We start from the raw sequence: 56,537 nt of genomic DNA on the forward strand, positions 1-56,537 counted from the left end.
TCGTGGCCGCCAGACGTGACGGTTCGACCTGCAACAAGCCACTTTGTTCGGCCTCGCGGCGGCCTTCGGCGAAGCTTTCCAGGGTCAACCCGGTGCGTTGCGGATACAAGCGCGACTCGACGCCTTCGGTGAGGCGCAAGGCGTTCATCAGGAACTCGAACGGCAACTCTTCGTTGGTCAGGGTTTTCTCCCCCGCCTGGAAGCTTTTGGCCGGGTTGAGGTAGTCCTTCGGCAGGCGCGTCTTCCAGGTGCGCACGATGCGTCCGTCCGGATGACTGAGCTTGCCGTGGGCACCGGCGCCGATGCCGATGAAGTCGCCGAAACTCCAGTAATTGAGGTTATGCCGCGCTGCGCGACCGGGTTGGGCATAGGCCGAGACTTCGTATTGCGCGTAACCGTGCTCGGCCAGCAGGGCCTGACCGGCTTCCTGGATGTCCCACAAGGTATCGTCTTCCGGCAGTGTCGGTGGCTGGTTCCAGAACACCGTGTTCGGCTCCAGCGTCAGCTGATACCAGGACAAGTGGGTCGGCTTCAGGGCGATGGCTTGGCGCAGGTCGTCCAGGGCGTCGTCCAGGGACTGATCGGGCAACCCGTGCATCAGGTCCAGGTTGAAGTTGTCGAAGCCAGCCTGCCGGGCCATGCCGGCGGCACGCACGGCTTCATCGCCGTTGTGAATCCGCCCCAGCGCCTTGAGTTTCTCTTCCTGAAAGCTCTGGATACCAATCGACAGGCGATTGATCCCCAGCTTTCGGTAGGCGACGAATTTTTCCTGCTCGAACGTCCCGGGATTGGCTTCCAGGGTGATTTCGATGTCGCTGGCAAACGCAATGCGTTGCTCGACGCCTTTGAGCAAGCGGCCCAATGCCTCGGCGCTGAACAGGCTAGGCGTGCCGCCACCGAAGAAGATCGAGCTCAGTTCACGGCCATAAACCGCGTGCAGGTCCTGATCGAGGTCGGCCAGCAAGGCGTCCACATACTCTTCTTCCGGCAGCACCGGTGCGGCGGTGTGGGAGTTGAAGTCGCAATAAGGGCACTTGCGCACACACCACGGGATGTGGATGTACAGCGCCAGGGGCGGCAGCGTGGGGAGTGCAGCCCGTGGCGATTGCGCGGCGCCACCGAAAATCAGCGGCGACGCGGACGATTCGAGGGTCATTTCAAGCCCAGACGCTGGCGCAGCAGATCCATTGCACGGGCGCGGTGGCTGATGAGGTTCTTTTCGCTCGGACTCAGTTCGGCGCTGGAGCAATCGCGCTCCGGCACCCAGAACAGTGGGTCATAGCCGAAACCGTGCTCGCCGCTGGCCTTGGCGAGTATGCGGCCGTGCCACAGGCCTTCGCAGAGGATCGGCAACGGATCGTCCGCATGACGTACCAACGCCAGCACGCAGACGAACTGCGCGCCGCGCTCGGTTTCAGGCACGTCTTTCAAGGCATCCAGCAGTTTGGCGTTGTTCGCCGCATCGCCCTGGCCGTCGGCATAGCGGGCCGAGTAGATGCCTGGGGCACCGCAAAGAAAATCCACCGCCAGCCCGGAATCGTCGGCCAGTGCCGGCAGCCCGGAGATGCGCGCGGCATTGCGCGCCTTGAGAATGGCGTTTTCGACGAACGACAGGCCGGTTTCTTCAGGTTCGACGCTGCTGAATTCGCCGATCGAGCGCAACTGCACCGATTCGCCGAGCATGGCCTGGAGTTCCTTGAGTTTGCCGGCGTTATGGCTGGCCAGTACGAGTTGCGTGAAATTGATCATTCGCCGGGGAAAAGCTCTTGGTTGAAATTGATGGTGTTGGTTTTGTCACCGCTCTTCACGTTGATCTGGAAGGTGCGGGTTTCCTGCTGATCGACCGGATATTGCGCGATGTAGTAGACAGCGCCCTGTTCGGTGATCTGTTTGAATTTCAATGAGACACTTTGGCTGGTGAGGTCTTTGACCGTGCCGTTGACTTCGGCGGTCAGAGGCTTGCCATCCTTGAGCACGGAAACGTTGATCACACCCTGGTTCTTGCTTCGTGTCAGCCCGGCCGCTTTGGCGATATCGGGTGTCAGGAAGGTGGAATTGAACGTGTTGTAATGCACTGTCACGTCGCCAAAGGTTTCCTGACGTTCGCCCTTGATGACGTCGGCGGCCATGGCCGTGACGCTCAGGCAGGCAGTAAGTAAGAACAGCGCTAGACGACCCATGATCATTCTCCTCGAAGTGTGGTGATTCAGACCGCGACCTTGTGGTCCGCAAGCCCCGGGCTGCTGACGCGGTAAATACCGATCTCACCTAACAGATTAGGCCATAGCTTACTGGCCCACCCGTGCCGATGCTGTTGATCCACGGCCAACCGATCAATGACCCTGGCCTCACGTTCGCGACACAAGGCTTCAAAGTCGGCGAAGGTGCAAAAGTGGATGTTCGGCGTGTTGTACCAGGTGTAGGGCAGAAAGTCGGACACCGGCATCCGGCCCTTGCTCGCCAGGTACCAGCGGCAGCGCCAGTGACCGAAGTTGGGGAACGTGATGATGCATTGGCGACCGACGCGCAGCATTTCCTCGAGGATCCTGTCCGGGTAATGTACCGCTTGCAGCGCCTGGGTCATGACCACGACGTCGAAGCTGTTGCTGGCGAAGTTGCCGAGGCCCTTGTCCAGGTCCTGTTCGATGACGTTGATGCCCTTGGCCACGCATTCGGCGATGTTGTCCGGGTCGTTTTCCAGGCCATAACCGGTCACTTGCTTGTTGTCCCGCAGCCAGGTCAGCAATTCACCGTTACCGCAGCCGAGGTCGAGCACGCGGCTGCCGGCGGGGATCCATTCCTGGATGATGTCCAGATCGGCTCTCATGTCTTCCTCAAAGCGATATGCGTTTCATGTAGTTGCCGAACGCCTGCAAATAGCGTGGGATCGGGATCAGGAAGGCGTCATGGCCTTGCGGAGCGTCGATTTCCAGGTAGCAGACGTCTTTTTTGGCGGCCATCAGTGCGTCCACCAACTCCCGCGAACGGGCAGGCGAGAAGCGCCAGTCGGTGGTGAACGACATCACGCAGAACCTGGCGGTGGCGCCGGCGAAGGTTTTCGCCAGGTCATCGTCGAAATTCGCTGCCGGATCGAAATAGTCCAGCGCCTTGGTCATCAGCAGGTACGTGTTGGCGTCGAAACGCCCGGAAAACTCTTCACCCTGGTAGCGCAGGTAGCTTTCGACCTGGAACTCGACGCTGTGAAAGTCGTAGTTGAGCTTTTCGCTCTTCAGGCCGCGGCCGAATTTCTCGCCCATGGAATCGTCGGACAGGTAGGTGATGTGCCCGACCATCCGCGCCAGCATCAACCCGCGCTTGGGGATTACGCCCGCTTCCTGGAACGAGCCGCCGTGAAATTCCGGGTCGGTCAGGATCGCCTGGCGCGCCACTTCGTTGAATGCGATGTTCTGCGCCGACAGCTTGGGTGCCGAGGCGATGGCCAGGCAGTGCCGCACGCGGTCCGGATAGGTGATCGTCCACTGCAAGGCCTGCATGCCGCCGAGGCTGCCGCCAATCACGGCGGCCCACTGGCTGATGCCGAGCAGGTCGGACAGGCGTGCCTGGCTGTGCACCCAGTCTTCCACGGTCAGGACGGGGAAGTCGGCACCGAACGGCTTGCCGGTCTCCGGGTTGATGCTGCTCGGGCCGGTGGAGCCGTTGCAGCCGCCTAGGTTGTTCAGGCTGACCACGAAGAACGTGTTGGTGTCGATCGGTTTGCCGGGGCCGATGCAGCTGTCCCACCAACCGGGTTTGCGGTCGTCGGGGCTGTGGAAGCCGGCGGCATGATGGTGGCCGGACAAGGCGTGGCAGATCAGCACGGCGTTGCTCGCCGTGGCGTTCAGCGTACCGTATGTCTCGTATATCAGGTCATAGGCCGGGAGCGAACGGCCGCAGGCCAAGGCCAGGGGTTCGCTGAAGTGCGCCACTTGCGGCGTCACCAGACCAACAGAATCGGGGGGGAAGGCAGCTGGCATCGACCCTGCTCTCGTTGAAATGAGGCGTAAGTCTAAAGACCGGTGGGGTTAGCGGCAAGCAAAGGCCGGGCCTGATTTCATTCAGTCAGACCGAGGTGCGCCCTTCGCGAGCAAGCCCGCTCCCACAGGGGTACGCATTCCAATGTGGGAGCGTGGCTTGCCCGCGATGAACGATCACGCGGTCAGCTTGCCGTGCAGGGTTACATCAGCAGGCGCAGAATCTCCGGCATCATCGTCAAGGCGGCAAGGTTATTGATCACCAGCATGTCGATCAGCTTGAGCACCAGGAATGCCAGGATCGGCGAGATATCCAGGCCGCCAAGGTTCGGCACGATCTTGCGGAACGGCGCCAGGGCCGGCTCGCAGATCTGGTTCACCAACTCGGCGCCAGGGTTATGGCTGCCCGGCGCGACCCACGACAGGATCACGCTGATGATCAGCGCGAAGAAGAAAATCTTCAGGAACAGCGCGGTCACGCCGATCAGCGACCAGATCAGCAATTGCAGGGGGTTGCCGATGGTGCCGTAGGTCAGCAGCAGGGTCAGGGCCATCAGCGCCAGTTGCACGAGGATCGCCAGCACCAGCGAGGACATGTCCAGGCCGAACATGCTCGGGATGATCCGGCGCAGCGGCTTGAGCAGCGGCTGGGTGGCTTTCACCGCGAATTGACAGAGCGGGTTGTAGAAGTTCGCGCGGACCAGTTGCAGCACGAAGCGCAGCAGCACGATCAGCAGGTACAGGCTGCCAAGGGTTTGCAGCACGTAGACCGCTGCAGTGTTCAATCCAATCATGTAAGGCTCCTTATTGACCCAATTGTTCGGCCATCTCGGCCGAGCGGTGCGCAGCGGCGCCGAGTGCTTGTTCTACCAGGGCTTCGAAGCCCCCGGCCTGGAACGACTTGATGGCCGCTTCCGTGGTGCCCGCAGGGGACGTCACGCGACGACGCAGTTCGGCGGCGTCGACATCGCTGGCGACTGCCATGTGCGCGGCGCCCAAGGCGGTTTGCACGGTCAGTTGCGCGGCGATGTCCGCCGGCAGGCCGAGTTTCACACCAGCGGCGGTCATGGCTTCGATCAGCAGGAAAAAGTACGCGGGGCCCGAGCCGGAAACGGCCGTTACCGCGTCCAGTTGCTGTTCTTCGTCCAGCCACAGGGCGATGCCGACGGCCGACAACAGCTCTTGGGCCTGCTGACGTTGTTCGGCGGTGACTTGCGCGGTGGCAAACAAGCCGCTCACGCCCTGACGCAGCAGCGCCGGGGTATTGGGCATGCAGCGCACGATCGGCTGGGCGCCGAGCCAGTTGTTCATGCTGGCGCAGGTAATGCCCGCCGCGATCGAGACCACCAATTGATTCGGTTGCAGGCTTGGGCGGATGGCCTCGCAGACGGCTTTCATCGCCTGGGGTTTGACTGCCAGCACGACCACATCGGCGTCTTGAATGGCTTGGGCGTTGTCGGCGAATACTTCGATGCCGTGCTCGGCGTTCACACGAGCGCGGGTGTCGGCGCCCGGATCGCTGGCGCGGATCTGCGCAGCGTCCAGACCCTTGGCGCGCAGGCCGCCGATCAGGCTGGCGGCCATGTTGCCGGCACCGATGAAGGCAATTCGAGTCTTGCTCATGTCAGGTCCTTATAGAAAAGAAGTGTCAGCCACGTTCAGGGCTGGCTGTAGTCACGGGCACCGAACAGGGCCGTACCGATACGGACCCAGGTGGCGCCCATGGCGACGGCCGACTCAAGGTCGTGGCTCATGCCCATGGAAAGTGTGTCGAGCGGTAGATTGAGGCCGGCTTGCAGGTTTTTCACGGCAGCAAAAGCAGCGTCCTGGGCGGCGCGATCTTCAGTCGGCTCGGGAATCGCCATCAACCCGCGCAACTTGAGGCGAGGCAATTGACTGATGGCATTGGCCAGGGCGGGCAAATCGGCCGGGGTGCAGCCGGATTTACTCGCTTCACCGCTGACGTTGACCTGGATGCAGATGTTCAGTGGGGGTAAATCGGCGGGACGTTGTTCGGACAGGCGTTGTGCGATTTTCAAACGATCCACGGAGTGCACCCAGGCGAAGTGCTCGGCGATAGCGCGAGTCTTGTTCGATTGAATGGGGCCGATGAAGTGCCAGATCAAGGGCAGGTCGGCCAATTCGAGTTGTTTGCCCAAGGCTTCCTGCAGGTAATTTTCCCCAAAGTCGCGGATCCCGGCGGCATAGGCTTCGCGCACCGCTTCGGCAGGCTTGGTTTTACTCACAGCCAACAGCTGGACACTGTGTTCATCACGATGGACGGCGACGGCCGCGGCGTGGATGCGTGAACTAACCTGTGTGACGTTGTCTGCTATCGTGGACATTCAAAAGGCGCCAGCGGGTCTGAGGGTCGCGGCATTCTACTGGAATTGAGGAGCGCTATGGATATCACTGAACTGCTGGCCTTCAGCTCCAAACAGGGCGCATCCGACCTGCACCTGTCTGCTGGCCTGCCTCCGATGATTCGGGTCGATGGCGATGTGCGGCGGATCAATCTGCCGGCGCTGGACGCCAAGCAGGTCCATGAGTTGATCTATGACGTCATGAACGATGTCCAGCGGGTGGAGTTTGAAAAACACCTGGAGGTCGACTTTTCCTTCGAAGTGCCGGGTGTGGCACGTTTTCGGGTCAATGTGTTCAATCAGAACCGCGGTGCTGGCGCAGTGTTTCGGACTATCCCGTCCAAGGTGCTGAGCATGGAAGACCTGGGGATGGGGGAAGTGTTTCGCAAAATTACAGAATCTTCCCGCGGCCTGGTGCTGGTGACCGGTCCGACCGGTTCCGGCAAGTCCACCACCCTGGCGGCGATGATCGATTACCTGAACAGCCATCGCCACCATCACATTCTTACCGTCGAGGACCCGATCGAATTCGTTCACGAATCGCGAAAATGCCTGATCAACCAGCGCGAAGTCCATCGTGATACCCGCAGTTTCGCCACGGCCCTGCGCTCGGCGTTGCGGGAAGATCCGGACGTGATCCTGGTGGGGGAGATGCGCGACCTGGAGACCATCCGTCTCGCGCTGACGGCCGCCGAGACCGGTCACCTGGTGTTTGGCACGCTGCACACCACGTCAGCGGCAAAAACCGTCGACAGGATCGTGGATGTATTTCCGGGGGATGAGAAGTCGATGGTACGTTCGATGCTGTCGGAATCACTGCTGGCGGTGATTTCCCAGGCCTTGGTGAAAAAGATCGGTGGCGGGCGGATAGCGGCCCACGAAATCATGCTGGGCACTTCGGCGATTCGTAACCTGATCCGCGAAGACAAGGTGGCGCAGATGTACTCGTCGATTCAGACCGGGGGATCGATCGGGATGCAGACGCTGGATATGTGTTTAAAGGATCTGTTGAACAAGGGCTTGATCAGCCGGGAGCATGCGAGAGAAAAAGCGCGGTCGCCGGATAGTCTTTGAGGATTTGTGGCGCTTCCAAAGACGCCTTCGCGAGCAGGCTCGCTCCCACAGTTGATTGGTCGGACACAAATTTTGTGTCCACTGCAGATCCCTGTGGGAGCGGCGGTGCGACGATTCGACTTGCCCGCGAAGGGGGCATCATGATCGAAGCGTGTTCTGGATCAGAACACGATACTTCAATCAGCGCTGAACAACCTGTAGGGTGTTTTGCTCTTTCGGCAGAACCCGCTTGGCAACCACGTAATGTTTTTCCCAATACGGTTTGTTCAAAGTGTCGATGCTGACCGATTTGCCACGGCGTGGTGCGTGGATAAAACGATCGTTGCCCAGGTAGATGGCAACATGATTGACCCTGCGGCTCTTGATATTGAAGAAAATCAGGTCGCCAGGCTTCAGATCCTTGCGATCGACTTTCTCGCCATGACCGCTGGCCATGGCGTTCGAAGTGCGGGGCAGGTCGAAAGTGGCGTCGTTGAACGCGTATTTCACCAGGCCACTGCAATCGAAACCTTTGCTGGGGCTGCTGCCGCCCCAACGGTACGGAGTACCCAGCACGTTGACCGCGCGGCTCAGCACATTGCTGCTTTCCTTGCTCGCCATTGGCGGAACCAGGCTGCTCTTGTTCTTGCTGGTCTTGCTGGTGTTCAGATAAGGGGACCGTGGTCCGGCTTTCTTGTACTTGCTCGAAGGAACAGATACATGGGATTTAGGGGTGTAACCATTAACGTTTGGAAGACGTTGCTCACGGTTGGTGGCGTGGGCGGCCAGGGGCAATAATAGGCAAATGGTTAGCCATGTCTTGAAAAATGGACGCATTAGGCAGGGCTCATATGGGTGAACGCGCAACTTTATAACAGCTTTTTTGTCTTTTTTAAGTCCGTTGGTCGATTCCGCAGGGTCGCAACGGAACCAAACAAGCAAAAAGTTGACGCCGGCCTCGGCAAGAATTCTTTTGGGAACAAGGCTTTGGCGCACAATGACGTGGCCGGATGCCATGCGTCGGCCAACTGTAAAAAAGTCACAAAGATTTAAAGAATATTTATCTATCGTGTGAATCGAGGTCCTCCATGAACACCTATCAACACCCCGTTCCGCATCAGGACACTCACAGCAAAGTGATCGGATACCTGTTGTGGATTTTCGGTTTTACCGGTGCACACCGCTTCTATTACGGCAAACCGGTGACCGGGACGATCTGGTTCTTCACCTTCGGGTTGCTGGGTATCGGCTGGCTGATCGATCTGTTTCTGATCCCGTCCATGGACCGTGAAGCGGACCTGCGATTTACCTCCGGGCCTATCGAGTACAACGTCGCCTGGATTCTGCTGACGTTTCTTGGGGTATTCGGCGTACACCGGATGTATCAAGGCAAATGGATCAGTGGGTTGTTGTACCTGGTGACGGGCGGGTTGTTCTTTCTGGGGGTGCTGTATGACTTCTGGACGCTGAATGATCAGGTGTCGATTCGCAACGCGCAGAACAGAGGCGCCTTCCAGTAAGTCTTCGCGAGCAAGCCCGCTCCCACATTTGATCTGCGGCGTACACAATCGTTGTGTTCACTGCAGATCCATTGTGGGAGCGGGATTGCTCGCGAATGCAGGCAACTCGGTTTTAAGCCTGGTGAGTGATGCGCCCATCCACCAAGGTGTAACGCACCACACACGGCAGGCTGTGGCCGATGAACGGGCAATTTTCACCCTTGGACAGCCAGGTTTCGCCGGCCACCGTCGAAGCCGCCGGGTCAAACAGCACAATATCCGCAGCCCCTCCCACCGCCAGCTTGCCCGCCGGCAGGCGCAAGGCCTCGGCAGGTCCGGCGCTGAGGCGCGCCAATAACGTTGGCAGATCCAGCAAACCGTCTTCCACCAATGTCATCGCCAGAGGCAGCAACAACTCAACGCTGCTGATGCCCGGTTCGGTGGCACCGAATGGCGCCAGCTTCGCATCGCGCTCATGGGGCTGGTGATGGCTGGAAATGGCCGAGATCACGCCCGTCTTCACCGCTTCACGCAGGCCATCGCGGTCGGCGCGGGTGCGCAGCGGCGGCTGGACGTGATAGAGGCTGCTGAAGTCGATCAGTGCTTCGTCGGTCAGGATCAGCTGGTACAGCGCGACGTCGGCCGTCACGGGCAAGCCGCGTTTCTGGGCCTGGGCGATCAGGGCGACGCCGCGAGCGCTGGTGAGCTGGCTGAAGTGCGCGCGCACGCCGCTTTGCTCGACCAGCAACAGGTCCCGGGCCAGGGCCACGGTCTCGGCCGTTTCCGGAATGCCGGGCAAACCGAGAAAACTGGCGGTCGGGCCTTCATGGGCCAGGCCACCTTCGGCCAGGTCATGGTCCTGAGAGTTGAAGATCACTGTCAGGTCAAAAGTCGCGGCGTATTCCAGCGCGCGGCACAAGGTGCGGGTATTGCGGAAACTCTCCAGGCCATTGCCGAAAGCCACGCAGCCGGCGTCGCGCAATGCCACGAGCTCTGCCAGCTGCTCGCCGTCCAGGCCTTTGCTCAGGGCGCCGATCGGGAACACCTTGGTATTGCCGGCCTCGCGGGCGCGATCGAGGATCAGTTCGGCCACGGCCGAGGTGTCCAGCACCGGTTTGGTCTTCGGTGGGCAGCACAGGCTGGTCACGCCGCCGGCTGCGGCGGCCCGGGTTTCACTGATGATCGAACCTTTGCGGCTGTAGCCCGGTTCGCGCAGGGCGACGTTCAGGTCAACCAGGCCCGGCGCGGCCACCAGGCCGTGGGCGTCGATGGTGTCGACGGCGACAAAACCGGCCGGTGCGGCGCCAAGGGCGACGATCTTGCAGGCTTCAACGTGGATATCAGTCACTTGGTCCAGGCCGCTGCTTGGATCGATAACGCGGGCGCCGAGAATGCTGAGTTTCACTGGGCGTTCTCCTGCTCGAATTGGCGCTGGGCAGTCTGCCCGCTCATGGCCATGGACAACACGGCCATGCGAATGGCGATGCCATAAGTCACTTGGTTGAGGATCACCGAGTGCGGGCCGTCCGCCACTGCGGACTCGATCTCCACCCCACGGTTGATCGGCCCCGGGTGCATGACGATGGCATCCGGTTTGGCGCCGGCCAGGCGTGCGGTGGTCAGGCCGAACAGGCGGTAGAATTCGCCTTCGCTCGGCAGCAGGCCGCCGGTCATGCGCTCGCGTTGCAGACGCAGCATGATCACCACGTCGACGTCTTTCAGGCCTTCGGTCATGTCGGTGTAGACCTTCACTCCATATTGCTCGACGCCGATCGGCAGCAGGGTTTTCGGCGCGATCACGCGGATGTCCGGGCAACCGAGGGTTTTCAGGGCCAGCATGTTCGAGCGTGCCACCCGCGAGTGCAGGATATCGCCGACGATGGCCACCGAGAGGTTTTCGAAGCCGCCCTTGTGCCGACGGATTGTGAGCATGTCGAGCATGCCCTGGGTCGGGTGGGCATGTCGGCCGTCGCCACCATTGATGATCGCCACTTGCGGGCAGACGTGCTCGGCAATGAAGTGGGCCGCGCCGGAGTCGCCATGACGGACGACGAACATGTCGGCGGCCATGGCTTCGAGGTTGCGCAGGGTATCGAGCAGGGTTTCCCCCTTGCTCGCCGACGATGTCGACACGTTCAGGGTGATTACGTCGGCCGACAGCCGCTGGGCCGCCAGTTCGAAGGTGGTGCGGGTGCGGGTGGAGTTCTCGAAGAACACGTTGCACACGGTCTTGCCACGCAGCAGCGGGACTTTCTTTACCGCCCGGGCGCCGACTTCGAGGAACGAGTCCGCAGTGTCGAGGATTTCCGTCAGCAACTCGCGGCGCAGACCGTCGAGCGAGAGGAAGTGGCGCAGCTGGCCCTGATCATTGAGCTGCAGCGGGCGCTTGGTTTCTAGAGGCGTCATCGCGAGGGGGACTCTCAATAGGGCAAATTAAAAGGCGAGATCTTGCAGTTCGAGCTTGAGCTCCGGACCGGACAGCTTCACCCGCTCGTGGGCGGCCAGCGACAGGGTCGCGCCTACCACATCCGGGCGAATCGGCAACTCGCCGGCGTCCAGATCCAGCAGGCAGACCAAGGTCACGCTGGCCGGGCGGCCGTAGTCGAAAAGTTCGTTCAGGGCGGCGCGGATGGTTCGGCCACTCATCAATACGTCGTCGATCAGCACCAGATGCTGGCCTTCGATTTCGAACGGCAGGGCAGACGGGCGCACTTGCGGGTGCAGGCCGTTCTGGCTGAAGTCGTCTCGGTAGAAGGAAACGTCCAGCGTGCCCAAGGGCGAATCGCTGCCCAGTTCATCGAGCAACGCCTGGGCGACCCAGATGCCGCCGGTGCGAATGCCGATGTAACGCGGTTCGACGATGCCACGGTGTTCCAGGTGGTCCTTGAGGCGTATCGCCATCTGGCTGATCAGTTCGCCGGGATTAGGCAGGCTCATGGTTTGCTCCTTCTTCGGCCCGAGCCCGGCTTTTGCGGTAAGGCACTGGGTCTGGGCTCGGGTTGTAGCTAAAAGAGACGCACAGCGGCTCGTCAGGATCTGTTGCGGTCAGGATTCGAACAGTGCGGTGTTTTCGTCGAGCCAGCCTTGCAGCAACAGGGCGGCGGCGATGGCGTCGACCGGGTTGTCGCGGTAACTGCCCTTTTGCCCGCCACGATCACGCCGCTCGCCCTTGGCTTCGAAGGTGGTCAGGCGTTCGTCGTGGGTATAAAAGGGCAGGTTGTAGCGGCCGTTCAGGCGTCGGGCGAATTTTTCCGCCCGCAGGCACATGTCGCTCGGTGTGCCGTCCATGTTCAATGGCAGGCCGACCACCACGGCATCGGGTTTCCACTCCTTGATCAGCGCTTCGACCTGATTCCAGTCGGGAATGCCGTTCTGTGCCTTCAGCGTGCATAGTTCGCGGGCCTGGCCGGTAATCACCTGGCCGACCGCGACGCCGATCTGTTTGGTGCCATAGTCGAAACCCAGTATCAACCGCAGGGCCATCAGGCGTGTCCCGCCTGGCTGGTCAGCAGGCTGAGGTTGACGCCCAGGTGTTTGGCCGCCGCTTCCAGGCGCAATTCACTGCTGGTATTGAACAGGATGTCGGCATTGAACGGGCAGGTCAGCCAGGCATTGGCGGCCAGTTCGGCCTCCAGTTGCCCGGGTTCCCAACCGGCGTAACCCAGGGTGATCACGCTTTTCGCGGGGCCGACGCCGTCGGCGATAGCGAATAGCACGTCCTGGGAGGTCGACAGCGACAGCTCGCCTTCCAGATCAACGGTCGCCTGAAAGGTTTTCCCCGAGGGGTGCAGGACAAAGCCGCGATCGGTCTGCACCGGCCCGCCGATGAAGATCGGCACATGCTGGCAGAGGGCCGGCGGTTCGATGTCGGGGCGCAGTTGCTCGAGGATATCGGCCAGGTTCAGGTCTTGCGGACGATTGACCACCAGCCCCATGGCACCATTGGCCGTGTGCTCGACGATGTAGGTCAAGGTGTGCGCAAAGTTCGGGTCGGCCATGTGAGGCATGGCGATCAGGAAGTGATGCTTGAGGTAGCTGGGGCTGACGTTCTTCATGAGCGCTAGTGTGGCGTTGGAGGGGCGAGCTGACAAGTCGGGGATGCACAGGAAATAACGTAAATCTGTAGGAGCAGCCGGTCGACGCTCGATTGCTCGCGATGGTCGTCAACGATAACGCTGAACGCCTGACACCCCGCGGTGTTCTCAGGACCATCGCGAGCAAGCTCGCTCCTACAGGGGTTCTGCGCTGGTCAGTTGCTGGAGAGCCTGTCGCCGCGGGCAAACTTCCAGGTGCGGATGATTTCCAGCCGGTCGATGTCCGACAAGTCCCCGGTAAACGGCGAGAACGGCGCCGCAAGCCGCACGATGCGCTGCGCTGCCTGGTCCAGCAGCGGTTGCCCGGAAGACTCCAGCACCAACACTTCATAGAGCGAGCCGTCGCGGTTGATCGAGACCATCAGGCGCAAATTGCCGTAAATCTGTTTGCGGCGGGCCTCGTCCGGGTAATTGAGGTTGCCGATGCGCTCGACCTTCTTGCGCCACTCGTCCTTGTACCAGGCGCCCTTGTCACGCATGGTCGAGGCAGCGCTCAGGCGGTGGATGCGCGGGCGCTTGGCGTACAGCTGTTGTTCGTTGGCCAGTTCCGCTTCGAGGCTGGCGATGTCGCTGGAAAGCTGTTCACTGTCGAACGTCGGTGCCGCCACCTTGGGTTTGGTGTCGGCCTTGGGTTCTGCGGTTTTGGCCGGAGCTTTTTTCGGTTTGGGCGCAACGGTCGTCACCGCTGCCTTGGGCGGGGCTTCCCGTACTTCAGGCTTGGCCGCCGGCGGTGGTGTGACTTTTTTCACCTTGTTGTCCTGGAACGGCGCGACCTCGGTGGTCTTGGGAATGGCCTTTTTATCCAGGGTGCCGCTGCCTTGCTGATTTTCCTGGGCAAGGAAGTCGGCTTTTTCCGGCTTTTTTTCGCTTTTGAAGGTGGCGAGGGTGATTTCCAGGGTTTTGCTGATCTGCTTGGGCTCGACCATGGTAAAGCCGACACCCAGGAGCAAGGCCAGGTGAATCAGCGCCGCGAGGAACAGGGTAAAACCGAGGCGATCGACCGGGCGCACACCACGATGGGCGAGTTCAACGGGCAGATCGGACGGAAGCGTCATGGCAAAAAAACCAACATCGCGTTTTTACGGGCCCGGCATGATAACGCAATGTTGGTTTTTAGCTTCAAGCGACAAGCTTCAAGCGACAAGCTGTATGCCGCGTGCTTCAAACTTGCGGCTTGAGGCTTGCAGCTTGCAGCTTCTTCTCGATGGCCTCCATCAGCAGGCCACCGATGTCGGTGCCGAACGCGTTATCAATCTCGCGAATGCAAGTCGGGCTGGTGACGTTGATTTCCGTCAGGTGCTCGCCAATCACGTCCAGGCCGACAAACAGCAGCCCTTTCTCGCGCAGGGTCGGGCCGACTTGCGCGGCGATCCAGCGATCTTTTTCAGTCAGCGGACGCGCTTCGCCACGACCACCAGCAGCCAGGTTGCCCCGGGTTTCGCCCGCCGCCGGGATTCGCGCCAGGCAGTAATCCACCGGTTCGCCGTCAATCATCAGGATGCGTTTGTCGCCGTCGACGATGGCCGGCAGGTAACCCTGGATCATGATCTGCTGATTGCCATGCAGGGTCAGGGTTTCGAGGATCACCGACAGGTTGGGGTGGCCGGCGGTGTGGCGGAAGATCGACGAGCCGCCCATGCCGTCCAGCGGCTTGAGGATCACATCGCCGTGGTGATCGGCGAACTCGCGCAATACATCCGGGCGACGGCTGACGATGGTCGGCGGCGTGCACTGCGGGAACAGCGTGGCGAACAGTTTCTCGTTGCAGTCGCGCAGGCTTTGCGGCTTGTTGACCACCAGCACGCCAGCGCGTTCGGCCTGCTCCAGCAGGTAAGTGGAGTAGACGAACTCCATGTCGAACGGCGGATCCTTGCGCATCAGGATCACGTCCAGATCGCTCAGCAGCGAATCCTGCTCGGCGTCCAGTTCGAACCATTTTTCCGGGTTGGCGAAGACTTTCAACGGACGCATCCGCGCCCGCGCTTCGCCTTCGGCCTGGTACAAATCCCGCTGTTCCATATAGAACAGTTCCCAGCCGCGCTTCTGCGCGGCCAGCAGCATGGCCAGCGAGCTATCCTTCTTGTAGGAGATGCCGGCAATGGGATCCATGACAATCCCGACTCGAACGCTCATGGGTGTTTCCTCGAAGATTTGGGGAGCTATGCCGATCCTCTTGTAGGAGCGAGGCTTGCCCGCGAAGAACGATGACGCGGTGTGCCTGCAAAACCGTGCCGCCTGCTTCGCGGGCAAGCCTCGCTCCTACAAAAAATCAATCCACAGGACCGTATAAAAGTGGCGTCAGAGTGGCGCTGAGAATGTTCCGGGTCAAGGAAAAACCACCGCGCCAGTCGCCCGATAGATTGGATTTGGAGACTGTGCTAAAAAGGCTGCCATGCCGTGCTGGGCCTTGAGCATCAAGGGTTTAAAGCCTCCGGTTGGCGCAAATGGACAATTTGATTCGCAAAGGCGACGGTAGAGCATTTATGGAACAGCATTCCAGCGCCTTGAAGGTTATGGTAATCGACGATTCGAAGACGATTCGTCGCACCGCCGAAACGCTGTTGAAGAACGCGGGTTGTGAGGTCATCACGGCCATCGATGGTTTCGATGCCCTGGCAAAGATTGCCGATAATCACCCCGGCATCATCTTCGTCGACATCATGATGCCCCGTCTGGACGGTTATCAGACCTGCGCCTTGATCAAGAACAACAGCGCGTTCAAGTCCACGCCCGTCATCATGCTGTCGTCCAAGGACGGTCTGTTCGACAAGGCCAAGGGGCGCATCGTCGGTTCCGACCAGTTTTTGACCAAACCTTTCAGCAAGGAAGAACTGCTGAACGCGATCCAGGCCCATGTGCCGGGTTTCGCCGCCGTTTTGCCGCAGTAAGACACCACAGTGACGCTCGGCCAGCGGGCCCGGTGTCGACAAGAATGGGGAACACCATGGCTCGTATTCTGATCGTCGATGATTCGCCGACCGAAATGTACAAACTGACCGGCATGCTGGAAAAGCACGGTCATGAAGTGTTGAAAGCGGAGAACGGTGCCGACGGCGTGGCCCTCGCCCGCCAGGAGAAACCCGACGCGGTGCTGATGGACATCGTCATGCCTGGCCTCAACGGTTTTCAGGCGACCCGTCAGCTGACCAAGGATCCGGAAACCGGACACATTCCGGTGATCATCATCACCACCAAGGATCAGGAAACCGACAAGGTCTGGGGTACGCGCCAGGGCGCCAAGGACTACCTGACCAAACCGGTCGACGAAGACACCCTGATCAAGACCCTGAACAACGTGTTGGCCGGTTGATAGCCCCGCCATGACCGAGTCGCTGACCGCCTTCGAACTGCTGCTGCAGATCGATCGGCGTTGTCGTCTGCTGGCGGCGGATCTACCGTCCCAACCGTTCCGCCAGGACAGCTGGAGCGGTATCGGTTTTCGCTTGGGCGAGCGCTGGTACGTCGCGCCCATGGGCGAGATCAGCGAAGTGTTGCACGAGCCGCGGTTCACTCAGCTGCCGGGCGTCAAGCCCTGGGTCAAGGGCGTCGCCAACTTGCGCGGACGCTTGCTGCCGATCATGGATTTGTGTGGTTTCTTCGGTCATGAACTGTCGCCTCTGCGCAAGCAGCGGCGGGTGTTGGTGGTCGAGCATGGCGATGTGTTCGCCGGGTTGATGGTCGATGAGGTCTTCGGCTTGCAGCACTTCGCCCAGGACAGCCTGGAGCCGGCGGACAATGGGCACGGGCCTGTGTCGGCGTTCGTCACCGGCCAATTCCAACGCGAGCAGGGCTGGCAGGTGTTCAGCCCGTTTGCGTTGGTGAAGTCGCAAAGTTTCCTGAATGTCGCCGCCTGACCCCTGTAGGAGCGAGCTTGCTCCGGGCGGCGTTCCGACGATGGTCGTCAACGATAACGCTGCAAGCCTGACACCCCGCGGTGTTCTCAGGTTCATCGCGAGCAGGCTCGCTCCCACAAGGGATCTTCGGTGGGTTCTAAAGGTGGTTAAAGGCGAGAACCGATGACAAAAGCAAAAACAGGCAAGCCTGAAGGGTCGCGCAGCCGCTCGCAGATCATCGCGTTGTTCATCGCGCTGATCGTCTTCATCATGCTGCTGTTCGCCCACTTCGCTTACCTCAATACCCAGGTCACGTACGACAAGCAGTACATCGGCCACGCCGGCGAGCTGCGCGTGCTGTCCCAGCGCATCGCCAAGAACGCCACCGAAGCCGCGGCGGGCAAGGCGGCGGCGTTCAAACTGCTCAGCGAAGCGCGCAATGATTTTGCCCGGCGTTGGGGCTATTTGAAGAATGGCGATCCTTCCACCGGCCTGCCGCCGGCGCCATCCACCGTGCGCCCGGAAATGCGCGCCGTGCAGCTTGATTGGGAGCGTCTGCTGAAAAACACCGACACGATTCTCGCCAGCGAACAGACCGTACTGTCCCTGCATCAGGTCGCCGCCACCCTGGCCGAAACCGTGCCGCAGTTGCAAGTCGAATACGAGAAGGTGGTCGAAATCCTCCTGTTGCGCGGTGCGCCGGCCGCTCAGGTGGCGATGGCCCAGCGGCAGACCCTGCTGGCTGAACGTATCCTCGGCGCGGTGAACACCGTGCTCTCCGGAGACGAAAACTCGCAACAGGCCGCCGATGCGTTCGGTCGCGACGCCGCGCGATTCGGCCAGGTGCTCACGGGCATGCTCCAGGGTAATCCGGCGCTGAAGGTGAGCCAGGTCGAGGACAGCGATGCCCGTGCCCGGTTGATCGAGATTTCCGAGCTATTTCAATTCGTCTCCGGGTCGGTGGACGAAATCCTCGAAACGTCGCCGGAGCTGTTCAAGGTCCGGGAATCGGCCAGCAACATTTTTACCTTGTCGCAAACCCTGCTCGACGAAGCCTCGCACTTGGCCACCGGGTTGGAAAACCTCGCCGGCGGGCGCAACACCGACACCATTGGCGGCTATGTCCTGGGCCTTGCTGCACTGATGTCGATCATCCTCATCGGGCTGGTGATGGTGCGCGAGACCAATCGTCAGTTGCGCGAGACAGCCGAAAAGAATGAGCGCAATCAGACCGCAATCATGCGGCTGCTGGACGAAATCGAGGACCTGGCCGACGGCGACCTGACCGTGACCGCTACGGTGACCGAAGACTTTACCGGGACCATCGCCGATTCGATCAATTACTCGGTCGATCAGCTGCGCGACCTGGTGGCGACGATCAACCTCACGGCCGGCCAGGTTGCCGCCGCCGTGCAGGAAACCCAGGCCACCGCCATGCACCTGGCCCAGGCCTCTGAGCATCAGGCGCAGCAGATTGCCGAAGCGTCCACGGCGATCAATGACATGGCCGAGTCCATCGATCAGGTCTCGGCCAACGCGGCGGAATCCTCAGCGGTGGCTGAACGTTCGGTGGAGATCGCCAACAAGGGCAACGAGGTGGTGCACAACACCATCCACGGCATGGACAACATTCGCGAACAGATCCAGGACACCGCCAAACGCATCAAGCGATTGGGTGAGTCTTCCCAGGAAATCGGCGATATAGTCAGCCTGATCGATGACATTGCCGACCAGACCAACATCCTCGCCCTGAATGCGGCGATCCAGGCGTCCATGGCCGGTGACGCCGGGCGCGGTTTCGCAGTGGTGGCCGATGAAGTGCAACGATTGGCAGAGCGTTCGTCTGCCGCGACCCGCCAGATCGAAACCCTGGTGCGAGCGATCCAGACCGACACCAACGAAGCCGTGATTTCCATGGAGCAGACCACCACCGAAGTGGTGCGTGGCGCGCGTCTGGCGCAGGATGCCGGGGTGGCCCTGGAAGAAATCGAAGGGGTGTCGAAGACCCTTGCGGCGCTGATCCAGAGTATTTCCAACGCCGCGCAGCAACAGACCTCTTCGGCCGGGCAGATTTCCCTGACGATGAACGTGATCCAGCAGATCACCACGCAGACGTCGTCCGGTTCCACGGCTACCGCTGAAAGCATCGGCAACCTGGCGAAAATGGCCAGTCAGTTGCGGCGTTCGGTATCCGGTTTCACCTTGCCGGCCACCAGGACGCAGCCTGCTGATAAAGTATGAATGGCCCTGGGGCATTTGATTCCTGATTGGGGTGCAAAGTGGAGTGGTTATGGGTGATCGGCACGACTATGTGGCCCTCGAGTGGGTCAAGGGCGAGATTGCCGAAACGTTGAAAGTGGCGCATCAGGCAATCGTGACCTTGCTGGATGACCCGCAGGCGACGCACGCCCTGAGCGAATGCCTGGCCTGCATCCATCAGGTTCATGGCAGCTTGAGGATGGTCGAGTTCTACGGTGCGGCGCTGTTCGCCGAAGAAATGGAGCAACTGACCAGCGCTCTGCTGCATGACCGCGTCGGCCATCGCGATGAGGCGATCCATCTGTTGCTGCAGGCCCTCGGGCAACTGCCGATATATCTCGACCGGGTGCAAGGCGCTCGTCGGGACCTGCCGCTGGTGATGTTGCCGCTGATCAACGATCTGCGTGACGCCCGAGGCGAAAGCCTGTTATCGGAAACCAGCCTGTTCACTGCGCAATTGCCGGACCTGCCGCCACTAGATGAAGAGTTTCTGGCCTTGCTGGAACCGGCGGATTTACCTGATGTGCTGCGCAAGCTGCGGCAGATGTTGCAGATGGCCCTGGCCGGATTGCTGCGCGAGCAGGATGACGAGACTATTCTCGGGTACCTGACCAAGGTGTTCTCACGACTGGAAGAACTGTGTGGCGCTGCGCCCCTGGGGCCGTTGTGGCAAGTCGCCTCGGCGCTGGTCGAAGGCATGCGCGCCGGCGTGACTGCCAACAGCCCGGCTTTGCGCAGCCTGTTCAAGGAGACCGACCTGGAACTCAAACGCCTGCTCGAACAGGGCATGCCCGGCATCAATCAGCCGGCACCGCCGGCGTTGCTCAAGCGGTTGCTGTTTTACATTGCCAAGGCCGAACATCCCACCGGACAGATGCTGACCATGAAAGATCGCTACGGACTGGACGATGCGCTGCCTCATAGTGCGATGGTCGAAGAAGAACGGGCGCGACTGGCCGGCCCCGACCGCGACGCCATGCGCTCGGTATTGGCGGCGTTGTGCGAAGAGCTGGTGCGGGTCAAGGAGCGCCTCGACCTGTTTGTGCGCAGCGACCGCCAGCACACCTCGGACCTCGACAGCTTGCTGGCGCCGCTGCGGCAAATCGCCGACACCCTGGCGGTGCTTGGTTTCGGCCAGCCACGCAAGGTCATCATCGATCAGTTGGCGGTGGTACTGAGCCTTGCCCAAGGCCAGCGTGAGCCCAATGACGCGATCCTGATGGACGTCGCCGGCGCCTTGCTCTACGTCGAAGCGACCCTGGCCGGCATGGTCGGTACCGTCGAGCCGCAAAGCCAGGAAGAAAGCCGACTGCCGACCACCGATTTGACGCAGATCCACCAGATCGTGATCAAGGAAGCGCGCATTTGCCTGCAACAGGCCAAGGACTTGATCGTCGACTACATCGACGCCGATTGGGATCGCCAGCACCTGCAGCCATTGCCGGATCTGCTGACCCAGGTTCGCGGCGCGCTGGCGATGATTCCGTTGAGTCGCGCGGCGAGCCTGATCGAAACCTGCAACCAGTTTATCCACGAGCATTTGTTGCTGGATCCGGGTCACCCCGGCTGGCAGGAACTCGACAGCCTGGCCGACGTCGTGACCAGCATCGATTACTACCTGGAACGTCTTGGTGACGACCCCCAGGCGCCGGGCGAACATCTGCTCGACGTCGCACAAAAGAGCCTGGCCTCCCTCGGCTTTTTCCCCAGCGAGCATCAATTGCCGGTGCTCGAAGAGGTGCTCAGCCCGACGCAAGCACAGCTCATGCGCGATCATCAGGAGCTGGACGATCCTGCCATCATGCAGACCTTGGCCGATGTGCTGGCCAGTCCCGTATCTGCTGCCAACCCGCCTGCGTTGACCACCCCCGGCAGCCTATTGCTGCCGGCCGATGAGATCTCGCAGGAGATTGCGGCCTTCGATCCGATGTTGCTGGAAATTTTCCGCAACGAAGCCGAAACCCATTTGGGCAGCCTCAACCGCTTTCTCGACCGGGCCGCCGAGCAGGTGCCGTTGCACGCCAGCGACGAGTTGCAGCGCGCCTTGCACACGCTCAAGGGCAGCGCCTCGATGGCGGGCGTTTTGCCGATTGCCGAACTGGCAGCGCCGCTGGATCAACTGACCAGGGAATACAAGGCACACCTGCTGGCACTGGATCAGGATGAAGTCGAACTGTTGCGGGAGGCTGAAGGACTGTTCCGTCTCGGGCTGCGTCAACTCAAGCGCGACCCACTGGCCGGGATTCCCGGCGCCTGCTCGTTGATCGAGCGTACCCAGGTGTTGCTGGCCGAGCGTCTGCAAAGTCTATTGAGTGCACCCAATACCAGGCTGCGCATCAAGCGTGATCCGCAATTGATCAACAACTTTCTCGCCCAGGGCATGGACATTCTGCTGGACGCCGAAAGCCTGTTGCGCCGTTGGCAGCAACATCCCGGCGAGCGGCAGGAGCTCAGCGCACTGCTGGACGAATTGACCACCTTGGGCGAAGGCGCGCACCTGGCCGATCTGCATCCGGTGGATGAACTCTGTGAAGCCTTGCTCGACCTCTATGGCGCGGTGGAGGAAAGCAGCCTGGCGGTCAGTGAGCGGTTTTTCAACGAGGCACAAAGTGCTCACGAAGCGCTGATCAACATGCTCGACGAACTGGCCGCCGGCCAGGAAGTCAGCCCGCAACCGGAGCGGATCCAGGCCTTGCGCGGCTTGCTCGATGAGGGTCTCGATCCTTCGGCCATGGGTCTGATCCGTAGCGACGGCAGCCGGACCCAGAGCATTCGCGAACTCGGCAGCGTCACCGCGGAGCTGGCGCGGACCCCTGTAGGAGCTGGCTTGCCAGCGAAGGACTTCAACGATGACGCGTTTCCAATGGATAAACGCGGCGCCGGTGAGCCCTTCGCTGGCAAGCCAGCTCCTACAGGGGATCGCGTCGTTAAGGATGACGCGTTTTCATTGGATAAACGCGGCGCCTGTGAGCCCTTCGCTGGCAAGCCAGCTCCTACGGGGGATCGCGGCGTTAAGGATGACGCGTTTTCATTGGATAAACGCGGCGCCTGTGAGCCCTTCGCTGGCAAGCCAGCTCCTACAGGGGATCGCGTGGTTAGCGATGACGCGTTTTCCCTGGAGAAACGCGGCGCTTATGAGTCCTTCGCTGGCAAGCCAGCTCCTACGGGGGACCGCGGTGTTGAACTGGAGGATGAAATCGTCGCGATCTTCCTCGAAGAAGCGGTTGATATCCTCGAAAGCGCCAGCCAGGCCCTGCAGCGCTGGCTGGGCGACCCGGACAACGCCGCGCCGCTGCTGTCCCTGCAGCGAGACCTGCACACCCTCAAGGGCGGTGCGCGAATGGCCGAAGTCGAGCCCGTCGGTGACCTGGCCCATGAGCTGGAAAACCTCTACGAAGGCCTGGTCGATCGCCGTTTCAGCCATGGCGACGTGTTGGCGCAACTGCTGCAACACAGCCATGACCGGCTCGCAGCGATGCTGGAACAGTTGCAAAACCAGCAGCCATTGGCCGATCCGGGCGAACTGATCGAGCTCATACGTCAATTCCGTCAGGACAACGTCAGTACCCTTGAGCGGGTCGAGCCCGCGCCGGCCAATGATTCGGCCCCCCATGATCCCGAGTTGCAGGACATCTTCCTCGAGGAAGGTTTCGACATCATCGAAAACTCTGGCGCGGCATTGGTGCGCTGGCAGGCCGAACCGACCCATCGTCAGGAAGTGGAAACCCTGCTGCGCGATCTGCACACCCTCAAGGGTGGCGCGCGGATGGTGGAGATCGTCCCGATCGGCGATCTGGCCCATGAGCTGGAATTTCTCTACGAAGGCCTGTCCGCTGGCGTGCTGCAACCCACACCCGCCTTGTTCACGCTGTTGCAATGCAGCCATGACCGCCTGGCACAAATGCTCGATGCGACCCGCGCCGGGGACCCTTTGCCCGCAGCCGATCAACTGATCGACGCGATCAGGAATTTCAGCCACCCAGCGGTGCCTGAAGCGCCGGTTGCAACACTCGCAACACACAAGCCCGAACCACTCGCGCTGCCAGCAGAGGCCGGCGCCGATATGGTCAAGGTCTCGGCTGAATTGCTCGACGACCTGGTCAACCTGGCTGGCGAAACCTCGATCTTCCGGGGGCGGATCGAGCAACAGGTCAACGATGCGCGTGTGGCCCTGAGTGAGATGGAAACCACCATCGAGCGCATGCGCGACCAGTTGCGCCGTCTCGATACCGAAACCCAGGGGCGGATCCTCAGCCGTCAGCAGGTCGATGCCGAACGCCTGGGCTACGAAGAATTCGATCCGCTGGAAATGGACCGGCATTCGCAGTTGCAGCAACTGTCCCGGGCGCTGTTCGAATCCGCCTCTGACCTGCTTGACCTCAAGGAAACGCTCGACCGGCGCAATCAGGACGCGGACAACCTGCTGCAACAGCAGGGCCGGATCAACACCGAACTGCAAGAAGGCCTGATGCGTACGCGCATGGTGCCGTTCGAGCGCATGTTGCCGCGCTTGAAACGTATCGTCCGTCAGGTCTCCAGCGAGTTGGACAAGGACGTGGAGTTCGTCGTCGGCAACGCTGAAGGCGAGATGGACCGTAACGTGCTCGAACGCATGGCGGCGCCGCTCGAGCACATGCTGCGCAATGCCGTTGACCATGGGCTGGAGGCTGCCGAGGTGCGTATCGCGGCCGGGAAACCGGCCCAGGGCCGGATTACCCTCGACCTGTCGCGGGAGGGCGGCGACATCATTTTCGACATCCGCGACGACGGTGCCGGCGTACCGTTGGACGCGGTCCGGCGCAAGGCGGTCAAGCGCGGCCTGCTGGCGCCGGACAGCGACATCAGCGACCGCGACGTGCTGCAATTCATCCTGCAACCGGGGTTCTCCACCGCAGAGAAAATCACCCAGATTTCCGGGCGCGGCGTCGGCATGGACGTGGTTCACGAAGAAGTCCGGCAACTCGGCGGCACCATGAGCATCGACTCGACACCGGGGCAGGGCGTGCACTTCCGCATTCGCCTGCCGTTCACCGTATCGGTGAACCGGGCGCTGATGGTGCAGTGCGGGGAAGATCAATTCGCCATTCCGCTGAATACCATCGACGGTATCGTGCGCGTGTTGCCCAACGAACTCGAAGGGCATTACCGGCTCGATCCGCCGACCTACAAATACGCCGGGCAGCACTATGAACTGTGCTATCTCGGAGAACTGCTCAAGACCAGTACCCGTCCGAAACTCCTGGGCCAGAGCCTGCCGATGCCGGTCTTGCTGGTGCAGTGCAACGAGCGGCATGTTGCCGTGCAGGTCGATGCCATGGTGGGCACTCGCGAGATCGTGGTGAAGAGCCTCGGTCCGCAATTTGCAACGGTACAGGGTTTGTCCGGGGCAACGATCCTGGGGGATGGCCGGGTGGTGCTGATTGTCGATCTGCTGGCCCCGATCCGCGCCCTGCAGGCGCGTGTGCCGCAGCGACCACTGGCTCAAGAAGCGGAACCCGAACCGCAAAAGCCGTTGCTGGTGCTGGTGGTCGACGATTCGGTCACCGTGCGCAAGGTCACAAGCCGTTTGCTCGAACGCCACGGCATGAACGTGCTGACCGCCAAGGACGGTGTCGACGCCATGTTGCTGCTCGAAGAACACCAGCCGGACCTGATGCTGCTGGATATCGAAATGCCGCGCATGGACGGCTTTGAAGTGGCGACCCGGGTGCGTGCGGACGAACGCTTGCAACACCTGCCAATCATCATGATCACCTCGCGCACCGGGCAGAAACACCGCGACCGCGCCATGGCCATCGGCGTCAACGACTACCTCGGCAAGCCGTACCAGGAATCGGTATTGCTCGAAAGCATCGCCCTGTGGAGCAAGACCCATGCTTGAGCATCGCACCAGCAACCTCACCGGACTGCTGTTGCCCCTGGCCGACCGTCACCTGATCTTGCCCAACGTCGCCGTCGCCGAGCTGATCGATTACCAACCGGGAAGCTTCGATCTCGATACGCCACCCTGGTACCTCGGGCGCGTCGCATGGCGTAACCGGCAGATCCCATTGCTCAGTTTCGAGTCGGCGTGTGGCAACAGGATCGTCATCGGCGAGCGGGCGCGGATTGTCATCCTCAATGCCCTTGGCGGGCGGCCGGAGCTGAAGTTCATTGCGCTGCTGGTGCAGGGGATTCCGCGTTCGTTCAAGCTCGACAGTCAGTTGAGCTATGTGGATGTGCCGTTGTGTGCGCTGGAACAGGCGGCGGTGCAGGTGGGGGATCAGGTGGCGAAGGTGCCGGATTTGTTGGCGCTGGAGGAGTTGTTGGTTAATTACGGGCTAGTCTGAAGGCCTCTTCGCGAGCAGGCTCGCTCCCACATTGGAATGCGTACTCCTGTGGGAGCGAGCCCGCTCGCGAAGGCGGCCTTCAATTCACCACTAACCTGACAGCTACACCTTGGCCTGAGTCCACATCTGCATCTGCAGCGCCTCATGATGATCCATCACCCGCTCCACCAACAACTGCACCCCATCGGCCATGCGGCTGAGCGCCAAGGCCACCGAGCGGCGCGAGCCTTCCACATCGTCCGCCAGATCGGCTGCAATGGCGCTGATGGACAGCAGGTCTTCGGAGGCGTTGGCCAGCAGGGCTTCGGTGTCGATATCGGGAGAGACGGTGAAGAGCTGGAATTTTCGGTGCTTGGCTGGTTTTTCGTCAGCCAGGGGGAAGTAGTGCGCGAAGACGCGGTCGGCGGCTTCCTTGAGTTTTTCGGCTTCGAGAAAAGCTTCGGAACCGGTGTCGGTTTCCGGGGGGTTGGGAGTAACTTTGAACATAGTGAAGCTCCATTTAAGAGTTTCAGCTGCTCCATCGGGTTCCAATCGAAGGGGTGGCAGCTGTACGCGGGCTGGAACCCGGGCAAACGGACAAAACCCGACAGACACTAAGGTCTCCCGCGCACAGCCGCCATAACGGAGTGCACACATTAAAGGTGCGCAGCATACGTTATGAAAGGCGCTTTTGCCTCGTTAACACCACGGGGTTCCAATCCCGGTCGCTGAGTTTCCAGCGACCCCCAAACGATAAAGACCAACACAAAACCGCACCATTCAGCGGGTTCCGGCATTTCTGTAGGCAGCGACGCCAGACTGCGTAGCCTTTCACCGATCCTGGGGACAAACTTTTAAACACAAACCTCAAGCTGTCTGACCGGCCTGTGGCGAAGCGTCGTTCCGACAAGCCCCCTCGCCTTAATGGTTTCTGCATTCAGTTTGAAGATTCCCAAAAAGGGACCGATCGGTCCTATCTTGGGACTTATCGATCATTGCACTCCGGCATTGAAACCGGCGGAGATTGTTCTGGCCCCTTCGCGAGCAGGCTCGCTCCCACAGGGGTTTTGTGTACGACGGGGATCCATTGTGGGAGCGAGCTTGCTCGCGAAGGCGTCGGGACAAGCAACCAACTTCTCCAGCCGATCATTACGGTGACCGTAACGATCCGTCTCTCTGCTTGATTGATGCCCCCCACCCAACACTCCTAAGGTGACTCCCACGACAGCGAACCCGTGGAGTGGTCATGACAACAACAATATCCCCCGACTCGCGATGGACGCGGCGGCGCAGCGAAAAGCAGCGGCGTCTTGAGTTGGTCAAGGATCTAGCCGACGGTGTGGTGTTGCCCACCGACAAGATCGTTGCGGCGCTGGAGGCCTTGATCCTGCCCGGCGACCGTGTGGTGCTGGAAGGCAACAACCAGAAGCAGGCGGATTTCCTCTCGCGCTCCCTGGCCAAGGCTGACCCGGGCAAGCTGCATGACCTGCACATGATCATGCCCAGTGTCGGTCGCGCCGAGCATCTTGACCTGTTCGAACGCGGCATCGCCCGCAAGCTCGACTTCTCCTTTGCCGGTACCCAGAGCCTGCGCATCAGCCAGTTGCTCGAAGACGGCCTGCTGGAAATCGGTGCGATCCACACCTACATCGAACTCTATGCGCGGCTGGTGGTGGACCTGATTCCCAACGTCGTACTCTCGGCCGGTTTCATGGCCGACCGCGCCGGCAACATCTATACCGGCCCGAGCACTGAAGATACGCCGGCATTGATCGAACCCGCCGCCTTCAGCGACGGCATTGTCATCGTCCAGGTCAATCAGTTGGTGGACGATGTCAGTGAACTGCCGCGGGTCGACATTCCGGCATCCTGGGTCGACTTCGTGGTGGTGGCCGACAAGCCGTTCTACATCGAGCCGCTGTTCACCCGTGATCCACGGCACATCAAGCCCGTTCACGTGCTGATGGCGATGATGGCGATCCGCGGGATCTACGAAAAGCACAGCGTCCAGTCCCTCAACCACGGCATCGGTTTCAACACCGCCGCCATCGAGCTGATCCTGCCGACCTACGGTGAATCCCTCGGCCTGAAGGGCAAGATCTGCCGCAACTGGACCCTCAATCCTCACCCGACCCTGATCCCGGCCATTGAAAGCGGTTGGGTCGAAAGCGTGCATTGCTTCGGCACCGAACTGGGCATGGAAAACTACATCGCCGCCAGGCCTGACGTGTTCTTTACCGGACGCGATGGCTCACTGCGTTCCAACCGGATGTTCTGCCAACTGGCGGGGCAATACGCGGTGGACCTGTTCATCGGCGCGACCCTGCAAGTCGACGGCGACGGGCATTCCTCCACCGTGACCCGCGGCCGCCTGGCCGGTTTCGGCGGTGCGCCGAACATGGGCCACGACCCGCGCGGTCGTCGCCACGGCACGCCGGCCTGGCTCGACATGCGCCACGACGACGCGCCCGAAGCGTTGCTCGAACGCGGCAAAAAGCTGGTGGTGCAAATGGTCGAGACCTTCCAGGAGGGTGGCAAACCGACCTTTGTCGAGACCCTCGACGCCGTCGAGGTGGCGAAGAAAAGCGGTATGCCGCTGGCGCCGATCATGATTTACGGCGACGACGTCACGCACCTGCTGACCGAAGAAGGCATCGCCTATCTGTACAAGGCTCGGTCCCTCGAAGAGCGCCAGGCGATGATCGCCGCCGTCGCCGGGGTCACGGTGATTGGTCTGCGACATAACCCGAAAGACACCGCGCGCATGCGCCGCGAAGGCCTGATCGCCTTGCCCGAAGACCTTGGCATCCGCCGCACCGACGCCACCCGCGAATTGCTCGCCGCCAAAAGCGTGGCCGATCTGGTCGAGTGGTCCGGTGGCCTGTACAACCCGCCCGCCAAATTCAGGAGCTGGTAATGCACGCATTCAACCTGCAACCCAAACCTTTATCACTGGCCGAGCACCTGGCGGACCTGGCGGTTGACGCGCTGATCGACGAAGCCGACTTGTCACCGAAACCGGCGCTGGTCGACCGTCGCGGCAATGGCGCTCATACCGATTTGCACCTGGGACTGATGCACGCTTCGGCACTGTCGCTGTGGCCGGCGTTCAAGGAAATGGCGCAAGCGGCCAGCGAGTTTGGCGGGGTCGGTTTGCCGCTGCGCGAAGCCATCGGGCGGATCGGTCGGGAAGGGGAGCAAGCGATGCTCGCCACCACCAGCGGCGTCAATACCCATCGCGGGGCAATCTGGGCGTTGGGCTTGTTGGTAACCGCCGCCGCGCTGGACCCCGAATTCACGGCCCCGGGCGCGATTGCTTTACGCGCCGCACGCCTGGCGTTGCTCGACGACCGTTACGCGCCGCATCCGCTCAGCCACGGCGCGCAAGTCGCTCAACGCTACGGCGCGCGCGGAGCCCGTGAAGAAGCGCAGCTGGGTTTCCCGGCGGTGATTCAACGGGCGCTGCCGCAACTCAAACACAGCCGTGCTGCCGGCCATGGCGAGCAGAACGCCCGCCTCGATGCCTTGCTGGCGATCATGACCCGACTGGCCGATACCTGCGTGCTGTACCGCGCCGGCGAAACGGGCTTGCACACCATGCAAAGCGGCGCTCAAGCAGTGCTCGACGCGGGGGGTAGCGCCAGCCTCGCGGGGCGTCGCCGCTTGCATCGACTGGACGAACAATTAATCGCGTTGAACGCCTCGCCCGGCGGCGCTGCCGACTTGCTCGCAGCCTGTCTGTTCCTCGACCGTATCGAGTCTGGCGACAGCATCATCCAGGGAGCTTTCTGATGGAAACCTTATCCTTTGAATTCCCCGCCGGGCAGCCGCCACGGGGGCGAACGCTGGTGGGCTGTGTCGGCTCGGGCGATCTGGAAGTGCTGATCGAACCGGGTCAGGCCGGCACGCTGACGATCAAGGTGCAGACCTCGGTCAATGGCGCCGAACAGCGCTGGCAGCATCTGTTCGCACGGATGTTCGACGGCCAGAACCCGCCGGCGATGGCGATCGATATCCACGATTTCGGCGCGACCCCTGGCGTGGTGCGCCTGCGTCTGGAGCAAGGTTTCGAGGAGATCGGCCATGACTGACAGCGCAGCCCATCTTGATAAGCATAGCTTCGTCGAACTCGGTGCCCGGCAACGGGCAAAAGCCTTGCTCGACGCCGGCAGCTTCCGTGAACTGCTCGACCCGTTCCAGCGCGTCATGTCGCCATGGCTGTCGCGCCAGGGCGTGGTGCCGCAAGCCGATGACGGCGTGGTGATCGCCAAGGGCAGCATCGCCGGTCTGCCGGTGGTGATCGCGGCCATCGAAGGTGCATTCCAGGGCGGCAGCCTCGGTGAAGTCGGCGGGGCGAAGATGGCCGGCGCACTGGAACTGGCCGCCGAAGACAACCGCAACGGCATCCCCACCCGCGCCGTGTTGCTCCTGGAAACCGGTGGCGTGCGCTTGCAGGAGGCCAACCTCGGGTTGGCGGCGATTGCCGATATACATGCCGCGATCGTCGATTTGCGCCAGTACCAACCGGTGGTCGGCGTCGTGGCCGGCAGTGTCGGTTGCTTCGGCGGTATGTCGATTGCCGCCGGGTTGTGCAGTTATTTGCTGGTGACCCGGGAAGCCAGGCTCGGCCTGAACGGTCCGCAAGTGATCGAACAGGAAGCGGGGCTTGAGGAGTACGACTCCCGTGACCGGCCCTTCATCTGGAGCCTGACCGGTGGCGAGCAGCGTTTTGCCAGTGGCCTGGCGGATAGTTTTGTCGCCGACGATGTGGCGCAGATTCAGCAGCAAGTCAGCCAGTTCCTGCAAAAGGGCCTGCCTGAGCACCAACGCAGCCGTCAGGCCGAGCTGTTCCTGCAACGGCTGGCCCGCCTGGATGCCGAGCCGCAAATCGAGCCGGCGACGGTTCGCGATCTGTATCGAGGAGAGCGCTCATGAGTTCGTATTCCCTGAGAGGTTTGCACTGGTTCGATGCCTTGAGCGCAGCGGCGAAGCCAGTGACGGGTTTGCCGGCTTCGTTGAAAGTGGCCGACGGGGCATTGGGCGACCAGCCCGTTCGTTTTATCTCGGTGGTGGGCGACCCCGACAACCGCTTCGTCCGCGCTCGCAACGGCGAGGTCGGCTTGCTGGAAGGTTGGGGCCTGGCCAAGGCTGTGGATGAAGTCATCGCCGCCGATCGGGATCAACCGCAAAAACGCGCCTTGATCGCCATCGTCGATGTGCCCAGTCAGGCTTACGGTCGACGGGAAGAGGCGCTGGGCATTCATCAGGCCCTGGCCGCTGCGGCGGACAGTTATGCCCGTGCACGCCTGGCCGGCCACGCCGTGATCGGTTTGCTGGTGGGCAAGGCCATGTCCGGGGCGTTTCTGGCTCATGGTTACCAGGCCAATCGGCTGATCGCCCTGCGTGATCCGGGAGTGATGGTGCATGCCATGGGCAAGGCGTCGGCGGCGCGGGTGACCTTGCGCAGTGTCGAAGAGCTCGAAGCCTTGGCCGCCAGCGTGCCGCCGATGGCCTATGACATCGACAGCTATGCCAGCCTGGGCTTGTTGTGGGAGACCCTGTCGGTGGAGCAGATCGAGCAGCCGACGACGGCGGATGTGGCGCGGGTGAATGAGTGTCTGGTTCAGGCGATTGGCGATGTCGCTGCCACCGGTTGCGATCTGAGTGGCCGCCTGGGCGCGAGCAACCGCGCGGCATCGAGCAGGGTTCGCCAGCTGTTGAGGGTGCAGTGGTGAGCACGTTTCTGGCTCACGACCTGCTCTGGGGGATGACCCCGCAGCAGCTGCCGGTGGATGCACCTTCGTGGGTGATCGACTCGATCAGCGTGGGTCAGCCGGTAGTGGTTCGGCGCGCGTTGAGCGCAACGGGCCGAATCGCGATCGGAGTGCGTGGGCGGTTGCGCGAGCAGCGGTATGCAACGTCGATGGCGGTCGAGATGATCGAGCGTCGGGTGCAGCCTGAAGCGCTCTGTCATCTCTCGATTGATCGGGATTTACCCGCAGTGCGTGCCCTCGATCAACTGCGTCCGCTGCTCGATGGCTGTGACTGGGTGTGGGGTGTCAGTGGCAGCGCCGGGTTTGAACTGGCCAGCGGTTTTGCGGCGCTCCATGAGCGCAGCGATCTCGATTTGATTCTGCGTACTCCGCAACCGTTGAACCGACTCCAGGCGCAAGAGTTGGTAACGCTCCTGGGCGTTGCCGAATGCCGTGTCGACATGCAATTGCAGACACCTTATGGCGCCGTGGCTCTGCGCGAATGGGCCGGCTCGTCGCATCGGGTGCTGCTCAAGAACGCTCAGGTCGCCTGTCTTGTCACCGATCCCTGGCAGCCGCAGGAGCAAGCAGCGTGAGCAGTTTGCTGGTGTTCCCCGGCCAGGGCGCGCAGCAACCGGGCATGCTTCATCGTTTGCCTCGGGAAACGCTGATCGAGGCGAGCGAGGTGCTGGGTGAAGATGTTTTGTTGCTGGATTCTGCCGAGGCGTTGCAGTCGACGAGGGCGGTTCAGTTATGCCTGCTGATCGCTGGAGTGGCTGCTTCACGTCAGTTGTCATTGAAGGCGGATTACGTGGCAGGTCTGTCCATCGGTGCTTATCCGGCAGCGGTGGTTGCCGGTGCCTTGAGCTTCAGCGATGCGCTGCATCTGGTCAGCCTGCGCGGTGAGCTGATGCAGCAGGCTTATCCTCAGGGCTACGGCATGACCGCGATCATCGGTCTGGAGCTGGCGACGGTGGAAAGCTTGCTGGCGCAGGTTCACAGCCTCGACACGCCGGTTTACCTGGCCAACATCAACGCCGATAACCAAGTCGTCATCGCCGGCAGTGACAGTGCGATGAAAGCGGTTGCCGAGTTGGCGAAAGGTCGTGGTGCCGGTCTGGCCAAGCGTCTGGCGGTCAGTGTGCCGTCTCACTGCCCGCTGTTGGAAACCCCGGCAAAAATCCTGGCCGAAGCCTTCGCCAAGGTGCAATTGAAAAGGCCGACCCTGGGTTACCTGAGCGGCACTCGCGCCCGCCCCGTTATCACCCCGCAAGCCTTGCGCGACGACCTGGCCTTCAACATGTGCCGCGTGGTGGATTGGCGCGGCACGGTACAAAGCGCCTACGAGCGCGGTGTACGGCTACAGATCGAACTGCCGCCCGGCGCAGTGCTGACCGGGCTGGCGCGCCGGGTGTTCGAGCAGGGCACCGTGATTGCCTTCGACGGTGCGCGGCTCGATACCTTGCAGGCGTTGTTGCGCGAGGAGGGTCATCGCCAACCCTAGACCACCACTCAGACCTTCGAACAACAAAAACAACATTCGACGATGCACTTTGAGGACGACAACAATGATTATTTACGGTGTAGCGCTGTTGGCGATCTGTACGCTGGCAGGGGTGATCATGGGTGACATGCTCGGCGTGTTGCTGGGGGTGAAGTCCAACGTCGGTGGCGTCGGGATTGCGATGATCCTGCTGATCTGCGCGCGGTTGTGGATGCATAAACGTGGTGGCATGACCAGGGATTGCGAGCTGGGCGTCGGTTTCTGGGGCGCCATGTACATTCCGGTGGTGGTCGCGATGGCCGCGCAACAGAACGTCGTCACCGCTCTGCACGGCGGCCCGGTGGCCGTGCTGGCTGCGATCGGCTCCGTGGTGGTCTGTGGCTGCACCATTGCCCTGATCAGCCGTACTCATAAAGGCGAACCCTTGCCCGATGAGCCGGCAGAAGTAACGCCGGTTGGCGCACCCGCAGGAGGCCGCTGATATGTGGGATCTCATCGAAAAAGGTCTGGAACATAACGGTCTGGTGACAGCGTTCGCCTTTGTTGGCGTGATCATGTGGGTGTCGGTGATCTTGTCCAAACGCCTGACGTTCGGACGCATCCATGGTTCGGCGATTGCCATCGTCATCGGCCTGGTGCTGGCCTGGGTCGGCGGCACCATGACAGGCGGGCAAAAGGGCCTGGCGGATCTGACGCTGTTTTCCGGTATCGGCTTGATGGGCGGTGCGATGCTGCGGGACTTTGCGATCGTGGCCACGGCTTTTGAAGTGCAGGCCACCGAAGCGAAAAAAGCCGGGTTGATCGGTGTCATTGCCCTGTTGCTCGGCACGATTTTGCCGTTCGTCGTCGGGGCGAGCATTGCCTGGGCGTTCGGTTATCGCGATGCGGTCAGCATGACCACCATCGGCGCTGGCGCGGTGACCTACATCGTCGGGCCGGTGACCGGAGCGGCGATTGGTGCCAGCTCGGATGTGATGGCGCTGTCGATTGCCACCGGTTTGATCAAGGCGATCCTGGTGATGGTCGGCACACCGATGGCGGCGCGCTGGATGGGCCTGGATAACCCGCGTTCGGCGATGGTGTTCGGCGGGTTGGCGGGCACTGTGAGTGGCGTGACAGCCGGGCTGGCGGCGACGGATCGGCGGTTGGTGCCTTATGGCGCGTTGACCGCGACTTTCCATACCGGGCTTGGGTGTTTGCTTGGGCCTTCGTTGTTGTACTTCATCGTTCGCGGGATTGTGGGGTAAACCGCGGGGTGTTTGCTGACTGTTCCGACGCCTTCGCCGGCAAGCCGGCTCCTACAGGGGAATGCGTACTCCTGTAGGAGCCGGCTTGCCGGCGAAGGCCGCGACGCGGTTTCAGATTTGGCGATTGGCATACATCCGACACTCCGCCAGCAACGCCAGCAGATTCGGATCCCTCTCCTTGGCCTTCAGAAACACCACCCCGATGTGCTGCTGCAACCGATACTTCTCCTGCAGCGGAATCAGCTTCACCCGGTTCTCGTATACCGCCGCGATCCGCCCCGGCAACAACGCATAACCCACCCCCGAACTGACCATGCTCAGCAAGGTGAAGATGTCATTGACCTGCATCGCCACCTTGGGCTCGAACCCCGCCTGCTGGAAGACCCGTTTGCCGTCCTGATGCGTGGCAAAGCCCTGGGTCAGGGTAATGAACGTCTCGTCGCGCACTTCGGCCAGATCCACTTCGGTCCGTTGGGCGAACTTCGAATCGGCCGGTGTGGCAAGAAAGATGTCGTCGGAAAACAGTGGGATCTGTTCGCAATCCGGGTCGTTGATGCTCTCGTCCAGGGACACCAGGATCGCGTCGACCTCCATGTTCTTGAGTTTGTACAACAGGTCGAAGTTAGAGCCGAGGATCAGATCGATGTTGAGTTCGCTGCGACGAATCTTCAGCCCCATGATCAGCTGCGGCACGGTTTTCACCGTCAGTGAATACAGTGAGCCGAGCTTGAAGCGTTCAGCGGAAAACCCGGCCGCCTCACGGGTCAGGCGCACGCTTTCGAGCACGTCCTGGATCAGCTTCTGCGCCCGTTCTTCCAGCACATAAGCACTTTCCAGCGGCGTCAGGTTACGGCCTTCGTGCTTGAACAGCGGGCAGCGCAGGGCGCTTTCCAGGGAGTGGATCGCCCGGTGCACGCTGACGTTGCTGGTCTGCAATTCGGCCGCGGCCCGGGCCAGATTGCCGGTGCGCATGAAGGCCAGGAACACTTCGAGTTTTTTCAGGGTCAACTCTTCGTCAATCAGCATGTGGCGTGACTCTTGTTCGAATGGCTCGATTGTGCCCAATTCCCTAGGTTCACGCTTGCTGCCTTTGTAGGCGCTGGCTTGTCGGATCGCCGCACCGCAGCGAAGGCGTCCTATCAGCCAACACCTCTGCCGGATGTGCCGCCGCCTTCGCCAGCAAGTCGGCTCCTACAGGGGGCGATTGCGTGCTGAAACATTGCGCTTTTAGTCTCAAGGCCTGAGCCTTGCGCGATGTTGCAACTAATTTCGAGGTAAGCAACGCATGTATCACGGGGAAAGATTGAACGCCTGGACGCATCTGGTCGGCGCGGTAGCGGCGTGCGTCGGGGTGGTATGGATGCTGGTGATCGCCGGCATGGATGGCAGCCCGTGGAAAATCGTCAGCGTGGCGATCTACGGTTTCACCTTGCTGGTGCTCTACAGCGCGTCGACCGTTTATCACAGCGTTCGCGGACGCAAGAAAGAGATCATGCAGAAGGTCGATCACTTTTCGATCTACTTGCTGATCGCCGGCAGCTACACGCCGTTCTGCCTGGTGACCCTGCGCGGGCCCTGGGGGTGGACGTTGTTCGGCATTGTCTGGGGGCTGGCGCTGATCGGCATCCTGCAAGAGATCAAGCCGCGTTCGGAGGCGCGGATCCTGTCGATCGTGATTTACGCGGTAATGGGCTGGATCGTGCTTGTGGCGGTCAAGCCCTTGCTCGCGGCGCTGGGCGGCACCGGGTTTGCCTGGCTGGCGTCGGGTGGGGTGTTGTACACCGTGGGGATTGTCTTTTTCGCCCTGGATCACCGACTGCGGCATGCGCATGGGATCTGGCATCTGTTCGTGATCGCCGGGAGTCTGCTGCACTTTGTGGCGATAATGTTTTATGTCCTGTAGGAGCAGCCGGTCGACGCTCGATTGCTCGCGAAGGTCGTCAACGATAACGCTGGAAACCTGACACCCCACGGAGTTCTCCGGTTCTTCGCGAGCAAGCTCGCTCCCACAGCTACAGCGCCGGGCCTGTAGGAGCTGGCTTGCCAGCGAAGGCTGCCTAGAAGTCACCCCAAAGCTGCTGGGCCACCGCTAGCGCCACCACCGGCGCAGTCTCTGTGCGCAACACCCGAGGGCCGAGGCGGGCGGCATGAAACCCGGCGGACTGCGCCTGATCAACCTCGGCATCCGACAACCCACCTTCCGGCCCGATCAGAAACGCCAGGGTCGCGGGCTTTGCATGACTCACCAACGGCTCGGCCACCGGATGCAGCACCAGCTTCAATTCTGCTTGAGTCTGCTTCAACCAGTCTGCAAGCAGCAGCGGCGGATGAATGACCGGCACCCGTGAACGCCCGCATTGCTCGCATGCACTGATCGCCACCTGGCGCCAGTGCATCAGGCGCTTGTCGGCGCGTTCATCCTTGAGGCGGACTTCGCAGCGGTCGCTGAAGATCGGGGTGATTTCAGTGACACCCAGTTCGGTGGCTTTCTGAATGGCCCAGTCCATCCGCTCGCCACGGGACAGGCCCTGGCCGAGATGGATTTGCAGCGGTGACTCCACTTGCCCGGCAAAGCTTTCATCGATCTGCACCACGACGCGTTTCTTGCCGACGTCTACCAGTGTTGCGCGAAACTCGTGGCCCGAGCCGTCGAACAGTTGCAACGCGTCGCCCTCAGTCATGCGCAGAACGCGGCTGATGTAATGGGCCTGGGCTTCGGGCAGCTCGTGCTCGCCGGTGCTCAGGGGGGCGTCGATAAAGAAGCGGGACAGTCTCATGCGGGTTCTCTGGAAAAGGTGTCAATCATCTGAAGGTCGTTCCGACCTTATCGCTGGCAAGCCAGCTCCTACAGGATTTGTGGTTACCGCAAATTGTGTGCACGACATCTTACCTGTAGGAGCTGGCTTGTCGGATCGCCGCACCGCAGCGAAGGCGGCAGTCCAGGCACCCACAAGCTCAAGTGAATTCAATCAACCCGGATCGCGAAACCCCGGATGAAAGTCCTTCGGCACCGAAACGCTGACGCTGTCACGGGTCGCGATGTCGATCCCCTCACTGGCCACTTCCGCGAGGAAGTCGATCTGCTCTGGCGTAATGACGTACGGCGGCAAGAAATACACCACGCTGCCCAACGGACGAAGCAAAGCTCCGCGCTCCAACGCATGCTGGAACACCTTCAAGCCGCGACGTTCCTGCCACGGATAAGCTTCCTTGGTGGCCTTGTCCTTGACCATCTCGATGGCCAGCACCATGCCGGTCTGGCGCACTTCCGAGACGTTCGGGTGATCGGCCAAATGTGCGGTGGCGGACGCCATGCGCTGGGCCAGGGCTTTGTTGTTCTCGATGACATTGTCTTCTTCGAAGATGTCCAGCGTCGCTAATGCCGCCGCGCAAGCCAGGGGATTGCCGGTGTAGCTGTGGGAATGCAGGAAGGCGCGCAGGGTCGGGTAGTCGTCATAGAACGCGCTGTAGACATCTTCGGTGGTCACGCAGGCCGCCAGCGGCAGGTAACCGCCGGTCAGGGCCTTGGACAGGCACAGGAAGTCGGGGCGGATGCCGGCCTGTTCGCAGGCGAACATCGTCCCGGTGCGACCGAAGCCGACGGCGATTTCGTCGTGGATCAGGTGCACGCCATAACGGTCGCAGGCTTCACGCAACAGCTTCAGGTACACCGGGTGATACATGCGCATACCCCCGGCGCCCTGGATCAGCGGCTCGACAATCACTGCGGCCACGGTGTCGTGGTTCTCGGCCAGGGTCTGTTCCATGGCGGCGAACATATTGCGTGAATGTTCTTCCCAGCTCATGCCTTCGGGGCGCAGGTAGCAATCGGGGCTCGGCACCTTGATGGTGTCCAGCAGCAAGGCCTTGTAGGTTTCGGTGAACAGCGGCACATCGCCCACCGACATCGCCGCCATGGTCTCGCCGTGGTAGCTGTTGGTCAGGGTAACGAAGCGTTTCTTGTTCGGCTGGCCGCGGTTGAGCCAGTAATGAAAGCTCATTTTCAGCGCGACTTCGATGCAGGACGAGCCGTTATCGGCGTAGAAACATCGTGTCAGGCCCTCCGGCGTCATCTTCACCAGGCGCTCGGACAGCTCGATCACCGGCTGATGGCTGAAGCCGGCGAGGATCACGTGTTCCAGCTGATCGACCTGATCCTTGATGCGCTGGTTGATCCGCGGGTTGGCATGGCCAAACACATTGACCCACCAGGAGCTGACGGCATCAAGGTAGCGTTTGCCCTCGAAGTCTTCCAGCCACACGCCTTCACCGCGCTTGATCGGGATCAGCGGCAGCTGTTCGTGGTCTTTCATCTGGGTGCAGGGATGCCACAACACCGCGAGATCGCGTTGCATCCACTGATTATTCAGGCCCATGTTCAGTCTCCTCGAGGCGGCTCGCGACAGGCGCGGGCAAACAATCGGGCAAGCCTATGCAATGCGCGTCACGGGGACAACCCATTGTGTAGTTTGAGCTACTTTGTATAGGACGGTAGACGTCAGTGGCGGCGTTTTGATGGCTGACGTATTCTTCGCGGTTCTTTGGGTCCCCTGACTCGTAAAACCGCTATTTCCTCGTATATTTCCGGAGTTCTCTGAATGTCTGCTGGTTGGCTGCGCGCCTGTGCGCTGGTGATGTTGGGGCTGTTCAGCGTGTCCGCGCTGGCCAAGGATAAAACGGCAATCGTGATCGGCGGCGGCCTGTCGGGCCTTACGGCCGCTTATGAGCTGCAGAACAAAGGCTGGCAGGTCACGTTGCTGGAAGCCAAGCCGAGCCTGGGCGGCCGCTCCGGCATGGCCACCAGCGAGTGGATCGGCAACGACAAGACTCAGCCGGTGCTGAACAAGTACGTCTCGACCTTCAAGCTGGGCATCACGCCAGCCCCTGAATTCGTGCGCACGCCGGGCTACCTGATCGACGGCGTGTATTACACCGCGGCCGACCTGGCCACCAAGGACCCGACCACCGCCGACGCGCTCAAACGCTACGAAAAGACTCTGGACGATCTGGCGCGTTCGATCGAAGACCCGCAGAACCCGGCGGCAAACAGCACGCTGCATGCCCTGGATCAGATCAACGTTTCCAACTGGCTCGATCGGCTGACGTTGCCAGCGACCGCCCGTCAGCTGGTCAACCAGCAGATCCGTACCCGCTATGACGAGCCTTCGCGCCTGTCGCTGCTGTACTTCGCCCAGCAGAGCCGGGTGTACCGTGGCATCTCCGACCGAGACCTGCGCGCGTCGCGCCTGCTCGGTGGCAGCCCGGTATTGGCCCAGGCTTTCGTCAAGCAACTGAAAACCATCAAGACCAGCGCCCCGGTCTCGGCGATTATCCAGGACAAGGACGGCGTGACCGTCAAAGTCGGCAGCGTCGGTTATCAGGCTGATTACGTCGTCGTGGCCGTGCCGTTGCGCGCCCTGAACAAGATCCAGATGACCCCGGCGCTGGATGCCCAGCACCTGGCCGCCATTAAAGGCACCAACTACGGCTGGCGCGACCAGATCCTGCTCAAGTTCAAGACGCCAGTGTGGGAAAGCAAGGCGCGCATGTCTGGCGAAATCTACAGCAACACCGGTCTGGGCATGTTGTGGGTCGAGCCGGCGCTGAAGGGTGGCGCCAACGTGGTGATCAACCTGTCCGGCGACAACGCCCGCGTCATGCAGGCCTTCGGCGACAAGCAGATGGCCGATCAGGTATTGATCCGCCTGCACGCTTTTTATCCACAGGCGCGCGGATCGTTCACCGGTTATGAAATCCGTCGCTACAGCACCGACCCGTCGATGGGCGGCGCTTACCTGGCCTTCGGTCCGGGACAGATCAGCAAGTACTGGCGCCTGTGGGAGCGTCCGATCCAGCGAGTAGCCTTCGCTGGCGAACACACGGACACCTTGTACCCGGGCACCCTGGAAGGTGCCTTGCGCACGGGGCAGCGTGCGGCCAGCCAGGTTGAAGACCTGGCGGCGGGCAAATCCTTCGAGCCTGCGAAGGTTGTTCCGGCAGCGACCGCCGTGGCGGCTGGTGCAGTGGCGGCGAAGAAGGGCAACTTCTTCAGTAACCTGTTTGGTGGTTCGGATGACAAACCTGCACCGGTAAAAGCGCCAGTGCCAGTGGCTCCGGTTGCTCCGGCACCGGTTCCAGCGCCAGTTCCGGCTCCTGCGCCTGCTGCGGTTGAAGCACCAAAACCGGCGGCACCAGTGAAAGCCGAACCGGCCAAAAAAGCGCCGGCCAAAGCCCCGGCGAAGAAACCGGCAGCCAAGACCGAGGCGAAAAAAGCACCGGCCAAGGCACCAGCGAAAAAGGCCGAACTGGCAAAGAAGCCAGCGGCCAAACCGGCGACGACCACTGAGGCTAAGGCTCAGTAACGTTCAGGCGTAAAAAAGCGCGGCTTGAGGGCCTAATGCCGGTTAGTTGAGGAAATTGTAGGAGCGAGCTTGCTCGCGATGGTCGTTAACGATAACGCGTGTTTGCTGGTTAAACGCGGCGCTCTTGAGTCCATCGCGAGCAAGCTCGCTCCTACAGGGGCAGCATTCGCGCAATCCACGATCCGGGTCCTACACGCCTCAGCGATTTATCAGATGCTTCCCACAAAGGAATCAGATCGAAATGATAGATAGTGCCTGATCTTAAATTCTATGTTCTTCAAAAAACTGGAGAGCATCATGAAAGCACTGGCAGCAACAATAATATTGATAGCCGTATCTGGTTGTGCAGATGGTCGTCCAATGACAACAAATCATGGCACTGAACTAGCCCACAAATGCCAGATAGATCCGTACCACCATGATTGCTTGCAGCCCCCTTCAGTCCTCCATAATTAATGCGGTGACGGCCAAGCCGGTCAGAAGGCTTTAGCCGCTGAGGCATGCCAGTCAGTGAAGCGAATGCGGCACCTGTAGGAGCAAGCTTGCTCGCGATGGTCGTTAACGATAACGCGTGTTTGCTGGTTAAACGCGGCGCTCTTGAGTCCATCGCGAGCAAGCTAGCTCCTACAGGGTTCTGTGGTGGACACCAATCTTGTGTTCACGCTGATCCACTGTGGGAGCGAGACCGGCTTGCCGGCGAAGGGGCTCGCACAGGCGCCGCTTTAAAATCCCGCCAGCCACTAACATCCGGCCACAAATTCGCCTTTAATCCTTCCTTAACTCACCTGTTTCATACTCTTCATCGTATTTCTCGATATTTCAAAGCGAAATTTTCCGCTTTAAATCGATAGATAACTCGATAGTCTTGATCGCAGTTCTTACAGGATTTGGGCAATGCAGCTACGTAACTCGTCTTCGCGCTACGGTTGGGTCAGCATCTTCATGCACTGGGCAGTGGCGCTGGCCGTCTTCGGCCTGTTTGCGATGGGCTTGTGGATGGTCGGTCTCGACTACTACGACACCTGGCGCAAAGACGCGCCGGACCTGCACAAGAGCATTGGCCTGGTGCTGTTGGCCGTGATGCTGCTACGGGTGTTGTGGCGTTTTATCAGCCCACCGCCGCCGGCATTGCAAAGCTACAGCCGGATGACGCGCATCGGCGCCAGCTTCGGCCATGGGTTTCTCTACCTCAGTCTGTTTGCAGTGATGATTGCCGGTTACCTGATTTCCACCGCAGACGGTGTCGGGATCCCGGTGTTTGGCCTGTTTGAAGTTCCTGCGCTGGTGTCCGGACTACCGGACCAGGCAGACACCGCCGGTGTGATTCATTTCTATCTGGCGTGGGTGCTGGTAATTTTTTCCGGCCTCCATGCGTTGGCAGCATTGAAGCACCACTTTATCGATCGTGATGCGACCCTGACACGAATGCTGGGCCGCAAAGCTTGAAGTTTAACCTCGACTCCAAAGGAATAGAAAGCATGTTGAAAAAGTCGCTCGCCGCTCTGGCAATCGGTTCCGCTCTGCTGTCCGCAAACGTAATGGCTGCCGACTATGTTGTCGACAAGGAAGGCCAGCACGCCTTCGTCGACTTCAAGATCAGCCACCTGGGTTACAGCTACATCACCGGTACCTTCAAGGATATCGACGGCAAGTTCAGCTTCGACGCTGCCAAGCCGGAAGACAGCAAGATCGAGTTCAACGTGAACACCGCCAGCGTGTTCACCAACCATGCCGAGCGCGACAAGCACATCGCCAGCGGCGATTTCCTGAACGCGAGCAAATTCGGCAAAGCCACGTTTGTTTCCACCGGCGTCAAAACCACAGGTAAAAACGCTGCGGGTAAAGACACTGCTGACGTGGCGGGTGATCTGACCATCGCCGGTGTGACCAAGCCGATCGTGGTCAAGGCCACTTTCCTGGGTGAAGGCAAGGATCCATGGGGCGGCTACCGTGCCGGCTTCGAAGGCACCACCAGCATCAAGCGTTCGGACTTCGGCAAGCAGAAAGATCTGGGCGCACAGTCCGATGCAGTCGAGCTGTACGTTTCGTTTGAAGGTGTGAAAGCGAAGTAACATTCGCGCCTGACACAAAAACGCCCCCGATCTCGCGATCGGGGGCGTTTTTTATTGCCTGGCGCAATCCGCATGGCCACCGCAAATCCACTGTGGGAGCGGGCTTGCTCGCGAATGCGGTTGAACATTCAACATTGATGTCGACTGACCCGCCGCCTTTGCGAGCAAGCCCGCTCCCACATTTGATCTTTGGTGGATTCAATATTTGTGCCTACCCTAGAAAACAAAAATGCCCCGGATCGTGAAATCCGGGGCATTTTTTATGGCAGCGTTACATCAGCGATTGCGTGTCAGCAACGCTGGTTTCTCGCCGCGCGGACGGCCTGGCAGTTGATCAAGTTGCTCAGGTGTCGGGAAACGATCGGTTTTCGACTCCTTGTGAATGATCTTCGGCGCTGGACCGCGAGGGTTTTGCACGGCCGGTTCCGAGAGCGGCTTGTCGTCGCTACGGGCCGGGCGGCGGTTGCGGGACTCTTCGCGACGGGCCTGGCCGTCACGTGGAGCGCCATTGCGCGGGCCGCTGCGCTTGGCCGGTGGCGTACCGGTGGTGGCGCCGTCGCTGCTGCGCGGACCGCTCGGGCGACTTTGTGGCTTGCCGCCGCGCGGAGCGCCTGCGCCAGCTGCCGCGCCTGGTGCCGGAGCACCCGGACGACGGCCGCGGCCTTGGGCCGGTTTGGCTTGAGGCACGTAGTCGACGCGATTGCCGAAATTATCGATATCGTCGTCCAGGAACTCGTCCGGAGCACGATCAGCGGCGGCGCGGGGGGCCGGGCGCTGCTGTTCGCGGGCCGGGGTGCCTTCGCGTGGCTTTTGTTCACGGGCCGGACGCTCGCCACGGCCAGCGGCCGCAGGTTTTTCCTTGCCGCCCTTGTCCTTGCCTTTGTCTTTACGACCGCCGCCACCGCCAGTGCCGTTCGGACCGTCGCCGCGCGGGCCACGTGGATTGCGCGGGTTACGCACGTCCGGACGCTCGCGCACTTCAGGTTTCTCGGCTTCCACCGCGCTGGAATCGAAGCCCATCAGGTCGCCGTCGGCGATTTTCTGCCGGGTCATGCGCTCGATGCTTTTCAGCAGTTTTTCTTCGTCCGGGGCCACCAGCGAGATCGCCTCGCCCGAGCGACCGGCACGGCCAGTACGGCCGATACGGTGCACGTAGTCTTCGTCGACGTTCGGCAGTTCGAAGTTGACCACGTGTGGCAACTGGTCGATATCGAGGCCGCGCGCGGCGATGTCGGTGGCGACCAGGATCCGCACTTCGCCGGCCTTGAAGTCGGCCAGGGCTTTGGTGCGGGCGTTCTGGCTCTTGTTACCGTGGATGGCGACGGCGGTGAGACCGTGTTTGTCCAGGTATTCGGCCAGACGGTTGGCGCCGTGCTTGGTGCGAGTGAACACCAGCACCTGTTCCCAGGCGCCAGCGGTGATCAAGTGCGCCAGCAATGAACGCTTGTGATTGGCTGGCAGGCGGAACACGCGCTGTTCGATCCGCTCGACCGTGGTGTTCGGCGGCGTGACTTCGATGCGTTCGGGATTGTGCAGCAGCTTGCCGGCGAGGTCCGTGATGTCTTTGGAGAAGGTCGCCGAGAACAGCAGGTTCTGACGTTTGCTCGGCAGGCGGGCCAGGACCTTCTTCACGTCATGGACAAAGCCCATGTCGAGCATGCGGTCGGCTTCGTCCAGTACGAGGATTTCCACGTGGGACAGATCGACACTGCCTTGGCCGGCGAGGTCGAGCAGGCGGCCGGGGCAGGCCACCAGCACGTCGACACCGCGGGACATGGCCTGAACCTGCGGGTTCATGCCGACGCCGCCGAAGATGCAGGCGCTGACGAACTTCAGGTCACGGGCATAGACCTTGAAACTTTCGTGCACCTGGGCCGCGAGTTCGCGGGTAGGGGTCAGGACCAGCACGCGCGGTTGACGCGGGCCGTGACGCTGGGACTTGTCCGGATGACCGTTGGGGAACAGCCGTTCCAGGATCGGAAGGGCGAAGCCGCCGGTTTTACCAGTACCTGTCTGTGCCGCGACCATCAGGTCGCGACCTTGCAACACGGCGGGAATGGCCCGCTGTTGCACCGGAGTAGGCTCGGTATAGCCCGCTGCCTCGATGGCGCGGACTAAAGCCTCGGAGAGACCGAGGGAAGCAAAGGACATGAGTAATCCTGTTTTAGTTAGGGCTTGGCCCAATGGGAGTCTTGCCTGGCGCGAATGGCGTTTAAGGGGACGCAATCCCGTCCGGTCCTGCTGGGCCTCGAAGGCTCATCTGGAGCGCTCGCGCGGGCTGAAAGCTGCGCTGTAGCGGGGTCGAGATGCCTTGAACGAGTCCGAGCGTCCGGGCGTGAGCCTGGCGGGAAGGCCGGAGTATAACAGAGCAATCACTGCGCGCCGCTTTCCTGCTGCTCAACGGTTTTCTTGTGCATGACCGCGGCCTTGACGGCCTTTGCCCCGGTCCCCGGGTCGGCACCATAACGGGCGCTCAATTCAGCGTAGGCGGGCTCGCGCTTGAAGCGCTTGAGCTCGGCGCCGAAGCGCTGTACCAGCAGGTCCATGCCCGCGTTGCGACGCACCGCCAGGAACTGGCTTTGCTGGCTTATGACGACCGGGTTTTCCGTGATCTTGTGGCGAATGTTCAGTTCGTCGAGCAAATGCTGGCCGACGCGGCGGTCAGTGATCAGCAGATCGATCCGTCCGCGCACCAGTTTGCCGAAGTTGGCCTCATGACTCGGTGCCGGCTCCCGGGTGAATAGCGTTGATTCCCGAAAATCCGAGCTGTACAGATACCCTGGCGAGGTGCCGACGGTCAGGCCACGCAATTCTTCCAAGGTCTGAAATGGATGGGGCCGCGCGTTGGCATAGAACATCACGAACTCGACTTCCGAGAGGGGTTCGCCAGGGTAGAGGAGGGTCGCGTCGCGTTCCTCGCTGTGGAAAATATCCAGTGCGCCGTCCGCCTGCCCCTGTTCGAGCATCGACAGGCAGCGTTTCCACGGCAGGAACTGCCAGTCGACTTCTATACCCAGGCGCTTGAAGACAATTGCCGTGGTTTCGTAATCCAGGCCCAGGGCTTTGCCGTTTTCTTCATACACGTATGGCGCCCAGGGTTCTGTGACAATGCGCAGTTTCTCGCCCCGAGCGGCAAAGCTCAGGCAAGTAAAAAGCATGACTGTCAGCAACTGGGAGATAAGGGGCATGGCCTGAGGTTAGTACTCTCAAGGCTTAATGAGAAGCGCTGGCATGCATGTTTAACGCTGACTTTCAGGGATATTGTGCGCAAGGCCTCTATTTGCAAGATGAATTGAGCAAGTGATCGTGAATGGCTTTGCATCGACTGCCCAGAATCAGCCGTACCAGGTCCCTGTCAAACCAGCGTTCGAGCAAGTGCTGAGTGACCGGCTTGCCAAGGCGTTCTTCCTGATTCTGCAGCGCTTTTTCCCACCACACCGGTCCACATGCCTGGTCGAACTCATTGGGGTGCTCATAGCAGCCGTAGAGGATTTCGCGGATGAACTGACGCAGATGTGCAGGCAATGCCAAGGTGATGAGCTTGTAGAGCAATCGCTGGGTCCGAGGTGGGCGCGGCAGGTGCATCGTCACCCGGCGCGTGTCATCCAGTGCCGCCTGGCTTGTCGGGTTCCTGGCGTGTTTGGCCACCCAGGCTTTGACCTTGGCCCTGAACAGCTGCTTGCGGCTCCAGTAATGATGGATCAGGTCCGGACACTTTTTGACCTGCATGCTGCGATAGGCCGCGACCGACAGGCAGAATTCCTCGAGGGTATAAGCCCCCCGTGCCATGGGAAACAATTCGTCGATCAGGGCAATGGAGAGGTCAAGCACTTGAGCGTCCTGCCGATGCAAGCCGATCACGCCGGAATTGAGCAGCATCATCTGATCGTCTGCCAGCCCCCTGTCCGCGAGCGTGGCCGACAGTGCGCTGTAGAGGACATTCTCTTTATTCGTACCGTATCGGGTGTAGTAGTCGTTGCACAGCAGGGTGCCAGGCTGCACGCGATCGAACAATTCAATCGGTGAGCGATGAAAGAAGGTGTCGGTGTCGATCAGCAAGGCGACCGGCGACTCTTCGAGCACTTGGCGCAATGCGACATGCTTGGCTCGAAAATGATAACCGTGGGGTGCGTTCCAGCGTTGACGAGTCGCGTCGTCGAGCGTGCGCACGCGTACCGGCAATCGCGCGTAGGGCTGGGGATTGTCAGTGAATACCTGGATGTCCAGCGCTGCGTGGGGGGGCTCGCGCAACCAGGCCAAGGCACTGGCGATGCTGAACAGCGCTTCCTGATGGTAAGTCTCGGCACCGAATATCAGATAAACAAGCTGCGGACGTGGTGGGGACGGCTCAGTCATGGGGAACAACATTCCATGGGCTGTTGAATGTAAAAGGCCCTCAGAAGAGGGCCTTTGGGTACGACGTGGTCACTGTCAGCGCGGTAGCTTCAAGTTGTTCCACACGGCCAGGCTCGCCTCGGCCTGGTTAAGGGTATAGAAATGTAGGCCCGGTGCCCCGCCCTGCAATAAACGTTCACACATTTCTGTGATGACCTGCTCGCCGAAACGCTGAATGCTTGCCGTATCGTCGGAATAGGCTTCCAGCTGCTTGCGGATCCAGCGCGGGATTTCCGCGCCGCAGGCATCGGAGAAACGTGCGAGCTTGCTGTAGTTGGTGATCGGCATGATGCCCGGCACGATCGGGATGTCCACGCCCAACGCCTGCACTCGCTCGACGAAGTAGAAGTAGCTGTCGGCGTTGAAGAAGTACTGGGTGATCGCACTGTTGGCGCCGGCGTTGGCCTTGCGCACGAAGTTGGTCAGATCGTCTTCGAAGTTGCGCGCTTGCGGGTGCATTTCCGGGTACGCGGCGACTTCGATGTGGAAATGATCGCCGGTTTCTTCACGAATGAAGTCAACCAGGTCATTGGCATGGCGCAATTCACCGCTGGCCATGCCCATGCCCGAAGGCAGGTCACCGCGCAGGGCAACGATACGGGTGATGCCGGCTGACTTGTATTGCTTCAGCAGGCCGCGCAGGTCGTCCTTGCTGTCGCCAACGCAGGACAGATGCGGTGCGGCAGGTATTTTGACTTCGCTTTCGAGCTGCAACACGGTGCTGAGCGTCCGATCACGGGTCGAGCCGCCAGCGCCGTAGGTGCAGGAGAAAAAATCAGGGTTGTACGCGGCCAGCTGACGAGCAGTAGCGAGCAGTTTTTCATGCCCAGCATCGGTCTTCGTAGGGAAGAACTCGAAGCTGTAGCGACGGTCTTGGGACATGGTCATATCCTTGGAAGCGCGTAGGGCGGAGGCTGGCCCCCTGTAGGAGCGAGCTTGCTCGCGAAAAACGTAAGAGCAACGCGTTCATCCAGACAGCACGCGTTATCGTTTACGTCCATCGCGAGCAAGCTCGCTCCTACAGGAGAGCAGGCGACGCGGTGCGCAGGACACACCGCGATCGCCAGCAAAACCTGCGGCGAATCAGTAGCGGTAAGCGTGCGGTTTGAACGGGCCTTCGACCGTCACACCGATGTAGTCGGCTTGAGTCTTGGTCAGTTGAGTCACCACGCCGCCGAAACCGCGGACCATTTCCAGGGCCACTTCCTCGTCGAGTTTCTTCGGCAGTACTTCAACCGTCAGGCGCTCGGCTTTCTGCTCTGGCGACAGGTCGGCGTATTTCTGGCCGAACAGGAAGATCTGCGCCAGAACCTGGTTGGCAAACGAACCGTCCATGATGCGGCTCGGGTGACCGGTGGCGTTGCCCAGGTTAACCAGGCGACCTTCGGCCAGCAGGATCAGGTAGTCGTCGTTCTGGGCGTCGAACGCGCCAGGACCGGTACGGTGAATCTTGTGAACCTGTGGCTTCACTTCTTCCCATGCCCAGTTCTTGCGCATGAAAGCGGTGTCGATTTCGTTGTCGAAGTGGCCGATGTTGCAGACGACAGCGCGCTTCTTCAGGGCTTTGAGCATGTTCGCATCGCAAACATTGACGTTGCCGGTGGTGGTCACGATCAGGTCGATCTTGCCCAGCAGCGCTTTGTCGATGCTTGCTTCGGTACCGTTGTTGATACCGTCGATGAATGGCGATACCAGCTCGTAGCCGTCCATGCAGGCTTGCATGGCGCAGATCGGGTCGACTTCGGACACCTTGACGATCATGCCTTCCTGACGCAGGGACTGGGCCGAGCCCTTGCCTACGTCACCGTAACCGATGACCAGCGCTTGCTTGCCGGACAGCAGGTGGTCGGTGCCGCGCTTGATCGCGTCGTTCAGGCTGTGACGGCAGCCGTACTTGTTGTCGTTCTTGCTCTTGGTCACCGAGTCGTTGACATTGATGGCCGGGATTTTCAGCTCGCCCTTGGCCAGCATGTCCAACAGGCGGTGAACGCCGGTGGTGGTCTCTTCGGTCACGCCGTGGACGCGGTCCAGGATCGCCGGGTATTTCTTGTGCAGCAGCTCGGTCAGGTCGCCGCCGTCGTCGAGGATCATGTTGGCATCCCAAGGCGCGCCATCTTTCAGGATGGTTTGCTCCAGGCACCACTCGTACTCTGCTTCAGTCTCGCCTTTCCAGGCGAACACCGGGATGCCGGCAGCGGCGATCGCGGCAGCGGCCTGATCCTGAGTCGAGAAAATGTTGCAGGACGACCAGCGCACTTCGGCACCCAGGGCAACCAGGGTTTCGATCAGCACGGCAGTCTGAATGGTCATGTGGATGCAGCCGAGGATCTTCGCGCCTTTGAGCGGTTGCTCGACAGAGTACTTGCGGCGCAGACCCATCAGGGCTGGCATTTCGGATTCGGCGATGATGGTTTCGCGACGGCCCCAGGCAGCCAGGGACATGTCGGCGACTTTGTAATCGTTAAAATCTGCAGGCGTGATAACAGCGCTCATGAAGAGCCTCCATTCGTAATGTATGCGAATGGGCGCCGTTGTGCGTTTAGTGTCTGGCCGTGGCCAGGCAACGCCCCATCCGAGCCTGACAGGTCGAACCTGCTGCAGCGCCCCTCGGACAGGTGGCGGGAAAACGGTATCAAGTACAGGTTACCGTTTTGAAACGGTGGCGATTATAGCGGGCTATTCTTATCTTCCAAAGCGTTTCCGTTGATCAATGTCCGAACGGTAATCGAGGCCATAGGCGATGCTCAATAGAGCTCTGGCCCGGGCTCTGCCATGATGGCCGGCATCAATCGGCAAGACGGTCAGGAGTGAACATGAATTTCCACACCCGCAAATGGGTAAAACCTGAAGACCTCAACCCCAACGGCACATTGTTCGGTGGCAGCCTGTTGCGCTGGCTCGACGAAGAAGCGGCGATCTATGCGATTGTCCAGCTGGGCAACCAGCGAGTGGTCACCAAGTACATTTCCGAAATCAACTTCGTCAGCGCCTCGCGCCAGGGCGACATCATCGAACTAGGCATCACCGCCACCGAGTTCGGTCGCACTTCGATCACCCTGAAGTGCGAAGTGCGCAACAAGATCACCCGCAAAAGCATCCTGACGGTGGACAAGATAGTCTTCGTCAACCTGGGTGAAGACGGCTTGCCCGCCCCCCACGGCCAGACCGAGATCAAGTACGTCAAGGATCAGTTCAGGGACAAGGACGAGTAATGCGAGTCCGTAGGAGCTGGCTTGCCAGCGAAGGCGCCATAAGCGTCCCTACAGAAATCCGGGAACCCCCAGAAACCCCAGAACCCCCAGAAACCTAAGAACCTTCAGAACCCTAAGAACCCTCCAGAACCCTAAGAACCCCCAAAAACCGAGTCGCCCCCTTCGCCAGCAAGCCGGCTCCTACAGCCGTTTGTTTATCCGAACACTGAACAGCTCCGCCCCCCGCGTGTCCTAACTACATCGCACGCCACCGGTTCCGGAGCCATATGGACACGCAAAAAGACGGCAAGACCCCGAACCTCTCGGCGCAAGAGAAAAAAGAAGTCGACAAGAGCCAGCCCCCGCGCGCCGCGGTACTGCACGAAATCATCCGCGCCCAGGGCGACCTGGAGCTCGAGCGCAGCGTCGCCGCCCTGTGGTGGTCGGCCCTCGCGGCCGGCCTGACAATGGGGCTGTCGCTGATGGCCATGGGCCTGCTCAATTCACGCCTACCGGACGGCGAAGGCTTCAAGGTGATTGCCAGCTTCGGTTACTGCGCGGGTTTCCTGGCAGTGATTCTCGCCCGTCAGCAGCTTTTCACCGAGAACACGCTGACGGCGGTCCTGCCGGTCATGACCAAACCTTCACTGAACAATTTCGGGCGATTGCTGCGTCTGTGGTCGGTGGTGCTGGTGGGCAACCTGTGCGGCACGATACTGGTGGCTTATGTGATGCTGCACCTGCCGATTTTCGACAGCAAGACTGACCTGGCCTTCCTCGATATCGGCCGCAAGATCATGGAGAACGACGCCAGCCAGATGTTCGCCAAGGGCATCGTGTCAGGCTGGATGATCGCGACCATGGTCTGGATGATCCCGTCCATGGAGAGCGCCAAGATGTGGATCATCATTCTCATCACCTACCTGATGGCGCTGGGGGACTTCACCCACATCGTGGTCGGTTCGGCCGAGGTGTCGTATCTGGTGTTTGCCGGCGAGTTGCCGTGGAAGGACTTCTGGCTGATATTCGCCGGGCCGACGCTGGTGGGCAATATCATTGGTGGCAGCTTTATTTTCGCGCTGATCAGCCATGCGCAGATTCGCAGTGAAAGCGGGCCGCCAAAGGAATCTGCGGATCAAGCCCAGGAACCTGACCCGCAGAAAACCAGGAAGTAATCAGTGATGCCCGGCCTGTGCCACTGGTGCAGGCTCATCACGGGTGACCTGTTTGACCAGCTTGCCGATGCTCAAGCCCTGCAACAGGATCGACGACAGCACCACGATGTAGGTGATGCTCAACAGCAAATCGCGCTCGGGACCCAGCGGCAAGGCCAGGGCCAGCGCCACTGAAACACCGCCACGCAACCCCCCCCAGGTTAGAATCCGGATCGTCCCGCGTGGGACAGTGCGCCAGCGCCGCAACAAGAGGATGGCCGGTGCCACCGTCAGCAGGCGCGACAGCAGAATCGCCAAGGCCAGCAAACTCGCCGCCAGCACATGCAGCCAGTTGAACGGTAGCAGCAACAGCTCCATACCGATCAGGGCGAACAGCAGCGCGTTGAGCATGTCGTCGAGCAACTCCCAGAAACCGTCCAGGTATCTGCGGGTCATGTCGTTCATCGCCAGGTTGCGACCCAGGTTACCGATGATCAGCCCGGCGACCACCATCGCGATCGGCGCGGAAACGTGCAACTCCGACGCCATGGCCGATCCACCGATCACCAGCGCCAGGGTGAGCATGACCTCGATCTGGTGCTGTTCGATGCTCTTGATCATCAGGTACACCAGATAACCGATCAGCCCACCAAACAGCACGCCGCCAATCGCCTCGTGGGCGAACAGCATGGCGGTGGCGCCGAGGGTTGGGGTTTCGCCCAGTTGGGCGATGCCGAGCAGCACGGTGAACACCACGACCGCGGTGCCATCGTTGAACAGCGACTCGCCGACGATGGTGGTTTTCAGTGGCTTGGACGCATTGGCGGTCCGCAGCACACCGAGCACCGCGATCGGATCGGTGGGGGAGATCAGCGCACCGAACAGCAGGCAATAAAGAAAGCTGACGTGCCAGCCAAACAGGGCAAAAATGTAGTAGGCCAGGCTGCCGATCACGACGGTGGCGATCAACACGCCGAAGGTCGCCAGCAGGCCGATCGGCCAGCGGTAGCTGCGCAGGTCATTCAAGTTGACGTGCAGGGCGCCGGCGAACAGCAGGAAGGACAGCATCCAGTTCATCAGCAGATCGCCGAAGTCGATCTGGCCGATCAACTGTTGCACACGTTCTTCCAGGCCCGGATAGCCGATAAAGCTCAGGCCTTGCAGCAGCAGCGAGAATATCAACGCCGTGACCATGACGCCGATGGTCGGGGGCAGGCCGATGAAGCGGAAATTCACATAGGTGAGCAGTGTGGTGAGGCAGATAAACGCAGCGACAAGTTCAAGCATCCGGGGTCCTTGGATGGAGAGGTAGGGGGGAACGGGGTTGTAACATTGGGCAGTTACACCGCGTCAACTTCTTCGCGAGCAAGCCCGCTCCCACATGGGTTTCGGTTGTACCCAGAATCTGTGTTCACTGGAGATCCAATGTGGGAGCGGGCTTGCTCGCGAAAGCAGTGTCCGCCGCGATGCATTTATTCAGCCGGACACATTGACCGCAGCCGCACCGCGACGTTGCAAGTAGATGAAGAAAAGCGCCACCAGCACCGTCAACCCACTGACCAGCGCTCCCGTCCACGGCAGGTCCGCCAGATCCGCCCCACTGGCTACCACCAACCCGCCAATCCATGCGCCCGCCGCATTACCCAGATTGAATGCGCTCTGATTCAGCGTCGAGCCAAGGTTCGGCGCCTCATGCGCCTCATCGATGATCAGCAGTTGCAGGATCGGGCACAGCGCAAACGCGAAAACCCCCCACAACACCAACGTGATCGCCGCCGGAATGACCGAATGGCTGGTCTGGCTGAAAGCCGCCAGGACCACGACTACCGCCAGCGCCATGCCCACCAGCGACGGCAACAAGCGACTGTCCGCCAGTCGCCCGCCGAGCATGCTGCCCGCGGTCAGACCAACCCCGAACAACAGCAGCATGATCGTCACCCCGTGAGGGCTGACGCCGGTGATGTCCTGAAGAATAGGGGCGATATAGGTAAACACGCTGAACAGGCTGGTCGACGCCAGCACGCTCATGCCCAGCGCCAGCAACACATTGACCTTGCCCAATACTTTGAATTCACTGGCCAGGTTGGCCTTGTCCATCGTGATGTCTTTAGGCAGCCAGACCCACTGCGCGATCGCCGCGAGCACGCCGATCACTGACACGACCCAGAAGGTCGAACGCCAGCCGGCGTACTGTCCTAGCGCGGTGCCCAAGGGCACGCCGAGCACGTTGGCCAGGGTCAGGCCGGTAAACATCATGGCAATCGCCTGGGCGCGTTTGTTCGGTGCCACCAACCCGGCCGCGACGACCGAGCCGATGCCAAAGAAGGCACCATGGCACAGCGCAGTGATCACGCGCGCGGCCATCAGCGTGGCGTAGTTCGGCGCCAGGGCGCAGAGGATATTGCCCAGGATGAACATCAGGGTCATGCCCAGCAGCGTCGCTTTGCGCGGCATATTGGCGGTGCCGACCGCGAGGATCGGTGCGCCGAACACCACGCCCAGGGCATAACCGGTGATCAGCAGGCCGGCGTGGGGGATGCTCACGGCAAGGTCGCGGGCGACGTCGGGCAGCAGGCCCATGATGACGAATTCAGTGGTTCCGATGCCGAATGCGGCAACAGCGAGGGCAAGCAAGGCGAGTGGCATGCGCAAGGTCTCTGTGGGTGGTCTTGACGCTTTGATCAGGCATACGCATGCCGATGACCGTTCTCGACGAGAGCGGACGGTGGCAGGAATTATTGGAATTAGTCTGTGCGCAACTGAGTGCGGCGTGGTCGTTTGCAGTATAAACAGCTGCGGACATATGGCGAATCAATTCTCTGCCGGGCCCCTGTAGGAGCTGGCTTGCCAGCGAAAAACGTCAAGGCACCGCGTTTAACCAGAAAACACGCGTTATCGTTGACGACCTTCGCTGCGGTGCGGCGATCCGACAAGCCAGCTCCTACAGGGGGGGCGGGACAACAAAAGGAATGTGCCGTGCTTGCAACGGTTTTGGTGTTAGTGGCGGCGCTGTTGCACGCGGCGTGGAATACTCTGATCAAATTCAGTGCCGAACGCCTGCTGGTGGTGGCCTGCATGGACAGTGTGGCGATGCTCTTCGTCGCGCTAATGCTGCCATTCGTGGAGTGGCCACCCCTGGAACTCTGGCCGTGGATCCTGGCGTCGGCGGCGTTCGAACTGCTCTATCGCTACTTGTTGATCCAGGCTTATCGAGTGGGCGATCTCGGGCTTGTTTATCCCCTGATGCGGGGATTGTCGCCATTGGTGGTGCTGGCACTGACGCTGATCTTTGCCGGCGAGGTGCTGACGAACCAGCAGATTTTCGGAATCCTCTTGATCCCCCTCGGCATGCTTTGCCTGCTATGGCAGGGCGGTGGCGGCGCACGACTGCCGTGGTCGATGCTGCCGGTGGTGGCGTTGATCGGCCTGTGCATCGGCTGCTACACCTTCATCGATGGCCAGGCTTTGCGGCGCTGGTCCCATCCACTGGACTATCTGGTCTGGGTGACGTTGCTCAGCGCCTGGCCATTTCCATTGCTGGCGTTGGTGCGCAAGCGACCGGCGTTCATGTTGTTCTGGCGGGAACAATGGCGACTGGGGTTGGCGGTGGGGTTCTGCGTATTATTCAGCTACGCACTGGTGCTGTGGGCGATGCAACTGGGCTCGATTGCCGAAGCGGCGGCATTGCGTGAGATCAGTGTGATTCTGGTGGTGTTGTTCGGCATGCGTTACCTCAAAGAACCTTTCGGCGGGCCGCGGCTCTTAGCCTGTGGGCTGGTATTGATCGGTATGCTGGTAATGAAATTTTGACTGGCTCACCGTCGACGAAAACATCGACGCACGACACTTGAAGAAGGGATGGCTTTATGACGGTTGCTCTGTGGTGCATTTTGATCGCGTTTTTGCTGCCTTACCTGTGCACGTACGTGGCCAAGATCAGTGGCGGGTTCAGGTTGAAAGACAACCATGATCCCCGGGATTTTCTCGATTCGTTGAATGGATTCGGCCGTCGTGCCTATGCGGCGCAACTGAACGGTTTTGAAGTGACCCCGGCGTTTGCCGCGGCCGTGATCGTGGCGCACCTGGCGGGCAATGCCGAACTGGTGACGATCGACGTGCTGGCGGTGTTGTTCATCACCAGCCGGCTGCTGTACATGATTTGCTACCTGGCGGACTGGGCGATTTTGCGGTCGTTGGTGTGGTTGGTGGGGATGGGGTTGATCGTCGGTTTGTTTGTGGTGTCGGCCTAGAGGCAGGATCAAAAGATCGCAGCCTGCGGCAGCGCCTACGGGGGCCGGTGTCCATCCGCGATATGGCGGTGAATGCGGTCAAATGCAAGAGCTGCCGCAGGATGCGATCTTTGCTTTCAAAGCTTGTCAGCAACCTGCGGCACCTGCGGCAACGCCGCGCCTTTGGGCCACAACATCCAGATCTGCCCCTGCTGTTTCATGTCGCCGGCCAGTTGCCCGGCTGCCTCGCCGGTGCCCCAGAACAGATCCGCCCGCACTTCGCCGGCAATCGCGCCGCCGGTATCCTGTGCAGCCACTGGTCGAACCAAAGCCGAACCGTCCGGTTTGGTGGTTGATAACCACAACAGACTGCCCAACGGGATCACCTTGCGATCCACCGCCGCGCTGTAGCCGGCGGTCAGCGGTACGTTCAGCGAGCCGCGAGGCCCTTCATTGCTGTCTGGATTTTGGGTGAAGAACACGTAGCTTGGGTTGCTGCCGAGCAGTTCCGGAATGCGTGTCGGGTTGGCCTTGGCCCAATTGCTGATGGCGCCCATGGTCACGTCTTCTTTCTTCAGTTCGCCTTGTTCTACGAGCCAACGGCCGATGGGTCGATAGGGATGACCATTCTGGTCCGCGTACGCAATGCGCAACTGCCGGCCACTGTCGAGCTGGATGCGTCCCGAACCCTGGATTTGCAGGAATTGCAGGTTCATCGGATCGGTCAGCCAGGCTACGACCGGTGCCTTGACCCCTTTGGTCTCGATCGTTGCCGCATCGTCGTAGGGCTTGAGCACGCGACCTTCGAGCCGGCCGCGCAGGCGCTTACCCTTCAGCTCCGGATAGAGGCTGTCCAGGGAGACGATGATCATGTCTTCGGGTACGCCGTACACCGGGATATTCGCTACGTCGGTCTGGGTCAGGCTGCCCGGATAGACCGGTTCGTAGTAGCCAGTGATCAAGCCGTTGGGGTTGTCATTGGCCGCGCGCAGGCCATAGACGTCGAGGTTCTGCTTGAGAAACCCGCGAATCTCGCTGGCGGTTTGTGGCACGCCGGCGGCAGCAGCGCAGGTCGAGCCCCAGACCGGGTCGGCCTTGAGTCGGGTGCATGCGCTGCGCCACGAACCGAAGCCGGCCACCAGATCGTTGTCGGACACCACGGGAAGCGCTTCCCAAGTGGCGCTGGAGTAGGTTGCCAGGGCGTGGGTTTTCGGTTTGTCGGGTTCACCACCGGTGCAGCCCGCAAGCAC

The 56,537-nt window shown here is 60.9% G+C and carries 53 protein-coding genes and 1 riboswitch (2 of these 54 cut by a window edge); of the genes, 25 read left to right on the forward strand and 28 right to left on the reverse strand.

Annotated elements, in window-relative coordinates; all coding sequences use genetic code 11:
* The 8 genes from hemW to J2W17_RS26255 all read right to left on the reverse strand — a co-directional run.
* On the reverse strand, positions 1–1,156 hold the 5' portion of the coding sequence (gene hemW, locus J2W17_RS26220; protein ID WP_307341573.1) for a radical SAM family heme chaperone HemW. 50 nt of this gene lie to the left of the window's left edge; only the first 1,156 of its 1,206 coding nucleotides appear in the window; its start codon is at positions 1,154–1,156; the stop codon falls past the left edge of the window.
* Complete coding sequence (gene rdgB / locus J2W17_RS26225; RefSeq protein WP_307341578.1) at positions 1,153–1,749, reverse strand: RdgB/HAM1 family non-canonical purine NTP pyrophosphatase; 597 nt, start codon at positions 1,747–1,749, stop codon at positions 1,153–1,155. The genes hemW and rdgB overlap by 4 nt, the downstream gene beginning before the upstream one ends.
* Positions 1,746–2,180: a DUF4426 domain-containing protein gene (locus J2W17_RS26230; RefSeq protein WP_307341581.1), complete on the reverse strand. Its 435-nt coding sequence runs from the start codon at positions 2,178–2,180 to the stop codon at positions 1,746–1,748. Before J2W17_RS26230 ends, rdgB begins: the two co-directional genes overlap by 4 nt.
* Positions 2,181–2,206: 26 nt before the next feature.
* Positions 2,207–2,827 (reverse strand): methionine biosynthesis protein MetW, encoded by a 621-nt coding sequence (metW, locus tag J2W17_RS26235; RefSeq protein WP_307341584.1) that lies wholly within the window; start codon positions 2,825–2,827, stop codon positions 2,207–2,209.
* Positions 2,828–2,834: 7 nt separating this feature from the next.
* Positions 2,835–3,974, reverse strand: a complete 1,140-nt coding sequence (gene metX / locus J2W17_RS26240) for a homoserine O-succinyltransferase MetX (protein ID WP_307341587.1) — start codon at positions 3,972–3,974, stop codon at positions 2,835–2,837.
* 200 nt (positions 3,975–4,174) lie between these two features.
* Positions 4,175–4,765, reverse strand: coding sequence for a YggT family protein (locus J2W17_RS26245; protein WP_307341590.1), 591 nt, complete (start codon positions 4,763–4,765; stop codon positions 4,175–4,177).
* A 10-nt stretch (positions 4,766–4,775) separates the two neighbouring features.
* Positions 4,776–5,594: a pyrroline-5-carboxylate reductase gene (proC, locus tag J2W17_RS26250; protein WP_307341593.1), complete on the reverse strand. Its 819-nt coding sequence runs from the start codon at positions 5,592–5,594 to the stop codon at positions 4,776–4,778.
* Between the two features lie 35 nt (positions 5,595–5,629).
* Positions 5,630–6,316, reverse strand: coding sequence for a YggS family pyridoxal phosphate-dependent enzyme (locus J2W17_RS26255; RefSeq protein ID WP_307341596.1), 687 nt, complete (start codon positions 6,314–6,316; stop codon positions 5,630–5,632).
* Positions 6,317–6,373: 57 nt separating this feature from the next.
* Between J2W17_RS26255 and J2W17_RS26260 the strand changes: the two genes are divergently transcribed.
* A complete protein-coding gene (locus J2W17_RS26260) occupies positions 6,374–7,408 on the forward strand; it encodes a type IV pilus twitching motility protein PilT (protein ID WP_307341598.1) in 1,035 nt (344 codons plus the stop codon).
* Positions 7,409–7,588: 180 nt separating this feature from the next.
* Here J2W17_RS26260 and J2W17_RS26265 read toward each other — a convergent pair whose 3' ends face one another.
* A complete protein-coding gene (locus tag J2W17_RS26265; RefSeq protein ID WP_307341788.1) occupies positions 7,589–8,224 on the reverse strand; it encodes a C40 family peptidase in 636 nt (211 codons plus the stop codon).
* Positions 8,225–8,475: 251 nt separating this feature from the next.
* On the opposite strand from J2W17_RS26265, the gene J2W17_RS26270 reads away from it, so the two are divergent.
* Positions 8,476–8,907, forward strand: a complete 432-nt coding sequence (locus J2W17_RS26270; protein WP_307341601.1) for an NINE protein — start codon at positions 8,476–8,478, stop codon at positions 8,905–8,907.
* A 112-nt stretch (positions 8,908–9,019) separates the two neighbouring features.
* Here J2W17_RS26270 and J2W17_RS26275 read toward each other — a convergent pair whose 3' ends face one another.
* From J2W17_RS26275 to gshB, 7 genes are all read right to left on the reverse strand, one after another.
* Positions 9,020–10,291, reverse strand: coding sequence for a dihydroorotase (locus J2W17_RS26275; protein ID WP_307341604.1), 1,272 nt, complete (start codon positions 10,289–10,291; stop codon positions 9,020–9,022).
* Positions 10,288–11,292 (reverse strand): aspartate carbamoyltransferase catalytic subunit, encoded by a 1,005-nt coding sequence (locus J2W17_RS26280; RefSeq protein ID WP_064680249.1) that lies wholly within the window; start codon positions 11,290–11,292, stop codon positions 10,288–10,290. Before J2W17_RS26280 ends, J2W17_RS26275 begins: the two co-directional genes overlap by 4 nt.
* 27 nt (positions 11,293–11,319) lie before the next feature.
* Positions 11,320–11,823 carry a bifunctional pyr operon transcriptional regulator/uracil phosphoribosyltransferase PyrR gene (gene pyrR, locus J2W17_RS26285; protein ID WP_064680248.1) on the reverse strand — a complete coding sequence of 168 codons (504 nt, stop codon included), beginning with the start codon at positions 11,821–11,823 and terminating at the stop codon, positions 11,320–11,322.
* A gap of 108 nt (positions 11,824–11,931) precedes the next feature.
* Positions 11,932–12,369 (reverse strand): Holliday junction resolvase RuvX, encoded by a 438-nt coding sequence (ruvX, locus tag J2W17_RS26290; RefSeq protein ID WP_005792259.1) that lies wholly within the window; start codon positions 12,367–12,369, stop codon positions 11,932–11,934.
* The gene (locus J2W17_RS26295; RefSeq protein WP_307341610.1) at positions 12,369–12,941 is read right to left on the reverse strand and encodes a YqgE/AlgH family protein; all 573 of its coding nucleotides are present in this window, start codon (positions 12,939–12,941) and stop codon (positions 12,369–12,371) included. The genes ruvX and J2W17_RS26295 overlap by 1 nt, the downstream gene beginning before the upstream one ends.
* A 194-nt stretch (positions 12,942–13,135) precedes the next feature.
* Positions 13,136–14,035, reverse strand: a complete 900-nt coding sequence (locus J2W17_RS26300) for an energy transducer TonB (RefSeq protein WP_307341612.1) — start codon at positions 14,033–14,035, stop codon at positions 13,136–13,138.
* Positions 14,036–14,141: 106 nt separating this feature from the next.
* Positions 14,142–15,113, reverse strand: coding sequence for a glutathione synthase (gshB, locus tag J2W17_RS26305; protein WP_307341615.1), 972 nt, complete (start codon positions 15,111–15,113; stop codon positions 14,142–14,144).
* A gap of 350 nt (positions 15,114–15,463) precedes the next feature.
* Between gshB and pilG the strand changes: the two genes are divergently transcribed.
* From pilG to J2W17_RS26335, 6 genes are all read left to right on the forward strand, one after another.
* Positions 15,464–15,868: a twitching motility response regulator PilG gene (pilG, locus tag J2W17_RS26310; RefSeq protein WP_064680823.1), complete on the forward strand. Its 405-nt coding sequence runs from the start codon at positions 15,464–15,466 to the stop codon at positions 15,866–15,868.
* A gap of 56 nt (positions 15,869–15,924) precedes the next feature.
* Entirely contained in the window at positions 15,925–16,290 is a 366-nt protein-coding gene (pilH, locus tag J2W17_RS26315) for a twitching motility response regulator PilH (protein ID WP_007897961.1), read from the forward strand.
* 10 nt (positions 16,291–16,300) lie between these two features.
* Complete coding sequence (locus tag J2W17_RS26320; protein WP_307341620.1) at positions 16,301–16,834, forward strand: chemotaxis protein CheW; 534 nt, start codon at positions 16,301–16,303, stop codon at positions 16,832–16,834.
* A 162-nt stretch (positions 16,835–16,996) separates the two neighbouring features.
* Positions 16,997–19,054 (forward strand): methyl-accepting chemotaxis protein, encoded by a 2,058-nt coding sequence (locus J2W17_RS26325; protein ID WP_307341622.1) that lies wholly within the window; start codon positions 16,997–16,999, stop codon positions 19,052–19,054.
* Positions 19,055–19,103: 49 nt separating this feature from the next.
* Positions 19,104–24,953 (forward strand): Hpt domain-containing protein, encoded by a 5,850-nt coding sequence (locus J2W17_RS26330; protein ID WP_307341625.1) that lies wholly within the window; start codon positions 19,104–19,106, stop codon positions 24,951–24,953.
* Entirely contained in the window at positions 24,946–25,401 is a 456-nt protein-coding gene (locus J2W17_RS26335) for a chemotaxis protein CheW (protein ID WP_307341628.1), read from the forward strand. Before J2W17_RS26330 ends, J2W17_RS26335 begins: the two co-directional genes overlap by 8 nt.
* Before the next feature lie 102 nt (positions 25,402–25,503).
* Here the strand turns inward: J2W17_RS26335 and J2W17_RS26340 are convergent, their stop codons facing one another.
* Positions 25,504–25,887 carry a DUF6124 family protein gene (locus J2W17_RS26340; RefSeq protein WP_307341631.1) on the reverse strand — a complete coding sequence of 128 codons (384 nt, stop codon included), beginning with the start codon at positions 25,885–25,887 and terminating at the stop codon, positions 25,504–25,506.
* A 739-nt stretch (positions 25,888–26,626) separates the two neighbouring features.
* Between J2W17_RS26340 and mdcA the strand changes: the two genes are divergently transcribed.
* From mdcA to madM, 9 genes are all read left to right on the forward strand, one after another.
* Complete coding sequence (mdcA, locus tag J2W17_RS26345) at positions 26,627–28,297, forward strand: malonate decarboxylase subunit alpha (RefSeq protein WP_307341635.1); 1,671 nt, start codon at positions 26,627–26,629, stop codon at positions 28,295–28,297.
* Positions 28,297–29,172, forward strand: a complete 876-nt coding sequence (locus J2W17_RS26350; RefSeq protein WP_307341638.1) for a triphosphoribosyl-dephospho-CoA synthase — start codon at positions 28,297–28,299, stop codon at positions 29,170–29,172. The genes mdcA and J2W17_RS26350 overlap by 1 nt, the downstream gene beginning before the upstream one ends.
* Positions 29,172–29,471, forward strand: coding sequence for a malonate decarboxylase subunit delta (locus J2W17_RS26355; RefSeq protein WP_064680236.1), 300 nt, complete (start codon positions 29,172–29,174; stop codon positions 29,469–29,471). Before J2W17_RS26350 ends, J2W17_RS26355 begins: the two co-directional genes overlap by 1 nt.
* Positions 29,464–30,315, forward strand: coding sequence for a biotin-independent malonate decarboxylase subunit beta (locus J2W17_RS26360; protein ID WP_307341643.1), 852 nt, complete (start codon positions 29,464–29,466; stop codon positions 30,313–30,315). The genes J2W17_RS26355 and J2W17_RS26360 overlap by 8 nt, the downstream gene beginning before the upstream one ends.
* Positions 30,312–31,115, forward strand: coding sequence for a biotin-independent malonate decarboxylase subunit gamma (gene mdcE, locus J2W17_RS26365; protein WP_307341646.1), 804 nt, complete (start codon positions 30,312–30,314; stop codon positions 31,113–31,115). The genes J2W17_RS26360 and mdcE overlap by 4 nt, the downstream gene beginning before the upstream one ends.
* On the forward strand, positions 31,109–31,729 hold the full coding sequence (locus tag J2W17_RS26370) for a malonate decarboxylase holo-ACP synthase (protein WP_307341649.1): 621 nt from the start codon (positions 31,109–31,111) through the stop codon (positions 31,727–31,729). Before mdcE ends, J2W17_RS26370 begins: the two co-directional genes overlap by 7 nt.
* On the forward strand, positions 31,726–32,637 hold the full coding sequence (mdcH, locus tag J2W17_RS26375; RefSeq protein WP_307341652.1) for a malonate decarboxylase subunit epsilon: 912 nt from the start codon (positions 31,726–31,728) through the stop codon (positions 32,635–32,637). Before J2W17_RS26370 ends, mdcH begins: the two co-directional genes overlap by 4 nt.
* 64 nt (positions 32,638–32,701) lie before the next feature.
* A complete protein-coding gene (gene madL, locus J2W17_RS26380) occupies positions 32,702–33,118 on the forward strand; it encodes a malonate transporter subunit MadL (protein WP_307341654.1) in 417 nt (138 codons plus the stop codon).
* A gap of 1 nt (position 33,119) precedes the next feature.
* Positions 33,120–33,884: a malonate transporter subunit MadM gene (madM, locus tag J2W17_RS26385; RefSeq protein ID WP_307341658.1), complete on the forward strand. Its 765-nt coding sequence runs from the start codon at positions 33,120–33,122 to the stop codon at positions 33,882–33,884.
* A gap of 111 nt (positions 33,885–33,995) precedes the next feature.
* On the opposite strand, the gene J2W17_RS26390 is transcribed toward madM, so the two are convergent.
* Positions 33,996–34,910 (reverse strand): LysR family transcriptional regulator, encoded by a 915-nt coding sequence (locus tag J2W17_RS26390; RefSeq protein ID WP_307341661.1) that lies wholly within the window; start codon positions 34,908–34,910, stop codon positions 33,996–33,998.
* A gap of 259 nt (positions 34,911–35,169) precedes the next feature.
* Here J2W17_RS26390 and trhA point away from each other — a divergent pair, with 259 nt between their 5' ends.
* Positions 35,170–35,787 (forward strand): PAQR family membrane homeostasis protein TrhA, encoded by a 618-nt coding sequence (trhA, locus tag J2W17_RS26395; protein ID WP_307341663.1) that lies wholly within the window; start codon positions 35,170–35,172, stop codon positions 35,785–35,787.
* Positions 35,788–35,941: 154 nt separating this feature from the next.
* Here the strand turns inward: trhA and J2W17_RS26405 are convergent, their stop codons facing one another.
* Both J2W17_RS26405 and J2W17_RS26410 read right to left on the reverse strand, forming a co-directional pair.
* Complete coding sequence (locus J2W17_RS26405) at positions 35,942–36,661, reverse strand: 16S rRNA (uracil(1498)-N(3))-methyltransferase (RefSeq protein ID WP_307341666.1); 720 nt, start codon at positions 36,659–36,661, stop codon at positions 35,942–35,944.
* Positions 36,662–36,853: 192 nt separating this feature from the next.
* Positions 36,854–38,260: an adenosylmethionine--8-amino-7-oxononanoate transaminase gene (locus J2W17_RS26410; RefSeq protein ID WP_033060427.1), complete on the reverse strand. Its 1,407-nt coding sequence runs from the start codon at positions 38,258–38,260 to the stop codon at positions 36,854–36,856.
* 222 nt (positions 38,261–38,482) lie between these two features.
* On the opposite strand from J2W17_RS26410, the gene J2W17_RS26415 reads away from it, so the two are divergent.
* The 3 genes from J2W17_RS26415 to J2W17_RS26430 all read left to right on the forward strand — a co-directional run bounded on the left by J2W17_RS26415 (position 38,483) and on the right by J2W17_RS26430 (position 42,318).
* Complete coding sequence (locus J2W17_RS26415) at positions 38,483–40,246, forward strand: flavin monoamine oxidase family protein (protein ID WP_307341671.1); 1,764 nt, start codon at positions 38,483–38,485, stop codon at positions 40,244–40,246.
* A gap of 894 nt (positions 40,247–41,140) precedes the next feature.
* The gene (locus J2W17_RS26425) at positions 41,141–41,692 is read left to right on the forward strand and encodes a cytochrome b (protein ID WP_307341674.1); all 552 of its coding nucleotides are present in this window, start codon (positions 41,141–41,143) and stop codon (positions 41,690–41,692) included.
* Between the two features lie 32 nt (positions 41,693–41,724).
* Positions 41,725–42,318 carry a YceI family protein gene (locus J2W17_RS26430; RefSeq protein WP_307341676.1) on the forward strand — a complete coding sequence of 198 codons (594 nt, stop codon included), beginning with the start codon at positions 41,725–41,727 and terminating at the stop codon, positions 42,316–42,318.
* 276 nt (positions 42,319–42,594) lie between these two features.
* On the opposite strand, the gene J2W17_RS26435 is transcribed toward J2W17_RS26430, so the two are convergent.
* The 5 genes from J2W17_RS26435 to ahcY form a co-directional block, all read right to left on the reverse strand.
* A complete protein-coding gene (locus J2W17_RS26435; protein WP_307341679.1) occupies positions 42,595–44,469 on the reverse strand; it encodes a DEAD/DEAH box helicase in 1,875 nt (624 codons plus the stop codon).
* Positions 44,470–44,690: 221 nt separating this feature from the next.
* Positions 44,691–45,506: a substrate-binding periplasmic protein gene (locus tag J2W17_RS26440; RefSeq protein ID WP_307341682.1), complete on the reverse strand. Its 816-nt coding sequence runs from the start codon at positions 45,504–45,506 to the stop codon at positions 44,691–44,693.
* Positions 45,507–45,594: 88 nt separating this feature from the next.
* The gene (locus tag J2W17_RS26445; protein WP_307341686.1) at positions 45,595–46,674 is read right to left on the reverse strand and encodes a hypothetical protein; all 1,080 of its coding nucleotides are present in this window, start codon (positions 46,672–46,674) and stop codon (positions 45,595–45,597) included.
* 75 nt (positions 46,675–46,749) lie between these two features.
* Entirely contained in the window at positions 46,750–47,595 is an 846-nt protein-coding gene (gene metF / locus J2W17_RS26450; protein WP_307341689.1) for a methylenetetrahydrofolate reductase [NAD(P)H], read from the reverse strand.
* Between the two features lie 201 nt (positions 47,596–47,796).
* On the reverse strand, positions 47,797–49,206 hold the full coding sequence (ahcY, locus tag J2W17_RS26455; RefSeq protein WP_307341692.1) for an adenosylhomocysteinase: 1,410 nt from the start codon (positions 49,204–49,206) through the stop codon (positions 47,797–47,799).
* 23 nt (positions 49,207–49,229) lie between these two features.
* Positions 49,230–49,328, reverse strand: a riboswitch (S-adenosyl-L-homocysteine riboswitch).
* Between the two features lie 198 nt (positions 49,329–49,526).
* On the opposite strand from ahcY, the gene J2W17_RS26460 reads away from it, so the two are divergent.
* Complete coding sequence (locus tag J2W17_RS26460; RefSeq protein ID WP_307341695.1) at positions 49,527–49,925, forward strand: acyl-CoA thioesterase; 399 nt, start codon at positions 49,527–49,529, stop codon at positions 49,923–49,925.
* A gap of 266 nt (positions 49,926–50,191) precedes the next feature.
* Positions 50,192–51,079: a formate/nitrite transporter family protein gene (locus J2W17_RS26465; RefSeq protein ID WP_307341699.1), complete on the forward strand. Its 888-nt coding sequence runs from the start codon at positions 50,192–50,194 to the stop codon at positions 51,077–51,079.
* On the opposite strand, the gene J2W17_RS26470 is transcribed toward J2W17_RS26465, so the two are convergent.
* Both J2W17_RS26470 and J2W17_RS26475 read right to left on the reverse strand, forming a co-directional pair.
* Positions 51,080–52,345, reverse strand: a complete 1,266-nt coding sequence (locus J2W17_RS26470) for a cation:proton antiporter (RefSeq protein WP_307341702.1) — start codon at positions 52,343–52,345, stop codon at positions 51,080–51,082.
* Between the two features lie 189 nt (positions 52,346–52,534).
* Entirely contained in the window at positions 52,535–53,704 is a 1,170-nt protein-coding gene (locus J2W17_RS26475; RefSeq protein ID WP_307341707.1) for an MFS transporter, read from the reverse strand.
* 330 nt (positions 53,705–54,034) lie between these two features.
* Between J2W17_RS26475 and J2W17_RS26480 the strand changes: the two genes are divergently transcribed.
* Positions 54,035–54,868, forward strand: coding sequence for an EamA family transporter (locus J2W17_RS26480; protein WP_154995413.1), 834 nt, complete (start codon positions 54,035–54,037; stop codon positions 54,866–54,868).
* A gap of 56 nt (positions 54,869–54,924) precedes the next feature.
* Complete coding sequence (locus tag J2W17_RS26485) at positions 54,925–55,308, forward strand: MAPEG family protein (protein WP_307341712.1); 384 nt, start codon at positions 54,925–54,927, stop codon at positions 55,306–55,308.
* 116 nt (positions 55,309–55,424) lie between these two features.
* Here J2W17_RS26485 and mltA read toward each other — a convergent pair whose 3' ends face one another.
* A protein-coding gene (gene mltA, locus J2W17_RS26490) for a murein transglycosylase A (RefSeq protein WP_307341715.1) crosses the window boundary here: on the reverse strand, positions 55,425–56,537 show its 3' portion. 60 nt of this gene lie beyond the right edge of the window; 1,113 of the gene's 1,173 nt are visible here — the last part of the coding sequence; its start codon lies beyond the right edge, outside the window; the stop codon is at positions 55,425–55,427.

It is taken from the genome of Pseudomonas lini (assembly GCF_030812475.1).
GTDB lineage: Bacteria > Pseudomonadota > Gammaproteobacteria > Pseudomonadales > Pseudomonadaceae > Aquipseudomonas > Aquipseudomonas lini_A.

Bases quoted from the DNA above. Each gene is read 5' to 3' on its own strand.
- rdgB (WP_307341578.1), bottom strand. From the start codon at position 1,749: ATGATCAATTTCACGCAACTCGTACTGGCCAGCCATAACGCCGGCAAA.
- J2W17_RS26230 (WP_307341581.1), bottom strand. From the start codon at position 2,180: ATGGGTCGTCTAGCGCTGTTCTTACTTACTGCCTGCCTGAGCGTCACG.
- metW (WP_307341584.1), bottom strand. From the start codon at position 2,827: ATGAGAGCCGATCTGGACATCATCCAGGAATGGATCCCCGCCGGCAGC.
- metX (WP_307341587.1), bottom strand. From the start codon at position 3,974: ATGCCAGCTGCCTTCCCCCCCGATTCTGTTGGTCTGGTGACGCCGCAA.
- J2W17_RS26245 (WP_307341590.1), bottom strand. From the start codon at position 4,765: ATGATTGGATTGAACACTGCAGCGGTCTACGTGCTGCAAACCCTTGGC.
- proC (WP_307341593.1), bottom strand. From the start codon at position 5,594: ATGAGCAAGACTCGAATTGCCTTCATCGGTGCCGGCAACATGGCCGCC.
- J2W17_RS26255 (WP_307341596.1), bottom strand. From the start codon at position 6,316: ATGTCCACGATAGCAGACAACGTCACACAGGTTAGTTCACGCATCCAC.
- J2W17_RS26260 (WP_307341598.1), top strand. From the start codon at position 6,374: ATGGATATCACTGAACTGCTGGCCTTCAGCTCCAAACAGGGCGCATCC.
- J2W17_RS26265 (WP_307341788.1), bottom strand. From the start codon at position 8,224: ATGCGTCCATTTTTCAAGACATGGCTAACCATTTGCCTATTATTGCCC.
- J2W17_RS26270 (WP_307341601.1), top strand. From the start codon at position 8,476: ATGAACACCTATCAACACCCCGTTCCGCATCAGGACACTCACAGCAAA.
- J2W17_RS26280 (WP_064680249.1), bottom strand. From the start codon at position 11,292: ATGACGCCTCTAGAAACCAAGCGCCCGCTGCAGCTCAATGATCAGGGC.
- pyrR (WP_064680248.1), bottom strand. From the start codon at position 11,823: ATGAGCCTGCCTAATCCCGGCGAACTGATCAGCCAGATGGCGATACGC.
- ruvX (WP_005792259.1), bottom strand. From the start codon at position 12,369: ATGGCCCTGCGGTTGATACTGGGTTTCGACTATGGCACCAAACAGATC.
- J2W17_RS26295 (WP_307341610.1), bottom strand. From the start codon at position 12,941: ATGAAGAACGTCAGCCCCAGCTACCTCAAGCATCACTTCCTGATCGCC.
- J2W17_RS26300 (WP_307341612.1), bottom strand. From the start codon at position 14,035: ATGACGCTTCCGTCCGATCTGCCCGTTGAACTCGCCCATCGTGGTGTG.
- gshB (WP_307341615.1), bottom strand. From the start codon at position 15,113: ATGAGCGTTCGAGTCGGGATTGTCATGGATCCCATTGCCGGCATCTCC.
- pilG (WP_064680823.1), top strand. From the start codon at position 15,464: ATGGAACAGCATTCCAGCGCCTTGAAGGTTATGGTAATCGACGATTCG.
- pilH (WP_007897961.1), top strand. From the start codon at position 15,925: ATGGCTCGTATTCTGATCGTCGATGATTCGCCGACCGAAATGTACAAA.
- J2W17_RS26320 (WP_307341620.1), top strand. From the start codon at position 16,301: ATGACCGAGTCGCTGACCGCCTTCGAACTGCTGCTGCAGATCGATCGG.
- J2W17_RS26325 (WP_307341622.1), top strand. From the start codon at position 16,997: ATGACAAAAGCAAAAACAGGCAAGCCTGAAGGGTCGCGCAGCCGCTCG.
- J2W17_RS26330 (WP_307341625.1), top strand. From the start codon at position 19,104: ATGGGTGATCGGCACGACTATGTGGCCCTCGAGTGGGTCAAGGGCGAG.
- J2W17_RS26335 (WP_307341628.1), top strand. From the start codon at position 24,946: ATGCTTGAGCATCGCACCAGCAACCTCACCGGACTGCTGTTGCCCCTG.
- J2W17_RS26340 (WP_307341631.1), bottom strand. From the start codon at position 25,887: ATGTTCAAAGTTACTCCCAACCCCCCGGAAACCGACACCGGTTCCGAA.
- mdcA (WP_307341635.1), top strand. From the start codon at position 26,627: ATGACAACAACAATATCCCCCGACTCGCGATGGACGCGGCGGCGCAGC.
- J2W17_RS26350 (WP_307341638.1), top strand. From the start codon at position 28,297: ATGCACGCATTCAACCTGCAACCCAAACCTTTATCACTGGCCGAGCAC.
- J2W17_RS26355 (WP_064680236.1), top strand. From the start codon at position 29,172: ATGGAAACCTTATCCTTTGAATTCCCCGCCGGGCAGCCGCCACGGGGG.
- J2W17_RS26360 (WP_307341643.1), top strand. From the start codon at position 29,464: ATGACTGACAGCGCAGCCCATCTTGATAAGCATAGCTTCGTCGAACTC.
- mdcE (WP_307341646.1), top strand. From the start codon at position 30,312: ATGAGTTCGTATTCCCTGAGAGGTTTGCACTGGTTCGATGCCTTGAGC.
- madL (WP_307341654.1), top strand. From the start codon at position 32,702: ATGATTATTTACGGTGTAGCGCTGTTGGCGATCTGTACGCTGGCAGGG.
- madM (WP_307341658.1), top strand. From the start codon at position 33,120: ATGTGGGATCTCATCGAAAAAGGTCTGGAACATAACGGTCTGGTGACA.
- J2W17_RS26390 (WP_307341661.1), bottom strand. From the start codon at position 34,910: ATGCTGATTGACGAAGAGTTGACCCTGAAAAAACTCGAAGTGTTCCTG.
- trhA (WP_307341663.1), top strand. From the start codon at position 35,170: ATGTATCACGGGGAAAGATTGAACGCCTGGACGCATCTGGTCGGCGCG.
- J2W17_RS26405 (WP_307341666.1), bottom strand. From the start codon at position 36,661: ATGAGACTGTCCCGCTTCTTTATCGACGCCCCCCTGAGCACCGGCGAG.
- J2W17_RS26410 (WP_033060427.1), bottom strand. From the start codon at position 38,260: ATGGGCCTGAATAATCAGTGGATGCAACGCGATCTCGCGGTGTTGTGG.
- J2W17_RS26415 (WP_307341671.1), top strand. From the start codon at position 38,483: ATGTCTGCTGGTTGGCTGCGCGCCTGTGCGCTGGTGATGTTGGGGCTG.
- J2W17_RS26425 (WP_307341674.1), top strand. From the start codon at position 41,141: ATGCAGCTACGTAACTCGTCTTCGCGCTACGGTTGGGTCAGCATCTTC.
- J2W17_RS26430 (WP_307341676.1), top strand. From the start codon at position 41,725: ATGTTGAAAAAGTCGCTCGCCGCTCTGGCAATCGGTTCCGCTCTGCTG.
- J2W17_RS26435 (WP_307341679.1), bottom strand. From the start codon at position 44,469: ATGTCCTTTGCTTCCCTCGGTCTCTCCGAGGCTTTAGTCCGCGCCATC.
- J2W17_RS26440 (WP_307341682.1), bottom strand. From the start codon at position 45,506: ATGCCCCTTATCTCCCAGTTGCTGACAGTCATGCTTTTTACTTGCCTG.
- J2W17_RS26445 (WP_307341686.1), bottom strand. From the start codon at position 46,674: ATGACTGAGCCGTCCCCACCACGTCCGCAGCTTGTTTATCTGATATTC.
- metF (WP_307341689.1), bottom strand. From the start codon at position 47,595: ATGTCCCAAGACCGTCGCTACAGCTTCGAGTTCTTCCCTACGAAGACC.
- ahcY (WP_307341692.1), bottom strand. From the start codon at position 49,206: ATGAGCGCTGTTATCACGCCTGCAGATTTTAACGATTACAAAGTCGCC.
- J2W17_RS26460 (WP_307341695.1), top strand. From the start codon at position 49,527: ATGAATTTCCACACCCGCAAATGGGTAAAACCTGAAGACCTCAACCCC.
- J2W17_RS26465 (WP_307341699.1), top strand. From the start codon at position 50,192: ATGGACACGCAAAAAGACGGCAAGACCCCGAACCTCTCGGCGCAAGAG.
- J2W17_RS26470 (WP_307341702.1), bottom strand. From the start codon at position 52,345: ATGCTTGAACTTGTCGCTGCGTTTATCTGCCTCACCACACTGCTCACC.
- J2W17_RS26475 (WP_307341707.1), bottom strand. From the start codon at position 53,704: ATGCCACTCGCCTTGCTTGCCCTCGCTGTTGCCGCATTCGGCATCGGA.
- J2W17_RS26485 (WP_307341712.1), top strand. From the start codon at position 54,925: ATGACGGTTGCTCTGTGGTGCATTTTGATCGCGTTTTTGCTGCCTTAC.